This window comes from Streptomyces sp. CB03234, from assembly GCF_001905885.1.
In the GTDB taxonomy this organism is placed as follows: domain Bacteria; phylum Actinomycetota; class Actinomycetes; order Streptomycetales; family Streptomycetaceae; genus Streptomyces.
Genome location: NZ_LIYH01000011.1, coordinates 1 through 56,674, shown reverse-complemented (window position 1 = coordinate 56,674; position 56,674 = coordinate 1). Strand labels below are relative to the sequence as shown.

Genomic DNA, 56,674 nt, shown 5'->3' with positions numbered 1-56,674 from the left:
TGGTCACCCTCGCCTGCCTCCGACTCTGGCTCCAAGACTTTCCGGACACCCCCTAGGGCTGGCCCCTCGACCGGACCGCCCCGCCACCCCGGAGGAACCGACGAAATGCGGTTCGCGGGGTGACGGAATGCGCGGAGCTGGGTCACTGTGCCGGCGGCCCCTGCGGTTCGTCCGCGCTCGCGCTGCGGCCGGTTCCCAGTTTGGGAATGCGGGACCTGCTAGGGGGTCTCGGACCGTACTTGGTAACCGAACTCCGGGGGCGAACGGGAGGATCCGGCGGGGTTCTTCGGCGGCAGCTGCTGGCTGCGCTCCCGGGGCATGGGCATGGAAAGAAGGCAGGTGCCGCTCCTCCTGAGATCCCCCAAAGGCATCACGGCGCCGTGCCGAGGCCGCCATAGTGTCAGCGTGATCGGGATCATCATCTCCGCCTCCAGCTCGCTTGTCGCGCTGGGAGCATTGGTAGTGAGCTTTCTGGCTCACCGTCATCAAGTGGCACGCGGCGTGGCTCTGGACGCTCGGGAACGCGCCCTCGAAGCTCGGGAGAAGGAAGCTGACCGGCGTGAGCGCCGCATGCAGGCGTCGATGATCGAAATCCGGCACTCGTCGACTGGGTCACCACTTCACGACGGCTGGGTGACCCACCGCCTGGACATCCTCAACCCCAGCAATCAGCCGGTCACAGACCTCAGTGCAACGTGCTACGGCGAAACGGTGGCTGACGTGTCGGGGTCGCTCAACTCGGGGTCCACACGTTCGTTCCCGCTGCCTCCGCCGGAGAGCGATGTTCCGGCATACATGGTCCTGCAGTACGTCACCGTCTTCTTCACCGATGCTGCGGGAATGCGATGGCGCCGCGGGGGGCCGGAGGCCTTTGGCGTGGCGTCCTGATGCCGGACGGCGAGTGGAGGTGGACGGATCGTGAGGATCCAGTCATCACGCCATCGATGGCGAACGACTTGACCGGCCCTGGAGGCGGGATCCCCGATTGGGCGGTCGCCGCCGATGCCGACACTCCCCGCCAGCGGAGGGCTCTCCTCTTCTGGGGGGTGGTCGCAGCCCTCGTGGCGGTGCTCGCGTTGGTTGCGGTGTTGCTGCTCGGCTGAACTCGGCCCTCGCCATACGGATACGCATAGCGAACGGGCCGGGCGCCCCCTACGGGTTCGCCGGAGCTCGCGCCATGGCGAGTCCCCAGTTTGGGAACGCGGGACCTTCTTGGGGATCTTGGGACGCTCCTGGTAGGTGAACTCGATGGCGAGCACGAGGGCCCGACGCGCCTCCAGCGCGCACAGTTCCCCAACCCGTCCGGCCGGGTGTCGAGAGCGTCACCGAACTCGAACCGCACCCGGGCTGCCACCGCAGGGACGCGCAGGCTGTAGGCGTGCAGCAGGACCGCATCGAAGCGCGGCTGGCACCGAACGCCACCGCTCCCAGTCCATGACCGTGAGCGGACGGGCGGTCAGGTTCACCCAGTGCAGATCCCCATGACCGGCCGCCCGCTCCACCGCGTCCGGTGCTTCAATCACCAGATAGGTGAGGACGAGGCCATCGAGGGCCCCGGGGCGCGGTGTGTCGCGGCTACTGCGGCGCAGGGCCGGCCATGGTCCGCGTCGTGCGCGTTCGCCCGGGGAGCGCGGTGGAAGAGTTGTCCCCGACGACCGGCCGGCCGAGTCGCTGGCGGGACGGCCGATTCTGATCGACGCCCTGAACAGAACAGGAGCCCGCCGTTGTGTCTCTACGCCCAGACTCCCGCACGCCGGAACCGCCAGGTGCTCGTGGACCTGATCGCCGTGGCCCTGATCGTGCTCACGGTGTGGGCGGCATTCTTCGTCCGCGACATGATCATGCTGTTGGCTGAGCCGGGGCGGAAGGTCGAGAGCTCCGGAGACGGCCTCGCCGAGGAACTCGGCAACGCCGGGACGCGGCGTCGGACGTACCGCTCATCGGCGACGTCCTGAAGAAGCCGCTCCAGTCCGCAGCCGACGCCGGTACCGGCTTCGCCGACGCCGGCGCATCGCTCCAGGAGACCGTCACCCAGGTCGCCGACGTGACGACCACGGCTCTCATCGTCATCCTCGTGCTCCTCATCCTGGTTGTGTGGCTTCCCCCGCGCCTGCTCTGGATTCGCCGCCGCATGATCGTCCGTCGTCTCGCCGACGCGCCGGGCGGCGCCGACCTGCTCGCCCTGCGCGCCCTCACCGGCCCGCCGGCCGCCCTCGTCAAGCTGCCCACCCCGCCCGGCGGATTCGCCGGCGCCTGGCGCCGGGGCGACCAGGAGGTCATCGCCGCCCTCGGTGCGGCCGCCTCGCGCACACTGGCCTGCGCCCCTGACGCACGCCTCCCACGGCGAGGGACAGCCGACGGACGGATACACAGGCGGGGAGACCGGGGCGTACGGGCCGCTGGCTCCCTGGCGGTCAGGCCGTCACAAGTTCCTCGGCGACGAAGCTTTCCACGAACTCCCGTGCACGCCGGTCGAGATCGGCGTACTGCCTCTCTCGCTCAGCGCCCGTGACCACTTCGCCGACCAGGAGGTTGCCTCCGGCGTCGACGCGCTGCGGGCGCTCCTCCGCGTCGGTGAGCAGGCCGACGGTCGAATGGGAGAAGCCGCAGTAGTAGGCGATGCCTTCGCTCAGATTGGTCTCGAGGACGGTTTGCATCCCCTCCACGATGGGATCGTCGGCCGTGGCGCCGGCCAGGCCCAGCCACAGCATGCGCTTGCCGGCAAGGCGGGGCTTGCTGCGGCCGTAGGCGAACCCGTAGTTCCATACGCGGTCGATCCAGCCCTTGAGGATGGCGGGCACGCTCTGCCAGTACACCGGGAAGACGGCGACGACGACATCGGCGTCGAGGATACGCTGCATATGGGCCTGCACTTCGTCCGAATACGCCTTTTCCCTGTTGCTCCAGTCCGGCTGGTCCGACTTGTTCATCCGCGGGTCGAACCCCTCGGCGCGCAGGTCGAGCAGGTCGATGCGGTATCCGGCGGCTTCGAGCCGGGCGGCAGCACGGCGGGCCGTGTGCGCGGTGAGGGAATCGGCGCGGTGGTGTGCGACGACCACGAGGGCGGTCCTGGCATGGCTGTCGTGCTGCGTCACGGTGTCTCCCGGCTGGTCTGGGTCGATTCGATGAGTCCAGTACAGCGACGGTGACGTAGATGATCCATAGGAGAAGCGCTCCAGAACATAGGAGATCGTCTACGCTGCTTTCCGTGGATCCTTTGAGTTCCTTACTGAGTGGCATCCGGGCCGAGGGTTCGGTCGTCAGCCACGCCGTACTGACGGCGCCCTGGATCATCCGCTTCGCCGACGACGCACCGCTCATCATGATCAGCGTGCTGCGCGGCGGGGGCACCCTGCTGCTGCCCGACGGCATCGAGCGAGCGGTCGACCCGGGTGATACGGCCATCGTTCGCGGCCCCGCACCGTTTCTTCTCGCGGACCATCCCACCACGGTCCACAGCCCTCATGCCACGTACGAGATCGCCTGCTTTACCACGGACGCCGAGTGCACCGCCCAGGAACTCGGCGGGATCCACTGGGGCACCGACTCTGAGGAGGCGACCGCGCTGATCGTGGGCGCCTACCGCGCCTCGGGCCACCGCCACGAGCGGCTCCTGCGTGCACTGCCGCCCGTCCTGGTGATCAAGGAGGACGTCGAGGTCTGTGCCTGGCTGGAGACGGCCGCCGCCGACGCCGCCCAATTCTCGGCCGGTTCGCAGGCGCTGATGGACCGGCTGCTCGACTGGGCCCTGGTGTGCACGTTGCGCACCTGGTTCGACCAGGCCGGCGCCGACGCGCCCAGCTGGTACCGGGGCCTCGCCGACCCAGTCCTCGCCCCCGCCCTGCAGGCCTTCCACGACCGGCCCGCCGAGGCCTGGACGGTGGCATCGCTGGCCACTCGAGCCGGCGTCTCCCGGGCGCTGTTCGCCAAGCGCTTCACCAAGCTGATGGGCCGCCCGCCCCTCGCCTACCTCACGGAATGCCGCATGGACGAGGCCGAGGCACTTCTGACCGACACCGACCTCAGCATCGCCCGGATCGGAAGGTCCGTCGGCTATGCCGACGCTTTCGGCTTCAGTGCCGCGTTCAAACGACACAAGGGCCTGAGCCCCAGCACGTTCCGCGCCGCAGCAGCCTGAGCTCCGGTCCGGCGACCAGGGGGTGCTCTTCTCACGAGCGTCGCTCTACGTACGGCGTGCCAGGCCGCACACCGCCCGGCACGCTCTGTGCCCGAGGCCGTGGTACGCCCCGAGTACGCCGAAGTCCTCGCCGCCCGCCACGCCTGAGCCCGGGCCGGGGCGCCGCGGACAGCCGGCCCACGGCCGATGACTGCCGCGTACGAGGAACTGGACTCCACTGACCAGGGTCACTAGCGCCTCGTCGCCGAAGGGCTCATTCCCAATACGCCGCCCACCTACCGGCGCCTGTCCTCCCAGCTGGCTCAGGCCCGCCGCGACGGGCCGCTTCCCCGACCTGATCGACACCTTGCGAGAAGTCCACGTCCCTGCGGCCTGGGCCGACGTCACCGCGCTTCTCGCCGACGTCCCCGGATGGTTCGCCCTGGACCACACCGCCGGCCAGAGAGCCGCGCTGTACGTCGCAGCCGAGAAGGACACGCTGCGCCACATGTTCACCGAGTGGCTGAAGTGTTCGCTGCTCGATCCGCGCCGCCAGCGGACTGATGTCCTCCCGCGTCCGCTCATCGAGCTCGGCCCTGGCCTGCTCCCACGCCGTCTGCGCCTCACCCACTGCCTTGGCCCGCTCCACCGAGCGCTGCTCCGCAGCGGCGAGTGAGGCCTGCGCTGTCCCCAGCGCCTGCGCCAGAGCCTCGGGGTCCAGCTCGCTCAGACACAGGGGACAGTCCCCGTCAGGAACCGGCCGACCGCTCAGATCCGCGGTACACGCAGGGCAGGGGGAGACCGGCTGGGGACCGTGATGCCGCTGCTCGGTCAGGAGCTGGACCCGCCGGCGTTCCCGCACCAGGGCGTACTCGGCGTCCACGGCTGCCCGCCGGTACTGCTCCAGGACCTGCTCGAGCTCCTGCACACGGCGCCGGAAGGGATCCGCGTGTGCGGTGGCGGCCCGCATCCGGCCCTTGAACTCCTCAAGTGACCGCAGAGCGTCCCGCTCCTCGCCAAGGGAGCGGGCCAGCTCCGTTTCGAGATCGGCGGCGCTGCCGGTCAAGAACCCGCCGATCGTGCCCGCCCGCCTGCGCAGCTCACCGAGGGTACGGGTCAGCTCGTCCTTGCGGGCTGTCAGCACCCGCATCGGCCCATCGGTCAGCCCCAGCAACAGTTCGACGATGGTCCGGTAGGACTGGGCAGTATTCGCCTTGCCTCTCACCGACTCGCTGCCATCCACCAGGTCCTGGGTGAGGTAGCACATTGCATACAGCTGCTCGAACGTCAGCCGCACCCCGGCTCCCAGAAGTGCCACCGCCGACGGCGGCGCGAACATCTCGGCCAGCCCGAGCAGCTCCAGCAACACCTCGCCCACGATGCGCCGGTTGCTGCCCTCCCGCGCTTCCACGTCGAGGGTCTCCTCGACCTGACCACTGGCCCGTCCAGCAGCTCGATACTCTTCGTGTCTCCCACCAGGGAACGGCGCAGCCCGATCCGCATCCCCTCGATCCACACGAACAGCGTCACCGTCTGTAGACGCTTCTCCGGCACCTCCCGCCAGGCCACCGGCAGGCCGAGCGCGTACTGGATACAGTCGACCAACGTGGTCTTGCCTGTGTCGACCGGCCCGAAGACACACACCAGCTGGTAGGCGAGATCGACCTCGCGCACCCCGCCGACCGAGGTGAGCACGAGCCGCTCACAGAAGAAGTCCCTTGCCATCGCGGTTCCCTCGGATTCTCTGCCACACCGTCGAGATGTCCAACGGGTCACTCGCGCATCGGGAGCCGGGGCACCCCCTCACGCCACCGCATCGGGTGGGCAACACGAACGTTGCCCACCCAATCCAGCGCCCCCGCCCCCCGGTCCTGCGCTGCCGCGCAGACCACCACGCGAGACGAGGGTCCACCCCCTCCACCCGCTGCCGGTATTGGCATACGACCGACAGCATTCACAGCCATCCGGTACAGCAGCGGCCAAGTGGCGCCCTTCTCGGTGTCTGCAACCTTTCCGATTCGCGCGTGTCGGGCCCTCGGCATGGAGGGAGATTTCTTGGAGTACGAGACAAGGCACCGGTCCGGTGCACGACGATGGGGACAGAACGCCGTCCAGCGGGGCGGCGCCCAAAGTCGATTACTGGAGGCATGAGTGCGGTTAGAGGTGCACCTAAAGTCGGGCGCGGGGGAACTGCGCTCGTTGCAGAGCTGGCTTCGTTCGGACCCTGACGTGCGCAGGACGGCTGTGACCGACGTGCGGGGGAGTGCTCCTCGGCCGGGAGAAATGGGCTCCGCGCTGGACGTGCTGCAGTTGGTGACAGGGAACGGGTGGAGTGCGGCGTCGTTCGTGCTGGCTTTGGTGGCGTGGCGGCAGACCCGGCCGCAGCGACCGCGGGTAGAGATCCACCGTGGCGACACGGTCTTTGTCCTCACCGACTGCTCGCCCGATGAGATCGAGCGAGCAACCCGAGCACTGGACCTTGCCGGGGACGAGGAACGCGACACGTGAGCGTGCTGCCCGACCCGGGGGCGTCCCGCGCAGTACTCATCGGTACGAGCCGCTACGACCACCTCGAGCAGCTGCCGGCCGTCTCGAACAACCTGACCGCCCTTGCCGACCTCCTGATCGGCCCGCTGTCCCTGCGGATGTCCACCCCGCACGTGACCGTCGTCGAGAATCCGCCCGACCCGGCCACCGTGATGGATCCACTGCGCCAGGCAGCGGCAGAGGCCACCGACACGCTGATCGTCTACTACGCCGGCCACGGCCTGATCGACCTCCACGACGCCCTCACCCTGGCCCTGCCACACACACAGCCCGGCTGAGTCGAGACCAGCCTTACCTACGACTGGCTGCGCCAGGTCCTCCTGGAGTCCCCAGCTCAGCGGCACATCTCCTCCTCGACTGCTGCTATAGCGGCCTCGCTCTCGGCCGGATGAGCGCATGCCAGGGCCTCGCCGACCAGGCCTCAGTGGAAGGTACTTTCCCTCCTCGCCGCCTCCGCCGAAACGCGCGCTGCCCTGGCCCCGGTCGGCGCCCCTCACACAGCGTTCACAGGAGCCCTTCTGGAAACGCTGCGCCACGGCATCCCCGGCGGCCCGCCCCTGCTCGACCTGGAGACCATCTACCGGCACCTTCGCCTGACCCTGGAAGCCCGGGCGCATCCTGTTCCCCAGGCCAGGAATCGCAACACCGGAGCCCGAGTGGCGCTGGGACGCAACCACGCAGACCTTCCCCCCCCCACACCCGTCACCGCCGAAACCGCCGTAGAGCCGGAGCACCGACTGTGGCCCGACCCGACCTCGATCCGCACGATCACCGGCTTCCTCACGAACCTCGCGGCGGTCAGAGAAATCAGCGGACTGACCCAGCAGGAGGTTAGCCGTTGCTCCGCCGGACGTATCTCCACGGGCACCATCAGCCGACTGACCAACCGCGACACACTCCCCGCCACCTGGAACACCACAGCCGTCTACCTGGCCGCATGCAGTGTCCCCGACGACCAGATCCAGCAATGGCACGGAACCTGGCAGGAACTACGCAACAACGCCCCCGCGCCACACCCCACCCCTTTGGCCACGCCGCAGGGCGACACCGCCGAGCACGGGAATACACGGCGGCGTTTCTTCGCCTTATGGCGCAGCCGCGGTCACGACTGGGGACAGCCGGGCCAGAAGCCCCGGAGGGGCGAGGCTGAGGGCTCTGCCCCGTGTTGCCGGAGTCGCTCCCAAACAGCGTGTTCCACCCAGCGATCGCGAGAAGACCGACTACCACGATTGCGCCGGTGGACGGCTGCTTCCACTGGCTGGTTGACGCCGACGACGGCTGTACGTAGTGCCGTGCCCTCCAGTACCCCTTGCGCTGCTGTGCCACAGCTCCACATCCCCCATCGCGGCAGACGGACAGTCTCACCAGTCTTCTGATAGCGCTCCGTCTTTGTCGCTGAACGGCCAAGCATGTCCGAATCCCGGCGCTCGGTGGGCAGACCACCCGCCGTTCGTCCCGCCGCAGCGACGGGCCGCTCCAGGAGACCCTTGCCGTACTCGCATGAGGACCTGCTCGGGCCCCCTACCCCCATCGCATACCGAGTGCGGTCAGTTCTGCGACGCGCTCGGGTGCGAGCCGTGTCCGACGGGAGCGGCTGTTGGCGATGAACACCCCCAGGGCCTGCTCGTCCCCGCCGACCTTCTCGACATGCCGGTGGGGAACCTCCAGTTGCCCTTCCCGTTCTCGGTACTGGCGGGCAGCAGCCATATTCGCCGCCCACACCTGCGCCCGCGTACGCCGCGGCGCCATCACACCCTGCTCACCCTCACACAGAGGGCCGAGCCCGAGTGTTTCCTCCAGTAGCCATTGCTGCGCCACCTTGAGGCTGTCCCACTGGCGTCGCTGCCGGCTGGCCCACTGTCCCAGGTCCTCTCCCTGGACCACCAGCTGCCCCGAATTCTCGGGGAGCACCTGCCCGCTCTGGACGTGGAGGCGGGCGAGGTGGAAGCACCGCTGCCAGGCAACCGACCATGAGGGGCACCACGACGGGTCGATGTCCTCCAGAGCCCGCCGCCGCGCCGCGCTCAGCCCACCCGCCGCCTCCCCGTCCTCTCCCCACCCGCTCTTGTCCTGCCGGGCGGCCGCTCGCTGGTTCTTCAGCCATACCCCCACCGCGTACCCCTCCCACGTGCCATCGGCCGGCGCCAGCAGGTGCCCGTGCTCGGCAGCCCATCCGCGTGCCGCCGACAGCCCCTCGGCGAACGCGACCTCGGCATGCGACCAAATCATGCCGAGCTCTTCCATCTGTCCCACCCGCTCCCGGCTCAGCCCCCCACGCGCATGGGCACTACGCTGCCGGGCGATCCACACCCCCAGCGCGAACCCGTCCACCGTCCGGTACTCATACGGAACCGCCAGATCACCCCGGTCACTGCGAAACGCCAGCGCGGCCGCCAGACCCCGCCTCCAGAACTGCCTCTCCGGCTGCAACACCCGCAGACTGATGAACGCCGCCAACTGCGCCGGATCCCGCGGCCGGGAGAACGACAACAGCTCAGCAGCCACCGTGCCCACCTCGCCCGGGACCTCCTGTGAGGTTCGGCCGTGATGTCACTGGGGTGTTCGGCTTCGTGTGTCACTGACCTGTAGGCGTGTTGGCGCTGTTCAGGGGTGGTTGGATCGGTCGATCATGGTGACAGTTCCCCGAACATTGCAGTGACGTGGGGCCGTATCAGTCGGTGTCACGTTCCTCGTGTCTCCTTTGCGTTCCTGGTCTTCATGGGGCGTGGGGTCATGGGCCTGCTGCCCTTCAGGGGCACGCAACCGTGATCGACCGGGCTGGACTCTGCGGAAATTGTCGGAGTCGAAGGCCATTATGGGCGCCATGACCGATACAGAGCCCTCGGACCTCGAAGTGGTGGTGGCCTTCTCGCTGGAAGAGCATGCCCTGATCAGCGAACACGCGGCCGAGCTCAACGTTCCCATCGCGACCTACGTCCGGCAGGCCGCCACGCGACAGGCACGCGACGGACGGCTCAAGCGTCAGCTCCTTGGGGAAGCGGCGCGGAAGCAGGGCCCGGCCGCTGAGCCGCCTGTGATCAGTGGCCTGCTCATCGACGACATTCTCGGCAGGGGCGCCACCACGCTCACTCAGGCGGAGAAGGAGGCCCGGACCCGGGAAGCCGCCCGGGAATGCGGGATCGAATACACCCCTGAAGTCCGAGCCCTGGGCAACGCACTGTGGGCGAGGATCGAAGCATTCCAGAACGACACGTCGATGAGACCGACGGGCCGGGAGCGCGACTGAACGGAGCGTTTTTCGAGTTCAGCGAAGGGGCTGGGCGGAGCGTCGGAAGGAATCTGCCACTTCACTTTCTTGGGTAGTGTCCGGCGGTTCTTGGTAGGTGCTGCGGGGGAGCGCGACGCCGGTGGCGCGGAGCCTGGCTGGTGCGGGTTCCCGCGGCGACCCACGAGGCCATTAGCACACGCGTCCATCAAACTGGCGGGAAACGTTGGGCTGTCACCCGTCCGGGTGGGCAGCTGGGCAGGAACCCACACACAGCTCATAGCCTCGCGTCAGGCGCATCCGTCACATGTGCGTCAGGCTGAACTGATGTGTGTCCAGGCGTTGTTGGAGGGTTGTACGTGATCGCCGTGCCGTTATACGCCCGCCCGCTGGAGGGGCGCGGGCACCGGTGACGACGCTGGACGGCGCCTGGCAGGAGGGCTTGGGGCGGCATCGGGACGAACTGCGTCCCGCTGCCGTGGCCCAGCTGCTCCACTTGCGTGGTGCGGGGGAGTTGACGACAGCGCATGTGCGGCTGGTCGCCGAGTCGCTGGATGTGAGCGTGCGGCAGGTGTGGCGCTGGCTGGCCCGCGCCGAGGAGACCGGGAGCACGGAGAAGCCCGAACGCAGCCGGTTCCGGATCACCGAGGAGATCATCGATGTCCTCGCCGACTACCAGGGCAACGTCAAGCGCGCGCACGAGCACCTGGTGCGCGCCGCCCGGGCGGAGGGACGGAAGCCGATCGGTCTGACCACGCTGCACGACGCCATCGCCCGTGACCTCGATCCGGGTTTCATGGCGGGCCTGCGGGAGGGTATTCCGGCTGCACGCGGTTTCGACCCCGCGTTCCGGCGGCCTGCGGTGGCCCGGAACCAGGTGTGGGAGGGCGATCATAAGCAGGCCCCGCTGGTGGTGATGATGCCCGACAAGACCATGTCGAGGGTGTGGGTGACGTGGTTCGAGGACCGTGGCACCGGCTATGTGATGGGCTGGGCGGTCACCGCTGGCAGTGCGCATCGTGGCTCGGTTCTGGCGGCCGTGCGGGCGTCGGTGCTGCGGGAGGATCCTTACGGGCCGGCCGGTGGACTGCCGCACCTGGTACGGGTCGACGGCGGCGCCGATTTCCTGTCCAAGACCGTCCGGCGTGCCTTCGGCCTGCTCGGTGTCCCGGTGCACCGGGTGCGCAGCGCCCGTCACAAGGGCGGTATCGAGCGGCTGAACCGCACCAGCATGACCCGTTTCTTCGCCGACCTGCCCCGCTACACCAAGGCACCCCTGCTCGATCACCGCCGACGTGTCGGTGACACCGATCCGCCGTTGACGTTCGAGGCGTTCGTCAAGCGCCTGGGGGAGTGGGTCACCGAGCACAACACCGAGCACGTGATGAAGCGCACCGGGAAGACGCCGCTTGAGGCGTGGCTGGCCGACCCGACCGAGGTCCGGCCCGAGCCCACCCCGGCCGAGCTACGTGCGTTCATGCTGGAGAGCGACCACCGGCCGAGGAAGATCACCAGTCACGGGGTGGAGTTCGCGGGCCGCTGCTACATGCCGGAGAACGGTGCCGGATGGATCGGGGTCGAGGTGCGGGTGCGGTGGATGCCGCACCACGCCCATGAGATCGACCTGTACACCTTCCGCGGCGACCGTTACCTGGGCCGGGCGTTCCTCAGCGATGAGGCAGGCGAGGAACTGCGCGCCAAGGTCCTTGCCGGCCGCCGGGAGCACAGTGCTGAACTGCGCAGGGCCTTGCAGCGCTCCGGTGAGCGCAGGCGCGACCGTTATCTGCCGGCTACGGAACCCGAACTGCCCGCCTCGGCAACCCGGATGACCAAGGAAGAGGCGCTCGCTGAACTCGCGGGCGCCAGCCGGCGAGCCCCTGCCGCTCCCCGGCGGCGCGAAGAGCCGTACCAGCCCCTGACCCCCGTCCCGGCCGGCTGGGTACGCCCCGGCCAGGCCCCCGCCCCCGCCCATCCGTCTTCGGAGGACGCATGACCACAACCACCGCCACTACTGCCGCGCAGCAGCAGCCGCCTGAGTCGGCGGCGCCGCGCCGCCCGGATCTGCGCCCGCAGTTCTTCCTTGACATTCCGGACTCGGAGCTGGTCGCCACCGACACGCTGCTGCAGATCAAGGACACCGTCGTCGACACCGTCGAATCACGGGCGATGTCGGTGATCTACGGCGACGCGGGGCTGGGGAAGAGCTTTTCCACCCGTGCCACGATCCAGGAGATGAACCCGGATCTGATCCTGCCGCTGGACTTCGCCCGCTCCCGCCCGGGGCCGAAGGACCTGCGCGAGGAGCTGTTCCACCAGATGAACCTCGGCTGCAAGATGCCGGGGACGCCGACCGCGTTCGACAAGCTGCTGCGCGAGACGCTGCCGAGGCGCCCGTATGTGATCGTGTGCGACGAGGCGCAGCAGTACCGGCGGGAGAACTTCGAGTTCCTGCGCAAGCTGTGGGACACCTGCGACCCGAAGCCCGCCATCGTGTTCGTCGGCGGCCGGGAGGCGTACGAGACGCTGGAGAGCGATCCGGCGCTGGCCTCGCGGATCTACATCCGCCTGGAGATCCTGGCGATGACCGAGGAGGAGGTCCTCAAGGCCGTGCCCGACTCGCACCCGGTGTGGCGGGGCGTGGATGAGGCGCTGCTGAAGCGGGTCGACACCCAGTACGCGCTCGGCTCCTTCCGTAAGTGGGTGAGGGTGACCAAGCACGTGCTGAAGGGGATGGAGTTCTTCAAGGCCGACAAGGTCGACGACCGCATCGTGGACTGGTCCCTGAAGCGGTGCTGACCACCCCGCCCCCGTCGCCGGCCGGCTCGGATGCGCCCACCACCCGAGAGCTCTTCACCGCCGGGCAGGACGCTGCCCCACCGGGCCTGCACTTCCTCGCCGTCCCCGGCCTGCGCACCCTGCTCACCCCGGGCATGCTCGCCGTCGGCGATGCGCTGCCCAAGGCCTGCGCCCAGCGGCGATTCCTGTGCGTGCTGGGCGATGCTGGGGTCGGCAAGACCTTCGCAGTCCACGTCGTGGGACGTCGTCTCGGTGAACTGCTGCCGCTGGATTTCCGGGCTCAGCCGACGCCGGCAGATCTGCGCGCCGCCTTCCACCGTGCACTGAAGCTGCGCGGCGAGGCGCCTGCCGATCCCGGGGCCGCCGACACGCTGATCCGCCGTGCCCTCGCGCAGGGGCCGCGGATCGTCGTGGCCGATGACGCCGACCGGCTGTCGGCGTCGTGTTTCGAGTACCTGCGCTTCCTGCACGACGACCTGCCCCAGGGACTGTGCGTGGTGCTGGTCGCCGCACAGCGCGGTGAACGCCGACTGCGTGCCCAGCGGATGCTCGCCACCCGTAGTGCCGGCTGGCTTCACATCCCTGCGCTCACCCGGGACCAGGTCCCGACGGCGGTTCCCGCGTTGCACCCGCTGTGGCACAGCGTCGCGCCCGGCGACCTGCAGGCGCTGGACGCCCGCCTCGCAGGCGGCGCTCTACGCCGTTGGATCGTGCTGACCCATCACACCCAGCGGGCTCTGGCCGCCACCGGAGCGAGCAAGCCCGATGGGGGCCTGCTGCAGGCCGTGGCCGACCGTATCGATGGCGGACGCCGCCCATGACCGCACCCACACTTCCTCCCGCCCCTGTCCCTGCCCCACGGGCCGCTGCACCACCGTCGGCGGCGGCGTGGCCGGTGCGGCTGCTGCTGGACGGCGACGACGATCAGGCGGTGCACCGGGCGGCTTACCAGTGGGCCGATCCCGCCCGCGGGCGGATCACCGTCGATCCCACCCCGCACACCACCAGCCCGGCCTACCTCGCGCTGGACGTGCTGCGCGCCATGGGCCGCGATGGGTTCTCCCGGCCCCAGGCGGAGCGGATGTCCACCGACCCGGCCTGGCGTGCGGTGACCTGCTGGACCCTGGCCACCGACGTGTACGAGGTCATTGTGCTGCGCGCCCACCGCCTCACCACCGAGCGGCTGCGCCGCCTGGCCGCGTGGCGCGCGGACACCGGCATCCGCCTCACCCTCCTCGCCCACACCCCGGAGCATGCCGATGAGCAGCGCCTGCTCGAACACCTCACAGCCGCCCATCTGGTGGACGTGGTGACCGTACGCGGCACGGCCGCCATCCTCGGCGCGATCGGCCCGGCCGCCACCAGCCGCCGGTACGGCCCACCACCGCGTGATCACGCCCATCCGCTGCCCACGGTGCCCCGTAGCGGTGTGGCGGCGTTCCGCGCGGACTGCTGGCGCCGCCAGAACGCGACCGACTTCGCCCACACCGACGGTCAGTACCGCGCCGGCTACGCCGCCGCCCGCACCTGGCTGACCCGCACCCTGCCGCCCCAGCTGGTGGCCACCGAAGAAGCCGACCACCCGGCCGAGCCCACCCCCTTCAGCCTGCAGGAGACCGAGGACGTGCGGCTGTTCCTGGCCCGGCTTACCGTCTCAAGCCCCAGCCCGCAGCACACCGTGGCCCGCGTGCGCGGCGCCCAGGCCGGCTTCCTGTCCCGCTCGGTGCTGCTCAACGTGCCCGACGACCTCACCAGCCGCGCGGGCCCGGGCATCACCACCGTGCCCATCACCCCGCGCACCGTGCACACGATCACCGTGCGCCTGCCCAACCCGCTGCGCGCCGCCGCTATCGCGGCCCTGCTGTTCACCGGCACCGACACCTCGCTGCTGTCGATGACCCAGATCGGATCCGTCGACAGGGACGGCACCACCGTGGCCATCGACCGCGACTCGCGGATCAACATCGGCGAACCTCCCGGACCCCGGCACCTGTACGCCGTCCCGCCCCGCGCCCGCCCCCTCCTGCGCGCCGCGGTGGAATTCCGCCGGCGCACCCCGCGCACCGCTGATAACCACGGCCTGTTCGCGAACTGCTTCGGCACCACACCACGCTTCGAAGCCCTCATCGCCGACGCTGGCCTCCCGATCCCCGCCCTGGCCAACGGCCATTCCGGGGACGACTGGCACACCGCCGCCCGGTGCTGGCACCTGCACACCCCCACGCCACCCGCCCCCGACGTCCTGCCGCGCTTTGGGGAGCTACACCCGTGACCGATCAGACCCCGCCGCCCGGCGACACGTCCGCGGCCGCGTTCGACCTGACGTTCCTGCGCACACGCGCCATGGAGTGCAAGCTCACCGACGAGGACTTGGCCGCGCTGACCGGCATCCCCACCACCGACTTCGACACCCACCTCACCCCGCACACCCTCCCCGCCGGGGCCCTGTTCACCCTCGCCCGCGCGCTGAACACCTCCGCGGAATCCCTCCTGCGCCAGCCCGCACCGGCCCGCCGTCCCGCCCCGGGTGCGGCCACCCACGCCACCGTGCTGCACGCCGCCCTGCTCGAGGCCGACCGCATCCACCCCGACGACCTGGCCTCTGCCCTGGAATGGACCCCGCACCGCCTGAAGCGCGCCGCCACCACCCTGGCCGCACACCTCGAACAGTCCAGCAGTCCGCACCGGCTCATCCACACCGACACCGCCATCCACCTGACGTGCGTGCCCGACCTGCTTGACCCCAAGCAGCGGCAGAACCTGCACAACTCAGGCCACACCGCCGCCTCCCTCGCTCCCGGCGAGGCCGCAGCCCTCACCCGCCTGCTGCACCACACCGCCCGCGGCTTCACCCCCGACCTGCCGGCCGAGCAGATCCCGCGTCTGGCCAACCGGCGCCTGCTCGCCCCTGCTGGCAAACAGCCCACTCCCCACCCGGACGTGTTGTTCGCCCTTGGGCTTGCCGCCCACCCGCTCCTGGACGCCTCCGGCCCCGCCGGCCACCCAGCTTTGGACCACCGTCACGCCGCTGCTGTCGGCGCAGACTCCGCCAGCGGCTCCGCGTCGGCGCCCGCCGCTGCCACACCGGCTCGACCCGGAGCGCGATGATGTCGATGCCGCGCGCGGCCGCCGTGTCCGAGACCACCATCGGCGCGTGGAAGCCCACCTGGTCACCCGGCCACACCAGCCCCGGCCTGTCCCCGCTCACCGTGGTGCACGACCCTCACGACGACCACGCCTTCATGAGCGCCGCGCTGGCCGCCCACACCCCCCAGGCCGGCCGTATCACCGTCCACCCCACCCCGGTGGCGAGCGCTCCCGCCTCCCTGGCCCACGACCTGCTGCGCAGCATGGGCAAACACCTCCCGCTGGCCGGCAGCGAGGACGGCGCCTACTGGAGTGGCAACACCGAGACCGCCTGGCGCGCGGTCGCTGCCTGGCTCCTCGGCTTGCGCATCGGTCATGTCGTCGTCACCCGGGCCCATCGCATCAGCTCCCGCCACTTCGAGTACCTCTTCGCCCTGCGGGAGCTCACCAGTATCCGGCTGACCCTGCTGTGCCACGGCCCCCTCCCGGCCGCCCTGGCCACCGCGCTCGCAGCCCTCCCCCATGAAGCGGTTCACACCCTGGCCGCGGCCCGCCACGCCGTGGCCGCTCCCGCGCCAGCCCCACCACCGTCCGCCGGCCGGTTCGCGTGGTGGGAGACGGACGGGCACCTCCCGCCCGACGAGAGCGAGCCGTGCTTCCTGCTGCCCACCCGCCGTACGCCCGGCCGCGGCGTGATCGAGGCAGCGGCCCGCCGCCTGGGCCGTCCGCTGCTCCCGCTGCCCGCCGCCGGCCGCTTCCCGCCCGAGCCCGACGAGCACACCACCCTCCTCGCACGCCGGCTCCATGCGCGTATCGCCCATCCCGTCCACGCCGCGGCGCTGGCGGTGCGGGTTTTCGCCGCCCAGAGGGACCTCCCGGCCCGAACGGTCCGTGGCCGACAGATGCGGACACCGTCCTGGGCAGTGGACTTGATCGAGGCAGCCCGCCACTTCGGGCAGCTGGAGGGGCGTGCGGACAACACTTCCCTGCCCCTCAGGTCCTTCGACCACGCGGCTGTAACCGAAGCAGCCCACACCTGCGGCCTGCACGAGCACCAGGCACCGGGCGCGAAGCGGCGCTCCGCCGCCCCCACCTCGCGCTCCAAGCGGCCAGCCGTCGCGCGTCCTGACGCGGACGGCACACCAGCACCCGGACGGGCAGCATGAGGCGTGCAGGAACCCAACCAACCGCACAGACCAGGGGAGTAGACGATGACCGAGCCAGGGACGGAACTCTTCGAAGCGATCCGCCGCGACCACCGCGCCGGCGACAGGCTGCCCAGCTCCCTGGCCTCCCGGCACGGCGTGCCCCGCCAGGCGGTCATGGAGGCGATCTCGACCGTGCTGCCACTGCCGCATTCCCTCCCGGCCGACGAGGAGGAACTGGACGAGGCCCGCCAGCTTCTGGACACGCTGTTGGCCGAAGACCAGGCCAAGGAGCCCGCCGAACGCCGCTCGGCCTTCGAGCTGTTTGAGGAGCTGGACCGTCGCACCAGCAGGCTTCCGCTGTCCTACCGGTGGGTGTGGGAGTACATCACCGCTCGCCGCTCCCAGCACGCTTCCGACACCTCCCCGGAACCACACGAACGGGCCTGGGCCGGCAACGTTCCGTCCGACATGCCGAGCTTCGTGACGTACCTGATCACCAGTGCGGTGCGCGACCTGGCGGAGCTGAAGATCGAAGGGACGCTGCCGGCCGCCGATGGTGTCGAGCTCGGCATGGTCTCCCTCGCAGGCGCCAGGGCCCGGATCAACCAGGCCCTCTACGAGTTCGCACTGGTCGGACGCCGGGCCGGCCTGTCCTACGCCCGGATGAGCGCCTTCACCGGCATCCCCGAAGACGACCTGGCGAAGCAGGTCGAGGACTACCACCGCCTCATGACGACCTGAGCAGCGCGGCCGTGAGGGATACCCAGCTGGTGGCACAGGGATTCGGAGGATCCGCCGGCCATTGCTACTTGACCGGTCGGGGCAGGTCGGCGGCCAGCAGGCGCTCGTGAAGCTCCCTCACAGCGGTGCGGTTGCTATCGAACCGCAGCAGGTTGCCGGCCGCCTCGCAGTCCAGCCACTGGACGGCGCTGTGTTCGTCGGAGAGCTTGATCTCGATGTCGGTCAGGTCCGCGGCGAACGCGTACTCAGGCACCACGTAGGTTCCCGCCGGCCAGCTGTCGCGATCGGCGAAGAACCGGGCTGGGATGCTGGCGGTGGTCTGCAGCGGGTAGAGCGCGACTGCCTCATCAAGGCCGAGCTCTTCACGCGCCTCGCGGAGGGCGGCCTGCTGCGGGCTCTCGCCTGATTCACCGCCGCCAGCGACTGCCTGCCAGACGTCCATGTCCTGGCGGCGCAGAACGGCGAATTCGATTCGCTCGCCAGCCCGGCGGAACGGTACGACGAGGATCTGGAATGGCGCTCGGGGCATGCGTCCGCTCCTTCGGCCGGTATGTCTACCGGCCGTGCTCCAGCCGGTTCAGGATGGCGTAGGCGTGGCGTTCGAAGTCGTGGTCTTCGCGGGGCCGGGCGTAGGGGAAGATCCCGGCTGCGGCCCACAGTCGGACGGCGTCGATCTCCTCGTACCGGACGGGGCCGGCCTTGCTGTGGCGGTAGCCGGAGAGGAAGGCTTCGCGGTCGGCGGGGGCGTCGAGTTCGCGGTCCCACAGTTTCGCGAAGTCCAAAAGTGGGTGGCCGATGGCGGCGTGTTCGAAGTCGAGCAGCCACATCTGGTCGCGGGGGCCGGTGTGGAGGTTGCGCCAGCCCATGTCGCCGTGGAGGAGGCACACGCGGCCCTCAGGAATGGCCGTGTGACCACGGGCGAAGAGTCGGTCGCGGATCTGCCGGACCCGCTCGGACAGCGGCGGGTCGAACCGGGCGATGAGCGCGATCTTGTCCGTGATGAGCTCACGTACATCGGCGTACCGGCGCAACTGATCGTCCCGGATTCCGCTGGTTGCCGCGTGGAGGTCGCCCAGGAGGCGCCCGGCACGCTCGATACTGTCTGCGGATGGGGTGAACGGCTGCAACTCGTGCCATTCGTATGCCAGCCAGCGGTGCTTGTCGCCGAGATGGCCGTGGCCGACCAGATGGGGTGTGGGGATGCCGGTGCCTGTCAGGTGGTGCTGGGCGCGGATCTCGGCGGTGTAGTAGGAGGGGTGGTCGTCGATCACCTTGACGAAGAGGGCGGTGCCGTCGGCCGTGGCGGCCTTGTAGTGGGTGTTCTTGTGGGGCGCCTGGTCATGGGTGATCGGGGTGAGGCGGCAATTAAGGGCCGCTTCGATCCGCGCCCGGGTGTCACTGCGCATGGAGCTCGGGGCTGTCGTCGTATCCGTGGTGCTGGCTGACGAGCTTCCAGGTGTCGCGGTTGCTGTCCCAGAACAGGACCTCGGCGACGCGGGCGGGCGCAAGCCACTGGTGGGCCTGGTGCTCGTGCGGGTTGGTGGTCACCGTGGTGTCCGGTGTGCTGGCGGTGTAGAGGGTCTTGCTGATGGTCAGCTCGGGGGAGACGACGACGGTGAGGTCGGTGGCGATCTCGGTGAGCTGGGTGTCGGCGAGCTCCAGTCCGGTCTCTTCGCGGATCTCGCGGAGGGCGGCCTGGAGCGGGGTCTCGCCGCCCTCGATGCCGCCGGTGATCGGCTGCCAGAACGCTTCGTGCCTGCCTTCCCTGGCCGGTACCTGGAGAAGGAGGACGTCCTGGTCAGGACTGATGATCCAGCACTCGATGCTGTATTTGGTCGTCACGGTGTCCAACCCTATTCCTCGTGTGGGTGCAGTGGTCCGGAGCTGTCGGGGGTGTCGGCGCCGAGTGCCTGGACGATGTCCCCCAGCCAGGCGCGTGGAAACGGACGGCCTGGGCGGTAGTGCAGGGTCCATCCGGTTGTGGCACGGCTGGGCTTAAGGGGCGAGGGCGCCTCGTGGGTGCTCAGCCCGAGCCAGTCGGTCTGGTAGCCGGGGTCGGTGCCGGCGGTGTCGGCAGCGTCGAGGGCGCGGGCGAGGCCCGCTGGGTCGAGGCCGTGCCACCGGGGTGTGGCCGCCGCGGGCGCGAGCTGGACGAGTCCGTGGACGCGTGTGCGGGGAACGAGTCTGATCCGCAAGTGGCGGATGGCGTCGGCGGTGGGGAGGTAGTGCTTGCCGTTGACCGGCGGGTAGCGGCTCAAGAGGGCGTCGTTGCAGCCGAGATCACGGAGGGTGTCGCGGTGGATGTTCATCCCGAACGGCAGCGTCCCGGCAACCAGATGGTCTGCGGCGTGGCCGATGATGCAGCGGTCGATGGTGACGACGTGGGCGGGAAGCTGCCGGGCGAGTTTCAGGGCGAGGTCGGTCTTCCCGGCGCCGCTCGGCCCGGTGATCAGCAGACCGCGGCCTGCGATGTCGAGGATCGCGGCGTGGCACAGGCGGAATCCGTGGCGGCGGCCACCGTGGATGAAGACCTCGCGCAGAACCCGGTTGAGCCAGGCGGAGGGACTGCCGCCGGGGATCTCGCTGATCAGGATCCGGTTGCCGTCGCGCAGGACGAGCGGCCCGTCGTCGTACCGGGCGACCCAGGGCTGCCCGGGCAGCCAGCGCAGCGGGAAGGCCCCCCGGCCGTTCAAGCGGCTGCGCTGAGCGCGGGCGTCGGCCAACGACGCACTGATCTGGCCGGGCGCCGGCTCGTTCGTCACCGCCACCGTGACCGATACAGCAGCGGCGGGTTCGGGGCGGACGTGGTGAGGGGGCCAGCTGATCCCTTCCAGGCGGTCGGGATCCGCGGCGATCCCGACGGTGCCGATGACGGAGTCAAGGAACCGGCGTTGCCCGGTGGCGAGGGCGCGCTCATAGCAGGCAGCGAACCAGTCCGAGGCTGCTGTCATCGGGATGCCGCCCCCGTTCGCACCTGGTGGATGCCGTGTGCCATGCCGGTGAAGGAGATGCCGTTGTACTGCTCGATGACGGCGCCCCACGCCGCCGGGATGATTTCGGGGCGGAAGGCTCCGGCGAGCGCGCCGTAGACGGCGGCGACAGAGTCGAGGTCCCCCGGGCCCTGACGGCGGAAGAGACTGGGCAGCACGTCTTGGGGTGGAAGGCCCGACAGACCGAGGACGATCCCGGCGACCGCGGAGGAACGCGCCTTCACCCCCATTCCCACCGCCTGCTCGAGATGGTCGGCAAGGGCGCTTGCGCTGGTGGTCTCCTTTCCCCGTGTGCTGTGCTCCACGACGGCCTCGGCCACCGCCTGGCCGCCGCCCGCGAGCCGGACCAGGTGGGACAGGGCGGTACGGATCGTGTGCAGCGCGTCGCACGGGCTGTCGCCGGCGACGGCGTGGCTGACAGCGATGGCGAAGACGAGCGCCGCCATGACGGCGTCGGGATGGGCGTGGGTGAGCGTGACCGTCTTGAGGACGTCGTAGCCCAGGTCCCCGACCTCGCCCGGCCCGTACAGGTAGCCGAGCGTGGCGGAGCGCGGGACGCAGCCGTTGGTGTCGCCGTCCTCAGCGACGTGCAGCGGGCCGGCGGCGGCCTTGAGCTTGTAGATCTGCCGCCCGCCGTTGGGGTTGAGGGCCCGCAGCTCGTCTTCCAGCGCGGCACGCGAGACGGTGCCGGTGGCCGTGATCGTTCGGGCGAAGGCGAGGGTGAGCACGGTGTCGTCGGTGATCCGTCCGCGGAAGAGCTCGGGCGGGCGCCCGCCATCGGCGAACGCATCCACAAGAGAGTGGGTCTCCGGATCGAGCTGGGCAGCGGCGCGTTTGTCGATCACCTTTCCGACCGCGTCGCCCAGGGCGAGGCCGGTGAGCGAGGCGCGGATTCGGCGCAGCACATCCTCGCCGCCGCGCCGTGGGGCCCCGGGAGTGCGCTGGGGGCGGGCGAGGAGAGCGAGCGCGCGGTCCAGGCTCACGGCGCAGGGGTCGATGACGACGGTGCCGGGCCCGGGTTGAAGGAGATGGTTGGTGATCTTGTGGGGGGCTGCGAGACACCGCACGTCGGCGGCGCGGCTGGCGGCGATGCCGTGCGGGGAGTCCTCGACGGCCACGGCCCGCTCGGCCGGCACACCGAGGTGTGTCAGGGCCGCGCGGTAGGTGTCGGGGGCGGGCTTGCGCGCCCGGCTGCGGTCCCGGCCGATCACGGTTTCGACCAGGTGGGTCAACTGGAGGCGGTCGAGCACGGCGTGCACGTGGTCTGCGCGGCCGTCGGTGACCACCGCGCACCGCACCCGGTGGGCCGCGGCCTCGCGCAGCCACCCTTCGATGCCGCGCCGGGCCGGCAAGGACGCCACCAACGCACGGTAGTGCTGGCGGACCTCGCGGATCAGACCGACGGCATCCTCCAGCGGTGCGCCGAGGCGCTTTTCCAGCACCGCGGTGATGGGCGGCTTGCCGCTGTGGTCGCGGAGGGCCCAGTGGTCGGCCCAGGCGTCGGTGGACAGCCACAGACCGTGGGCACGGAAGGCGTCGCGCCACGCCTGGTAGTGCGCGTACTCCGAGTCGATGATCACACCGTCGAAGTCCACGAGCAGGGCCTCGATGCCCGCCCAGTGCCCGCCGGAGATGGGGCTCATATCCGCGTGCCCGGTGCTGCCTGGCCGAGACTGGTCAGGCAGCTTTCGATGGCCTCAAGACTCTGGGCGGCCTTGTCGAGCTCGCTTTCCGCCTCCTGGGAGTGCGGCTGGGCGATCTGGTCGGCGAAGGCGGCGAGTTCTTCGGCATACCCCTTGCGGCCCCATCCGCGGTAGAGCTGGCCGGCCTCCCAGCCCAGGGTGGCGCGGTCGCGCAGGGAGCCTTCGGTGCCGGACCAGGTCGGGGAGGTGGTCAGCCGCAGCCGGTCCTTGGTGTCGACCTCGATCAGGTCGCCTGTGCTGGTGTGGACCCAGGTGGCGACCTGGTAGGCGTGCGATCCGGTGGCGGCGTTGATCACGGCCATCGCGTCCCCGGCGGGGTTCATCAGCCTAAGGCTCATCATGATCTCGCCTTCGCGGGAGGAGGGCAGCTGGCGGGCGTCGACCTCGCCGATGCCGCCGAGCAGATGCCGGGCGAAGTCGATCGGGTGAATGAGCATGTCGTACAGGGCCAGATGCACGGGGGTGAGGTCCCAGCCGTCGCGGCTGAAGACCGCGGGGAAGGTCACGGCGATATCCACCATGCGGGCGCGGGCGTCGTGTTCGGCCAGCCAGCGGTCCAGGACCCGGTGGGCGGGGGCGTGCCGCCACATGGTGCCCACGCTCACCACGCGGCCCGTCTGGCGGGCGAGTTGGGCCAGCTCCCGTACGGCGGCCGGGTCGGTGCCCAGTGGCTTCTCGACGAAGACGTGCTTGCCGGCTTTCAGCGCGGCGCGGGTGAGGTCGACGTGTCCGGCCGGGTCGGTGCTGATGAGGACCGCGTCCACCGGGCTGTCAAAGATCTCCTTTGCGTCGGCGGCGACGGTCAGCCCCGGGAAACGTGCGGCGGCCTCGGCCCGCAGAGCCCGGTCGCGTTCGGCGACGGCGGCCAGTGCCAGGTTCTCGCAGCCGATGAGGTTGGGCAGGAGGCTGCGGCGGAAGTGCCGTCCGAATCCGATGGCGGCGATGGTGATGGGCACGTTGGTCTCCTTGCGCGGGTGTGGGGTCAGGGCCGGTTGGCTTCGATGCTCTGGCCGGTGACATGACGGGCCTGGTCGGACAGCAGCCAGCGCGCCAGCGGCAGACTCTCGGCCACATCGGGCAGCGGCGGGTGAGGGCTGGGCCGGCCGCGAAGGGCCGCTTTCGCCGTCCGGTGGGTGGCGGCCAGTTCGGTCTCGGCGGCGATGCCGATGGTATTGACCCGGATTCCGGTGCCGGACAGCTCCTCGGCAAGGCACCGGGAGTAGTGCTCGAGTGCGGCCTTGGCCGCCCCGTAGGCGGCGAGCAGGTCGACGGGGGTGCGGGCGGCCTGCGAGCCGACCGTGATGATGCTGCCGCCGCCGGCCTGCTGCATGTGCGGCACCAGGTGCCCGGCCAGGCGCACGAACCCGAGCAGCGAGACGTCCAGGACCCGGGCGAAGGCGTCCGCATCGAGCTGCCAGGCGCGTTGGACCGCGCCGGGGTCCGCCGCGCAGTAGACGAGCCCGTCCACCCGGCCCAGGTGCTCGATGGCGGCCTGGGCGAAGTGGTGGGTGGCTTCGCTGTCGGTGAGGTCGACGGGCACGTATCGCATCCGCGGGGCATCGGGGCGCGGTCGGCGGGCTCCGGCCACCACCTGGTGGCCGGCTGCGGCGAGGTCGTGCGCCAGGGCGGCGCCGAAGCCGCTGCTGGCCCCGGCGATCACCACCGTGTACACAGAGGTCACGCGCTTTCCCTTCGACGGACGTCCAATGGGCAGTCAACGCCGGTGTGCGTGGCCAGGAGCTGCCTCGCGGAGCGGGCGTGGCGCAGGTAGCCGGGCCGAGTGTGGTCGTGCCAGTAGGCCAGGGCGCCGATGCAGTGCACGATCAGGTAGAAGGTCACGGCCGCCTGTGTCTGCTCATCGGTTTCGCGCCCGTAGGCGTGAAGGAAGACCTGCCAGGGGCGGCTTTGGGCCGCGGTGAAGGTGCGCCACCACAGCTTGCCGAGGTCGCTGAGCGGGTCACCGCCGCGGGCCTGGTCGAAGTCGCACAGCACAAGGCCGCCCTCGGGCGTGCGCAGGATGTTCGCGGGTTTGAGATCGTGGTGCAGCACGTAGGCGGTGTCCAATTCGCCCAGGACGGTGAGGTGTTCGTCCAACAGGGCCCAGAGCCGGTCGGCCGGGCGGGGGGTGAGGGGCAGTGAGCCCAGGCGCGTGGCGAGGTGCCGGCGCAGGAAGCGCGGCCACTTTTCGGCAGTGGGTGCGTTCAGCGGCCCCGTTCCGTCAGCCGGGGTGCTGTGAAGCTGTCGCAGCAGTGCGCCGAGGCGCGCGGCGGTCTCCTCGTCGTCCCTTCCACCGCGCAGCGGGCCGGCCAGGGGCTGCGCGTCGATGCGCTCGGTGAGCAGTGCGCGGTGCGGTTCGCAGGCTCCCAGGCAGTGGGGGCTGAGCCCCAGTGGTCCCAGCAGATCCAGGGCGCGGGCCTCGCTGTGGAAGCGGGCCGCACGCTGGTACTGCTTGACCAGAGCGTCCCGCCCGGCTGCGAGGAGGCGGTTCTCGTATCCGCCGTCCTCCACCGGCCCGGGCCATGCGTGCGGCCGGGCCGGGCCGGGGCACCAGTCGGGGTGACCGGTCATCGCGGTGCCCCGGTCGTCGCGGTGGTGCGCGTGGACTTGGCGAAGGTCACCGTCTGCCCCCGTAGTCGTGACCGGAGCGTATCGCCGGCCAGCCGCCAGGCTCCCGCGGTCCGCCAGAAGCGGCGGCCGACACTGGCCGCAGCCACGGCACCGGCCGGTACCGACCAGCCGCGCTCATCGAGTTCGCCGGCAAGGACACGGCGCATCACCGCCGTCTGCGCGAGCGGGAACCCCCACCACGCCATGGCCAGGAGCCGTCCGGGCCACGGTCCGCGCAGTAGCGACGGTGTGAGCCCAGCTGCCAGCCACGGATAGATGGTGATCTCGGCGGTGTCGGCCACTCCGAGGGCCACCAGCCGCAGCCGGTCCCGCTGGCGCACGCCGGGCGTTGCACGGGTGGCGGCCAGTGCCGAGGGCCAGCTGGTGATGCCGCGGGCGATGAACTTCAGCGATCCCAGGTGCGCGGTGACGTTGTCGGGCAGGTCGACGCGGTTGAGGACCGGGACGGTCGCGAACCGCGCGCCTTGAAGGAAGAGCCGGTATCCGAGCGGGACATCGTCGACGAACGGGAAGCCGCCGACCGACCGCAGGGCGTCGCGGCGTACGAACATCCCGGCGCCCACCAGGTACTGCGGCATCCGCCGCCCACCTGCCGCCTGGTCCAGCTTCCACCGCTCCACTCCGAGACTGCGGACCGCCTGGTGCAGGGCCTCGGCGTAGACGACCGCCCGGGAGGCGGCGGTCTTCGGCGGCCCGGCCAGAGTCGTGATGCCGATCGGCACCACCTGGATCGCCTCGGCCCCCGAGGCGCGCGCAGTGGCGGCGACCCAGGCGGCCGTGTCCGCCGGCGGCTGGGAATCGAAGTCGAACACCCCGATCCAGGACTGCTCTTCGCCGCCGAACTTCTGGTCGATGTACTCCACGGCCCAGTTCAGCTGGGACGCCTTGTTCCCCTCCGGCCTAGGGTCCTCCACCACCGCCATCCGCCGGGCGTCCATCCCCAGCAGCTGCCGCTCGAGCGCGGCGCGGGTGGTCTCCCCTCCCGCGGAGGGGGCCTGTTCGCGGGCGGTGGTGACGAACCAGATGTGCGCGTGCGGGTAGGCGTCCCGTACGGCGGCGAACGCGGCTACGGTGCGGGCGACGTACGGCTGCTCGCCGAGCCCCGGCACCAGCACATGCAGCACCGGCGGCGTGCCCGTGCCGCCGTCAGCGGGCACCGGAGGCGGTACGGCCAAGGCGGTGCGGGCGGTCTGCCGCGCACGCCGCAGCGTCGCGGCCTCCCACAGCAGGTGGGCGCTGATCGCCCCCATGGCCAGCTGGCGTACGCGGTTACGCACGGGGAAGCGCATGCGGATCTCCTTCGAGCACGGCGGTCAGCAGCTGCAGCCCGCGCAGGTACAAGGCAAGCTGACGGTCGGGGTTCTCGTGGTGCAGGGGCACCATGGACACGAACTGCACGGCCTCCAGCAGCCGTACCGCCGTCAGGTCGTAGCCCGCCGCGGCGATGACCTCGTCCGCGGTGACGGTGATTGGGCTGGGGCGGGGGAAGACCCGTAGCTCCCACCGGCCTGCTCCGGTGCGGTCGAGCTGGAAGAGGTTCTCCCGCAGGGCGTCGTAGCCGCCGGCATAGCTCTGGCGCAGTTTGGCCAAGTCGTAGCGGATGTCTCCGCCGGGCCGGTTGCTGAAGGCCGAGCCGGGATCCAGCAGTTTGAACATGCCGAAGCCGCGCGCGAGGAGGATGTTGGAGAAGGTCATATCCGCGTGGATCACGCTGCTGTACGTCGCGCTGGCGGCCACCGCCTGTAGCTGGGCGACGGCGTGGGGCCACAGCTCGTCGAAGCTGGGCACGGTGGCGCCGTTGACGACGAAAGCGCGGGAACGTATCTGCTCCCACAGGGCCCAGGCGGCGAGCCGGTCCTCGGTCTTGGCGATGTAGACCCGCTCGCACCACACCGCAAGCTCCGGGGACTTCCTCCGGGTCGGCCCCCACAGACACTCCTCCATAACCCCCAGTAGCCGGGTCAGCAGCAGGCTCCAAGTGGCGGGCGGCAACGGCTCGTACAGCAGCAGCTGGGCCAGGCTCGGATAGTCCAGGAGCTCCGTGCGGTGCCAGCCCTCGCCCGCCTCCAGTAACCGCGGCGCCAGGCCGGCCGCAGTCTGCGGAAGAGCCCGGAACCAGCGCACCTGCGCGGCGATGAGCGCGGGATTGCCGCTCTTGATCACCGACCCGTCGTCCACCACGGTGAACCGGTGGCCCGCGCGCCCGAGCAGTGAGGCACGGTTCGCGGCCAGATACCGGTCGTAGGAGCCCAGGTCCTGCCACCCCCGCACCCGCACGGCGCTCAGCGGACGGCGTCTGCCGTACCGGGCGAGGAGATCGCTGAGTTCTCCACCCCCGTGGGTACTGGCCTCGTCGAGGAGCTGCCGCATCAGCGCCCCGTCGGCGAACCGGTACACGCCGACCACGGCGTCATCCGAGGCACCCTCCCGGTCCGGCTTGTCCTCGTACCCCACGATGTGGCCGGACGGATCGGCTTCCACCAGGCAGAACTCCCGGGCCGTCTCCACCCGCCCGATGCCGACGGCGTCCGGTGGCAGCTCCGCGAAGTCACTGACCAGCGTGTCTCCCAGCACCAGCGTGAGGTCACCGTCCGACAGATGCTCACTCGCACAGGCCAGCGCGTCCAGCGGCCCTGCCGGGCGGGGCTGAACGGCGAGAAGGAACTCCACTTCGGCGCCGCCGAAGGCACGAGCGAGGAGGGGAAGGATGTGCCGGTCATCCCCCGGGGCGTGGACGACCACGACCCTGCGGACGCCGGCGCGGTGCAATTGCTGGATCTGGGAGATCAGCGCGGGCCTCGTGCCCGTGGTCACCGTTGCCTTGGGATAACCGCGGGCCACGATCGCGATGCGGGTTCCCAGGCCGGCCGAGAGGATCACCGCCTGGCGCACGGGAGGCGCAGACCGGGCGTGCACGTCGTGGCGCGTAGCCATCGATGATCCCTTCCTCTCGTCCCGTCACCCAGGCCGTTCCCGACCGGCTCCGGCGAGAACAGGAGACAGCGGCAGAAGACCTGGCCCACGTCGTCGTGCGGCAACGAACCGGCATGGGCAGCTGATCACCGCGGGCAGAGCACAGGCAGGCGGTTCCCCTGACCGATGCACCGCCGTCGGCCCCCGGCAAGGCTGGAGAGCTCGCGGACGAGCGCCGGTGCGTGGATGTCGGGCAGGACTCCGTCATCATCGGCACGCGCCACACCGGCGGCAACGCAAATACACGCCGCTCGCATCGGCGTCCGCTCCGCCCCTGACGGGGAGGGAGGACCGCCTTCTCCCAGCTCTGAGGCATGTCCGGATCCTCTGCCCGCCAGGGGTGACGGGGACGCCCAAGAGATCACCTTGGCGGAATCCGATCCCATATCTGGCGTGATCGGCCAGCGTCCGCGTGCCACTGTCCGGCGTGTGGATACGGGGAGCGTCCGTCACCCACCCGCACCCGCCCCTCCGTCCCATCACCTCTGGGCCTCGGTGAACCTTGGTGTCACTGGGCTCCCGTAGCCTTACGCGGATGGTGCTGAGCAGCGATGAACGCGACCTGCTGAAGCTGGTTGCGCAGGCCGGCAGGCCGGTGTGGATGTCCGAGTACTTCCCGGTGCTGAACCCGGCCGAGCCGGGCATGGACGAGAACCATCCCGGTCACGAGGCGTGGACCGAGCGGCAGATGGCGTGGTACGGGGTCTCGATCAGCCTGTGGAAGCGGGGCCTGGTCCGTGTCGTGGTGCCGGCCGACGGCAGCCGCGGCGACCTGGTCGAGCCCACCGGCGAAGGACGTGCCGCTCTGGCCGCGGCGGACGCGTGAGCTGCACGGCGGCGTGCTGCCGCCCGGGAAGCGGCCGGGAGGCGCCGGCCGGATCGTGCTGACGACGACGTTACGGTCCCTGGCTTCGTCCGTCAGCACGGAGCGTTGGGCAGCGCCCGGTTACTGCGGCAGCGTGTGGCCGATGCGGTCCTTCCATAGGGTGCGAGCGTGGCCGAGGTGGAGCAGGGCGATGTACCACCACAGGTCTGCCTGGGCGCCGTCGCTGCTGGCGAGGGTGGTGCGGTGCGCGGCGGCCTGGGCTTCCTGCAGCGCGCAGTTCACGCGCCACCATTCGGCTGCGGTGCCGTCTGTGGAGCGGATGCTGCCGCGGGTGGCCTCACCGGCGGCTTCCCACAGGGCCTGCAGGGTGTAGCGCAGGGACCGTTCCTCCAGCGCGGTGATGTCGGCGTGCGGGAGGGTGGGGTCGATGACGACGCGGCCCCAGGCGTTGATGTGCTCGGCGATCAGCGCGAGCGTGACGGGACGCGGCGGGACGGGGGGAGCGTCCACCGTCGTTGCGCCGGCGGCGGGCGCGTGGGGTGAGGGGTCGAGCAGGCCGGCTTGGACCAGCAGCCGGGCGAGGGGCACGCAGGTGTCCTCGCGGCGGTGGAAGGGGCAGTGTTCGGGCTGCATCGGCTCCTTCTTCTCGTGGGGGAGCGCGCCATGCTAGCCCCCTCCGGGGCGCGGCCGGGCCGGCTATCGGTCGAGGGCGGTGATCCCGGCCTCGAGAGCTTCCTGGACGCCTTGGGCGATGCTGCCCGGTGCGCCGATGCGGGCCAGGGCATCCCATTGCGCGGGGGTGACCATCGCCTGGACCTGGGTCTTCTCCAGCGGGCCGACGGAGCCGTCGGGACGCGCGCCGAACTCGGTGGTGCGGCCGGTCCACATCTCGGTGAGCTGTTCGAGCATGCGCCGGTGCCACTCCTCGGGCAGGGGCCCGTGCTGTTCGGCGGCTGCCTGGGCGATCACGTGTGCGGCGGGGCCGGAGGGCAGCGCGCCCAGTTCGCGGACGAGGAGTGCGAGGCGCTGGGCGAGACCGTCGAGGGTGGCCGCGTACGCGTCGCTGCCGCTGTACAGCGCCTCGTGCACGTCCCGGCGCATCTCGTCGCTGATGCACTCGGCCGCGACCTCCTCGACGGGCCGCTGCTGGATGTCGGCCGCGCGACGCAGGCGCCTGGCGCTCTGGCCGGTCAGGCGCACGGTCACGGTCAGCTCGGCGTGCTCGCCCACGGCGTCGTCGGCGGGGTGTGGTGCTGGGGTGTCCATGGGCGCCGACCGTAGTACCCGGCCGCCCGCGAGCGCAGCGCCTTCGCCCCGTGCAGCGTGCTCCGCGGGCTCCGCGGGCTCCGCGGCCACTGTCCTTCCGCCGGCCTCGGGCATGTCGGGTGGGGCGGTGGTGTCCGTCTGAGGGCTCTGGAGGAGTTGGCCGAGCCAGTCGCGGGCGGCCCGTGCGGCGCGGCGGATCACCTGCTCGTCGGCTCCGACGCGGGTGTGTACCCCGATGGTCCGGTTGATGCGGGCGTTGACGTCGCGGTGAGTGGTGCCGGTGGCCGCGACGATCTGGTGCACCATCGCGGTCAGCCGCATGCGCGGGTCGGACCCGGTGTCGATCTCATCGTCCCAGACCGTGTCCGGCTCCTGGTCGATCTCCGATTCGAACGCCGCGCACCGGCCGCAGAGGTCGAAGATGCCGTCGACTTCGGCCTTGCCACAGGCTACGCACACGTAGCCGTCGCAGGTCGCGCACAGGCTGGAGGCGCTGTCGGCGTCGCGGCCCCAGGCACGTTCCTGGGAGACGCACTGGCCGGTGCACGGCCGTGGGACATAGCGTGCCACGGCCGGTGCCGGCTGCGCCTGTTCGCCCTGTTCTTCGCGTGCGGCCATCTCCGCTGCCCGGCGGGCGGACCACTCGGCGTTCGCCCGGGCGCGGGCTTCCTGGCAGGCGGCCCATTCCGCCGGCGTGAGGTGGCTGGCACACGCCACCACGGGGGCGGGAAGATCGTCGTAGCGGGGCCACTCGGCGGCCTCGCGTCGGCATAAGCGCCGGGTCGACTTGGCTCGGCGGGTACACGTCGGCATCCCGCACCTCCCGTGTGATCGCATGGCCGGGCATCAGCGCGGTGCCCAGCGGTTCCCTTGCCTGCGGCAGCATAGAAACCGGGACTGACAGCTCCTTCCGGAATCAGGAAACTTCGCTGGCCTGATTGCAGCGGCCGGGTGCACGGCCCAAGGGACGGGGAGGGAAGAACCGGCAGCGCACAGGTCCGCGGCGCTTCCTTGTGCGGCCCGTCCTGAATTCGGCCGGAACTGGCTACCGAACGTATGACTGTATTGACGGTTGGTCACCATCTGGTCCAGCCTCTGGGGCTGCGGTACATGAAGCCGCGCTTCCCAGAGAGGAATCCATGGCCATGGAGCCGACGAAGGAGCAGCAGGCTGCCCGTGAGGTGTTCGCCTCAGGCCGGGACCTGGCCCTGGTCGCCGGAGCGGGGACGGGCAAGACGTCCACGCTGATCCTGATGGGCGCCGCGACCCGCAAGCGCGGGCTGTACGTGGCGTTCAACCGGGCGATCGCCGATGACGCCCGCGGGCGGTTCGGGCCGAATGTGGAGTGCCGTACCGCGCACTCCCTGGCCTTCAGGGCTGTCGGCCATCACTACCGGGAGCGGCTGGACGCCTCGGCGAGGATCCCCGCCAAGCACACCGCCCGCCTGCTCGGCATCACACGCGACCTTGACGTGGGCTCCCGCCAGATCAAGGTCACTCACGCCGCGCGCCTGGTGATGGGCATGGTCCGCAAGTTCTGCTACACCACCGACCGGCAGGTCATGGCCCGCCACATGGAGCCGGTCAACGGCCTCGACGGCCCCGGCCAGGACTATCTCGCCCGCACCCTGCTGCCCTACGCGCACCGTGCGTGGCAGGACATCTGCTCGCCCGCGGGCCGGCTGCGGTTCGAGCACGACCACTACATGAAGCTGTGGGCGATGACCTCCCCGCAGCTCGGGGCGGACTTCGTCCTGCTGGACGAGGCCCAGGACACCAACCCGGTGCTGGAGGAGGTCTTCCTCGCCCAGGACGCGCAGCGGGTGTGCGTCGGGGACCCTGCCCAGCAGATCTACGGCTGGCGCAACGCGCGCGATGTGATGACCGGCTTCCCCGCCGAGCAGCTGCGCCTGACCCAGTCCTTCCGCTTCGGCCCGGCCATCGCCGAGGTGGCCAACCGGTGGCTGGGACACGCCGAGTCGGAGATGCAGCTGACCGGCCACGGCCCCGGCTCCCGCGTGGGTGAGGTGGCGCAGCCCGAGGCGGTGCTGTGCCGGGGCAACGTGGACGCGATGAGCGAGGTCCTGTCCTACCTGGAGCTCGGCATCCCGGTGGCGCTGACCGGCGGGGGCAGCGCGCTGCAGCGCATCGCCAAGGCCGCACTCGAGCTCAAAGCCGGGCAGCGCACCAGCCACCCGGAGCTGTTCTTGTTCTCCTCCTGGGGCGAGGTGCAGGAGTACGCCGAGCAGGACAAGGCCGGCCAGGACCTCAAAGCGATCGTGCAGCTGGTCGACACCTACGGCCCCGACCAGATCATCGCCGCGGTGGACCGCCTGTCCCCGGAGGAGAAGGCGCAGGTCACCGTCTCCACCGCGCACAAGGCCAAGGGACGCGAGTGGCCGTCGGTACGCATCGGCAAGGGCTACATGGCCCCGTCGGTGGACGACCTGGGTCTGCAGCGCGCGCTGAACGCGAGCGAGGCCCGCCTGATCTACGTCGCGGTCACCCGCGCCCGCCATCTGCTGGACACCGAGGGCATCGCCTGGATCGACGCGTACGAAAAGACCATGGCCGACGCCGGCCGGGACGGCACGGTGGCCGGCCGGCCGATGATCGAGCTCAGTCTGACCGGGCAGCTGAAGTACGACTCCTCACCGATCTCGCAGTTCATGGCCGCCAACCTCCCGTACAGCCAGAACCTGGTGGGCGACTATCAGGCGCGCATCGCTGGCCTCCCTCACCCGGTGCAGCCGATCGACGTGCAGTACCCGAACTGGTCGGCCCTCGGGCACGCCGTCGACTACCGCCTCCGCCTCAGTCTCGGCGGGCGGCTCGGACTGGCCGTTGTCGCCGGTGTCATGCTCCTTGACGAGACCGGACCGCTGCGCGGAGCACCGGCGCGTGGGGCCCGCAAGGCCCTGCACACGGCGGGCCGGGAGCTGCTGGCCAGCGTCGACACCTACCTCGCCGATCCCGGCAGCCTGGACGAGAACGCGCTCATCCGGCTGTGCTTCGTTGCCGGCTTCTTCGAGGACATCGCCCGCACCGGTGAGATCCGCCGCTTCAGCATGCTCAGCTCCGCCACCCCCGCCACGACCCTGGACGACCTCACCGCTGCGGTCCCCGAGTACGTCGTGTGCGACATCGACCAGCAGATGCGGCTCGCCGAGGGTCCGTTCGCCGCCTTCCGCGCCCTGCCAGCCGCCTCCCGTGTGTGCGGTCCGGTCTTCGCCGGCAGCGGCGACATCGGCGGCGCCGACGCCGACTACATCCTCGGCGGCCTGCTGCTGGACTGCAAAGCCACCAAGGACCCCCGCCGCCTGGGCCGCGAGGAGATCTATCAGCTCGCCGGATACCTCCTGCTGGACTACGACGACCAGTTCGGCATCGACCAGGTCGGCCTGTACCTCTCCCGCCAGGGCGGCCTGATCACCTGGGACGCCGCCGGCTTCCTGCGCCGGCTCGGCGCGGGTGCTCCTCTGCCGCAACTGCGCGCACAGCTGCGCCGGCACCTGCACGAGGCAGCCCGCCGCTGAAAGCCACGGCGGGCTGCTCCGGCACCCCGGTCACGTGGGCGACAGCCTGGTGCCGGTTGAAATGCCGCCGGAGGCCACTGCGGGTGTCGGCCATCCGGGCGTGGCGACGGGTACTGGCCGCCCTGGGCTCTTCTACGAAAGTGCAGGGCACAGACGGTCAGTTGTCGCGGAGCGGGGCGTGGTCGAAGAACCGGTTGTCGGTGTCGATGCGGATTTCCCGCACGCCGGGATAGGGGCGGGGGAGGGGGTCGTTGGTGGCGGCGATGACCTGGCAGGCGTAGCCGTCGGGGGAGGGGTCGTCGGCGATGTCGATGAGCGTGTCGATCAGGCGCAGGCCGGTGTCGTGGTCCAGGCCCTTGGCTCCGAGGCCGGCCAGCGGCGAGTCGATGACCATCAGCGGCGGCACCCTGACGCCGCGGTCGACGCGGCCGAGATCACGCAGGGCCAGCAGCAGCGCGACGTTGGTTGCCACCTTGGGGCTTCCGGCGACCGAGCTCTCGGCGAAGGTCTTGTCGGCCGTGTGCCGTTCCTTGACGCGGGTGGTGAAGTCGACGGGGTCGATGTGGGCGGTCTCGACGTCGGGGTTGATCTGCTTCAGCCGGGCAAGGAAGAACTCCGACCAGCACCCGGTGACTTCCTTGCGGCGCACTTCGTTGGCGGTGACCGCGGCGTCCCGGGCGGCCTGCGCCGCGTCCATCTGTTCCTTGGCCGTCTTGATGACCTGCTCCTGGGCGCTGATGTAGTCGGCCGACTCCAGACGCTCCTTGAGCTGGGCGACGTCGCGGCTCAGGCCGTGGGCCTCCTTCTCGGCCTGCTGCGCGGCCTTGCGGGCGGGCTGGAGATGGCCCTCGTCATAGGCGTCGCGGGCGGCGAGCGCGGCCGCGGCCGCCGTATCCGCCTCGGCAGCCTGGTCGGCGGCGGCAGCCGCCGCCTCCTGAAGGCCCCGCAGCCTGAACAGGAGCCGGTCCACCTTCGCACGGGCCGCGGCCATCTGCCGCTCGCGCCGGTCTTCGACGCCGTCGTGGCTCTGACCGCATTGGCGGCACAGACCCGGCTCCCGGTCGGGGAGGAGCTGTCCGCAGCAGGTGCAGGCCTGCGGCGCGGGCCCCAGCAGGCTGGCGAGTTCGCCCTCGGCGCGCGCGTGCTCGGCGGTGGCGCCGTTCACCTTGGCCTGGGCGGCGACAGCCTGCTTCGCACTCTTCCTGCGCTGGGCTTCGGCCGCCTGGTGCAGGGCGACGAGCCGCCCGCGCTCCCCGACGGCGACCTTCAGCGCCGCATCGGCCTCCTGCCACCGCTGCGCCGCCGCGCGGTGCTCGCGCTGCTTCTGCTCGTACGCGGCGCGGACGCTGGCCGGATCGGCCAGAGCACCGCTGTCCCGCAGCTTCTTGAACGCCGCCAGAGCAGACCTCGCCGCCCGGTACCGGGATGCGGCTTCCGAAGCGTTCTTCTCCAGCCCGGCAAGATCCTCGTTCCACAGGCCCAGGAGCACCTCCAGGGCGAGGACCCTCGCCTCGTCCTTCCCTCCGCCAAGAAACTCGGAGGCGATCGTGTTCTGCCGCAGCGCCATGACGGTGCCGTAGAAGTCGTCCAGAGCGACACGCGTGGCTCCCCGGGCCGCTTGGGGCAGGCCGAGCAGGTCCTGGACGAAGGCGCCGGCGGTCATCTCCCCGGCCTTCGCGCTCGTGACCGGCAGCAGGTGCTCGATCTCGTCGGTGTCGTCGAGGTTCTTCAAGGACACCCGTGCCCGCGGGTTCGATCCGCTGCGGGTGGCCTGCCAGCGGGTTCCGGCAACCCGGAAGACCAGCCGGACTTGCCGGCAGCCGCGGACCTCCGGCATGACGGTTGCCGTGAGAAGGCCCAGCGGGTAGAGCAGCGCTTCCAGCGCGGTGGACTTTCCGGCCTTGGAGTGGCCCACGAGGAAGGTCACCAGGCCCCTGAAGTAGCGGGCGTACCAGACGTCGCCCTGCTGGAATTCGAGCCGCTCGATCACAAACGACGGGCCCACTGGGCCTCCTTGGCATCCGATGTGTTGGTCCACACCGGAAACGACCCTCAGCCGTATGGGTGACGGCCCCGGAGCGCACCTGGCCGGTTGTCTGCCACGGTGCGATCGGCCACCGGGACGACGGGGCGATTCAGCAGTGGTGCGGATCGCCCAGGAGCGGGGCGGGCCGGCCGGGACCGGCTGGATGGATCTCCAGGCCGCCGTCGGCGTTGATGACGGGGCGGCGGCCTGGATAGGTGCGCCGGGCCGTATCGAGGTCCCGTTCGTCGAAATGGCCGGCGAAGACCATCACTCCGTGGATGAGTTCCACCTTCTCGGCCCCTGTCGGCCACCGCCCTATCAGCGCCTCCACGGTCATCGGCGCGGTCGCCGGCGGTAGATCCGGTCCTGACATAGGTCGTACCTCCGATGCGGGGCGTTTGGTGGTCACCGGCCTGAGCAGATCTCATGTGTGCCGGACGGTCCCGATGCCGCTGCTCCGTGCGCGCACCCGGGGTGGCGGTACGCGAGGCCGCCGGCACGGTGGGCGGGGCGTGTCACAGCAGCCCTGACAGCGGCAGGATGCGCTCGGTGAGCTGGCCGCGCAGCCGTCCTTGGGTGGTGTCTGCTTGGGTGAGCCAGTCGGCGGCGATGAGTAGTTCGGCGTGCTCGGAGACTTGTTCGGGGGGCAGGGTGCAGAACGCGGCGACCTGGTCCAGGTGCAGCCCGTCGTCCTCGGGGTGTCCGAGGCGTCCGTCGGGGCGGGTGTGGGCGGCGGTGTACAGGGCCAGGAGCCGGGCGGTAGCGCCCAGTTTCTTTTTGCGGATCTTCCGGTCGCCCACGACTTTCTGGGCCCAGCCGGAGATCCTCGCGCGGGTGGTCTTGCCGAAGCCGAACGGCCGGGGCTGTTCCGGCAGCAGCGTGGGAACGGTGATGGCGGTGGGGTCCTCGGACCGGGAGGCCATCACCTCGTCAACGGTGCCGGGCAGGCGCAGCCAGCCGGTCGAGACCAGTTGCTGCAGCACCCGTTCGGCATCGTCTTGGAGCCAGCCGGTGAGGTCCTGGCCCGTGATGTTCCCGGTGCCGGCGCGCGCGGCCCGCAGGGTGAGCATGAGTACCGCCAGGCGCACCTCGGCTTCCGGGTACGGGGCGTGGGCGGCGACGTAGTCCAGCACGGTGCGGGCGTGCACGGCCTGTTGCCGGGTCAGCAGCCGCTCCACCACCGGCTCGTTCCCGCTCGCCGTGTCGCCGGCCACCTGGCCGCCGCGGTTGGCCTGCATCTCGCGGGTGGTCTGCGCCGCCTTGTCGGCGCGCTTGGCTTCGTGGCGCAGGGAGCCGTCGCCGCTCACGTCGGCCCACAGGGCGAACGCGCGGGCCTTGCGCTCGTGGAGATGGGCCAGCAGGGCGAGGTCGGGTTCGGGGCGCTGCTGGTAGGCGCGGAACGCGTCCCCGAGTTCGATGAGTTCCAGGCGCAGGACGTCAGGCTCGAGGTCGTGCGGCACGGTCCGCTGCGCGATCTTCCCCCACTGCTTCGCCCGCCGGGGCGCTGGGGCCGGTGAGCCGGTGCGGGCGCGGGGGAGCACAGCCGGCCCGGCAGCCGAAGTCGCGTCAGCGGCGAGGGAGGGGGCGTGGTCGGAGAACACCGCCGCCGCGCCCTCGCCCACCGTGCCGACTGCGGGCCCCGGCTTCCTGTCCGGCTTGCCCAATGCCTGACCTGCCCCGGTCGGGGCGGTGCGGGACAGGGGCGGGGCGGTGTCCAGGACACGGCAGTCGGAGATGGCGGCCGCGCATCGCGCGCACATCTCCGTGATCCGCCACAGCCTTCCGGCACGGTCCGCGTACACCGTCAGGACCACCGGGCCGCCGCACCGCACCGCACCCGCCGACGGGTTCGCCCCGCCCCGCCGTACGGCAGTGGGATCGGGGGTGTGCCACGCGCAGTCGGCGGCGCGGCAGGCGCACCATGCCGCGCCGCGCGGCCCGCCGCCCGCGCGGATGCGGGCCAGGTGTGTGTTGACGTGGCCGATCGCGGCCTTGCGCCCCGCAGTGGCGCCGCCGTGGACGCGCTGCTCGGCGCAGGCCGGGCGGGAGCAGGAGAGTTTCACCGCGCCGGCGGACGGGCGGCCGTGAGGGTCCAGGCGCACTGTCCATACCCGTCCCGCGACGCGCTCCTCCTGCCGTGTGCCGGCCTCCACCGCCATGCGTACTCCCTTGATCCGTTGTCCCGGGGCGGTCTCCATCATCGGGGACGCGGGCCGATCAGCCCGAGAGGAACGGGCATTTCACCTGGCCCCAGTCGGCCTCGCGCCGCTCGCCGACAGTCCCAGCGGCTGGTGTGAGCCTTTGCCGCATGAGGCCTTCGCCCTGTTCCGGGCGCACGGCCTGGCCGCCCGCGAGTGAGCGCGCGCGAATGACGTCCGTGCGGAGAAGAGACCCGGACCCCTGATCACTTCGTACCCCGCGTCCTGCTCTCGCCGAACACGCGGCGGTACGCCTCGTCGTGCGGGACGCCGGCCTCCTCGCCGCGGGCCTGGCGGGTGCGGTAGGCGGCCAGGGCTCGCAGTTCCTGCAGTTCCAGGGCGTCGGTCTCCAGCATGGGCGCCACCTTACGGAACCGGCTCGGTCGGAGTGGCGCTCATGTCGCCGCATCGCCCTGCGCTTGGGTGCGCTGTACGGGTACGCTGACCGGGAAGACCTTGGACTCGTCCCTGGTGGCCCCGGCAGGGGGCAGGCCACACGCCCAGGGTTCAGACTTCGTGAAGGCCGTCCGGCATCTGTCGGGCGGCCTTCACGCATTTCAACCCCCCGCGATATTCGATCGAGGTTAAATAAATGGGTTAAATAATTGGGTAAGTTCTGCTAGTGTTCAGGCATGGCAACTACCGAGGAAGAGCTGTTCGCGTCGGTCGACGCCTTGCTGGAGGAGGAGCCGCAGCTCCCGCCCCCGGCGGAGCGTGCCCGGCTGCGGGAGGCCGCCGGCATTACCCAGGCCCGCCTCGCGACCGCACTGAAGACCACGACGCAGACGGTGAAGAACTACGAGAACGGCCGCTCCGAGCCGAAGTCGCCGCGCCTGGAGGCCTACCAGCGGCTGCTGCAGGGTTGGGCGGCGAAGTACCCTGCCCACGGCGCCACCGCCCCGCTCGCCGCGCCGCAGCCGGAGGCGTCGGAAACGTTCACCGGCTCTGCCGCCCCGGAGGTGGCCACCGAGCCGGAGGCCGCCGCACCGGTTCAGGCCCCGGCTGTCCAGGCCGCTCCTGGGCGTCCTGCCCGTCCGGGCGCCGCGACGTCGCGCCGCCCGGCGGCGAAGAAGGCGGCGAGGCCCGCGACCGACCCCCGCTTTCCGCATGGCCCGCTCGCCGTGCTGGACGGCGACGGCTCCGCGTACGGCACGGGCGGCATCGTGCTCGACTGCCCGGCGACCACCATCCCGGAGCTGGTGGAATGGACGCTGCACGAGTCCGGCCTCGGTGCACCGAAGCTCAACCGCCACGGCAAGGACTCCGACCCGCTGATCGTGCTCACCGCCGCGGCCGCCGTGAAACTGGGGCTGCCAGAGCGCCTGGAGGGCCACGAGCAGCGCCGCTCCCTACGACTTCCGGAGGACCACCCGGTCGTCAAGCAGGTCGGACGCGCGAAGTGGCAGCTCACGCAGCGCGGGTTCGGCCCGTGGGCGCGGATCTACCGCAAGGCGCAAGGCCGCGAACGGCAGTGCGTACAGCTCGCGATCCTGTCCTGGGACGCCCTCGATGAGCGGTCCTGGCCCGGCGTCGCCGAGATGGAACCAGCCGACATCGCCCGCGTCCTCGGCGTCTACGCCCAGCGCGTCATCACCCCCCGCGGCTCCACGGCCGTCTCCGGGCTGGAGTTGATGACGGCGCTGCGCCCGCCGACGAAACCGGAGCGCGACGCGGAGACAGGCAACTGGGTGTCCGCCTACAACCCGGGCTCGCTGGGGACGGAGCCGATGGACCCGGCGCCGCCGGAGGCCACCCCGGAACACCCCGTGGTCGTGAACAGTGGCTGGACGGGCGGGTTCCTGAATGAGGAGGCGTACCAGTGGGTGCGGTCGGTGGACTCGCTCAGCGATGAGGAGTGCACGCTGCCGTACGCGGTCGGCCTGGACCTGAACACGGCGTTCCTCGCGGCCGCGGCCCGCTTGGTCGTCGGCCTGTCGGCGCCCGACCACTTCCATGCCCCGAAGTTCAACCCGAAGATCCCCGGCTCCTGGCTGGTCGACCTCTCCCACGTAGAGCTGGACCCGCGCCTGCCGTCGCCGTTCACGCCGGACGGCAGCCGTCCGACGGGCCCGGCCTGGTACCAGACGCACACTGTCGCCTACGCCCAGGAGCTCGGCTACGACGTCCACCCGATCGAGGCGTACCTGCGCCGCGAGACCGGGGCGTACTTGGACCCGTGGCATGACCGGCTTAAGAACGCGTACGTCGACACCCTCGCCGACCTCGGCGTCACCAAGGACCTGGACGACCGGCAGTCCCTCGCGGCGATGGAGCGGCACAAGCAGACCGACCCCGCCCTGACCGCCGTCCTGTCCGCAATCAAGGCCACGGTCAAGGGCGGCGTCGGCAAGCTCCGCGAGCGCCCGCAGGGCAAGAACTACAAGGACGGGGAACGGTGGCCGGCCCTGGAACGCCCGACCTGGCGCCCCGACATCCGCGCCGCCGTCATCTCCAAGGCCCGGGTCAACATGCACCGCAAGCTCACCAATATGGCGAAGATGACGGGCCTGTACCCACTCGCTGTACTGTCCGACTGCGTCGTCTACCCGAGCCCCGGCGACAGCCCGCTCGCCTTCCTCCCGTACGCGGCCTCCGGCAAGCCGCAGCCCGGCGGCTTCCGGCTCGGTCCCACCCCGGGCCTGGCGAAGCTGGAGGGAGTCCAGTCGATGCTGTGGGCGGTCGATCTGATGGAGCAGGGCCTCAACCCGGCCCGGCACATCAAGGGCGGCGACGCTGTCTTCGACGAAGGCGAGTAAGGCCGCGACCACCGACACCGGCATGACGCCGTCCCAGCTTGAGGCAGGCGCGGACACCGAACCGCGCCGAAGGAGTGAGTCGTACCTGATGAACACCCCCGAGGCCCTGTCCCCGCAGTGGCCAGTTCCCACCGCCCTGCCCACCCATAACCCGGTGCTCTTCGCGCGGGCGATGCGGGACATGCGCCTGACCTGGCGCGCCCGCGGCGTCCTGGCCGAACTCGCCACCGGCTACACCCCCGGCCAGGAGCCCACGGTCAGTGAACTGGTCTCCCTCACCCGCGACGAACGCCTGGCCGCCGAGGGCCGCGACGCCTTCCGCAAGGCGGTCGGCGAGCTGCGCAGCCTCGGCTACCTCTCACCCGACGCCACCACGACCTCCGGTGTGGGCGAGCGCCTGGTCGTGGACCTCGCCCCGGCTGCAGACGCCCGCCTGATCCCCCAGCGTTACGGCCCCAGCCCCCTCGCGGACGGGAGCTGACCAGTGGCGGAGATCGAGGACGCAATCGAGCGGGCCGACCAGGAGGCATTCACCCGCCAGCCGCCCAAGAGCCTCAAAGCCCGTATCAACTTCCTGGTGGGGCAGATGAAGACCACCAAGGCCGTCGCCACCGAACTCGGCGTGACCCAGCGCTCGGTGGAGCGCTACCGCACCGGCGAGCGCAAACACCCGCCCAAGGACATCGCCGACCGGATCGAGACGGCCGTCCGCGCCCGCTGGCAGCCGAAAGTCCGAGGGCGCCACCGCAAACAGGCCGCCACCACGACCGGCATCACCATCGAGACCCGGGCCCGCTTCGGCTACACCGCCCCAGTCGGCACCACTGACGACGGCCGGATGCGCCGCCTGACCGTCCACCTTCCGCCGGCCTACGCCCGCCGCCTGTTCGACGCCCAGCAACAAGGCGCCACCGACCAGCAGATGCGCGACATCATCGCCCAAGGACTGCAGGAGGTTTACTTCAAGGACGGCGGACGCCGCGCCACGGGCCTCGAAGTCGCCCTCACCGACATCGACTATTTCGACCTCTCCTACTAACCAAACCCGGGCTCAAGCAGCCGTCAGCCGCTGCTTGAGCCGACGTACGGTAGCTGGCAGGCGGTCTGCCCGTTATCGCCGGGCGACGGGGCGACGGGGCGGTGACCGTGGCGGTAATCTCCGCAGGGTGAATCGCCCGGCCGACTTCATCAAACCGATGATTCTCCTCGAAGACCTACCGCACGGACGGCAGCGTGGAGACCTCCAGGGATCCGGCGGTGTGGACTCTCGTTTGATGCCGAAGCCCGGTTAGCGGGGTCAGGGCCTCTCGTAGTGGGCCGAGTCGGGGCGGCACCCCCGTACCCAGCGTTTCAGAATCGGCATCTCATCGTCGTGGTCGCGGAGGTCGGAGTCCTGCTTGAGGTGGAGAGTGACCACGTCGCGGTGGAGGCGCTCGGTCCAGCGGGTCTCGCGGGCGGCTTCGGTGACGCCATAGTGGTTGACGTCGAAGACTGACATCCGGGCGGCGCGGCCGAAGACGACGGCCGGTTCCAAGTCCGCGTAGAAGATCCATGTCTGCGGGAGCCCCCTGTTGCCGGCGAAGCCGACGGCGTAGCCGTGCTTCACGATGTGCGCGTCGGTGCAGCGAGCGCGGGGCAGTTTCTCAGCGGTGTGGACGTGGTCGTAGTGTGGCTGCGGCATGCCGTTGAACAGCCCGCGGCAGTCAGCGCAGTCGATGGCGAAGTCGGTACGGGGCACGTCGGTAAGGTCCTTTGCTCGGTAGGTGTGAAGCCGGACCATTCCTTCTTCGGCGCCCTGTCCACGGAAGGTGAGGGTGAGCACGCCCCTCTACTCGGCTGCGGCCGCGGTGCCCGGGGCGATCCCGTTCACCCACCGCTGGGCCTCCGCGAGGTTCGGGGCGGTGCCCGCGGGCTCGTACGAAAACCCGTTCCACTCTTCCAGGGCCCGCGGCTCGTCCGGGCGAAGGTGCCCACCACCACCATGAAGGGGGCGGTGCCGGCGGTGGACGTCCAGCGGCGGGCGGCGCCGCTTCTCGTACGCGGCCAGCGGGTCGCCCGCGTCGACGCGCGGCACGGCGCGGGACGGCTGGTTCGGCGGTCCGGGTCGGGAGTGCTTGCCCATGGGGCCGATGGTCTCAGGCGGCGACGGTGGTCGGACGGGAGGCGGCGAGATCCTTCGCGCGGGTGCGGACCTCGTCCACGGCGGCGGTCCGGTATGGCCGGGCGGCGTCCAGCAGCGTGTTCAGCCGGGAGGCGACCAGCGTGGAGTCGACGCGGGCGGCGTTGTCCAGCGCCTGGTGGGCCGCCGCCGCTGCCTGCTCGGCGCCCCCCTCGGTGAACAGCGCGGCGGCCAGCCCGACCTGGTCCATGACGCGTACCCGCTCGAAGCCGGGCTTCCTGAGCGCGAGGGCGTCGGTGAAGTGGACGCTCGCGGCGCGGGGGCGGCCGATGCCGGTCAGGTCGCGGGCGGAGACCGCGCGGGCGCCGGCGTGCTCGGCGGCGTCGAAGTACGCCACCCACTCCGGAACGTCGTCGCCCAGGCCGTCGGCCACCAGCTCGTCGGCGGCGCCGAGGTGTCGCTCGGCATCACGCTCGTTGCCGAGGGCGGAGTGCACCCGCCCGGTCTGGGAGGCGACCAGGGCCCTGGTAGCGGGCAGGTTCGCCTTCGCCGCGGCGACCTCCAGCAGCCCGAGGGCGTCGCCGGGGTGGCCGAGGTAGATCATCTGGTGGGACATGCGGGTGACGATCTCCACCCCGCGATCTGGCTGCCCGGCCTCGGCGGCCGCGTAGATGCCGTACGACCAGTACCGCTGGGCGGTGGCGTACCGGCCGCAGTCGTGGCTGACCCACCCAGCCAAAGCGGCCAGGTCGGCGGTCGCCGCGAACACCCTCGCCTTCAGGGAGGCGGGGACGCCGTCCTGGACGCGGCGGGCGACTTCGGCGAGCTGGGCGACGATCGCCGAGCGGTACAGGCCGCCGCCCTTGGCGGCGTCGGCCTTCGAGAAGAACGCGGTGACCTCTTCCAGGGCGGTGCTGGTGTCGGTGTCGAAGCCCTTGGTGTCGCGGTTCAGACGGCGGGCGGTGCCGCCCAGCATCCGCTCGGCGGCGAGGATGAGCGGGGCGCCGAGGGCGAGCTTGAGGGTGTCGCGGCGGTCGAGGAAGAGGTCCATCTGGGTCCATCCGGCCAGGGTCTGGGCGGCTGCCTCGGTCAGTAGCGGGAGCTGGATGCTATCCAGCGTGGGTCCGGCGGCCGTCAGGCCGAGATCACCCGGGGTGAGCGGCTGGCCGACCGCTTCGGAGATGACGGCCGCCAGCAGCGTGGGTACGGGCGGGCGGGGGCGCTCGCCGTCGATCCAGCGCCGTACGCGGGTGGCGTCCGGTGTGATCTGCCGATGACCTTGGCGAATCGCCTCGGCGGCGATCCGGCGGGCGATCTCGCCATGGGACAGGCCGGTGGCCGCGATCCACAGAGCGAGGTGCGTGTTGGTCGATCTGCCGGTCATCGCCGTCTTGCCCTCCCCGACTCGACGTCACGGAGCGTGGCGGTTTCGCCACGGTTCGCGGCACCTACGGTACTGGTCAGGCCCGGTGCGGGAGGCGGATTCTGCATCTGCGGTGGCCGCCCGGCTATCCGCGTGAGGCAAGGGGAAGGACGAACGCATGGCGACGCTTGCACCCCCAGCTCAGGTTCCGTGGGCGATGCGGCTGGTCACCGACCGGCTTCCGGTCGGCCCGCCCGCGTACGCCGCGGTGATGCTCGACGCGGCCACGCAGACCGCTTGCTACACCGACGCCGCCGGCCAGGTGGTGGAGATGGGCAAGCACGGAACGTCCCGTACGACGGGCACGGCGTCGATGTCCGGCGGCGGCGACGGGCAGAACCCGCAGCCGCAGACGCAGGACGACCACACCACCGACTACGAGTCGGACTGACGCGATGACGGCTCCCCTCGTCCTGGTCATCACGTCCCTGGAGGACGTCACCGCGGACCGCGTGATCGCCGCGCTGAACGAGCGCGAGGTGCCCCTCGTCCGCGTTGACCCGGCCGACATCGGCGCCGGCCTGACCTTCGGCGCCCGCATCGGCACCGGGGCGCCGGCCTGGGGCGGGCGGCTGCGGACGGCCAGCCGCGAGGTGGAGCTGGGGGAGGTGGCGGCGGTGTACTACCGCCGCCCCACCCCGTACTCCGCACGGTACGGCCACCTGACAGCCCAGCAGCGCGACTTCGCCGCCGCCGAAGCGAGGCACGGGCTCGGCGGGGTGCTCAACCACCTGCACGGCGCCCTCTACGTCAACCACCCCTTCGCGGTCACGGCCGCCGACTTCAAGCCCGCCCAGCTCCAGCTCGCTACCCAACTCGGCCTCACCGTCCCGCCCACGCTGGTCACCAACGACATCGAGCACGCGCGGAAGTTCGCCGCCGAGCACGGGCGGATCATTTACAAGACGTTCCGCGGCCTGCCCCGGGACGAGGACGGGCACACCGGCGCCATCTGGGCCCAGCGCGTCGCCCCCGACACCTTCGACGACTCCCTCGCGGTGACCGCCCACCTGTTCCAGGCGGAGATCCCCAAGACCGGCGACGTACGCGTCACCGTGGTCGGCGAGAAGGTGTTCGCCCAGCAGATCGCCGCCCCGGACGGCGCCCTGGACTGGCGCCGCGGCAACTGGAACGCCCTGCTCCACGCACCCATCCGCGTTCCGGCACCCGTCGAGGCGGCCCTGCACAGCTACCTGACCGGGTTCGGCCTGGTCTTCGGCTGCTTCGACTTCGCACTCACCGGCGACGGCGACGCACCGGAGGACTGGGTGTTCATCGAGTTTACCGACCTGCTTTCTGACTGTTCGTGATGTTCGTGGTGCCCGTGTCCTGAATCGTGGCGTACTCGTTGACCGGCCATGTACGTGATGTTCGGTATGTGGTCCAGGGGGCGTGCGTGAGCGGGCGATTGGTGATCGGGGACCTGCGGGTGCAGGTGATGGAGCGGGGTGACGGTACGCGGGCGTACACGATCGTGTGGCCCGAGGGGGCGGTGTATGAGGAGGCGGACCGGTTTCTGCGGATGCGGGAGCCGGGGACGGACCGGACGTACGCCTACCTGCTGGTGGATCATCTGCGGTGGCTGGAGCGGGAGTGCCTGCCGCTGGGGTCGGTGACGCTGGCGGATCTACAGCGGTACATGGGGGCGGTCGGGGCGAAGGTGGCCGGGCCGTTCGGGCAGCCGTGGCGGGAGGGCAAGAAGCCGTACGGGCAGGCGACGCTGTCGCTGGCGGCCGCGTGTCTGAAGGGGTTCTACCTGCACCAGGCCGCGCTCGGGGTGAACGAGGAGCTCGGCAGGCAGCTGGACCGGACCCGGCTGCCGAGCCGCGCGGACCGCAACCGGGCACTTCTCGGGCACGTAAAGACGGCGATGCCAGCCAATCCGCTGGCACCGAAACAGGTCCGGCGACGGCACCCGAAGATGGCCCCGGAGGGGGCGAAGGAGACGCTCCTGGCGACGGTGAACTCGGCTCGGGACCGGTTGGTAGTGACCTGGCTGGCCGACGGCGGTTTCCGGATCGGCGAGTTGTGCGGGTTGCACCTGGTGGACCTGCATCTGCGGGAGAACGCCGGGTGCGGGCAATGCCGCACGCCGCACGTGCACGTCTGTCACCGGCCGGCGAACCCGAACCGGGCGGCGGCAAAGACCAAGCCGGAGTGGGACGTCGAGGACGGCACGGTGGTGGGCGGGCTGATCAAGCGGGCCAGCCCGGCGATGATCCACACCTACTTCGAGTACATGACGACCGAGTACCCGCGGCAGGTCGGGCACGGCATGCTGCTGGTCCAGCTGCACGGCGAACGCGCCGGGCAGCCGTGGACGACGGACGCGGCCCGGCGGATGCTGCGGCGGGCCGGGGACCGGGCCGAGCTGGGCAGGGTCAGGCCCCACGGATTCCGGCACTCCTTCGCCACCGCTGTCCTGGACGCCTCCGGCGGTGACCTGGTAGTCACCCGCGAGGCGGGCGGTTGGGCATCGGCGAGCACGGTCGACGAGATCTACGCACACGCCGACGTCCACGACCCCGACTTCGCCCGGGCCCTGCGCAAGGCATGGGGGGAGAGCGAATGAGCGTGATCTCGCTGGCAGCCCGCACTCCCGATCCGGACCGGCGCGAGGCCCGGGACCGGCTGGAGGTGCTGACTGCCCTGATCGACGGTCCCGGCTTCGATGCGGTCTTCCGCGACGACGTGATCCGTATCCCGGCCCGGCATCCGGTCTATCCCTGGTGCTGCGTCGTGCCCGACTGCGAACGGCCACGGTGGGAGAAGAACGACCTGTGCGCCGTCCACGCTCAGCATTGGCGGGACGCGCGGTCCGCCGGAGTACGCAAGAGCGACTTCGTGCACACCGCCGAGCCGCTGAAGGCGACCCGGATGGCGGAGGAGCGACGCTGCCACATCTGCCCTGAACGACCTGCCTTCAACAACGAGTTGAAGCTGTGTTTCCGGCACCGCAACCGCTGGAAGAAGTACCGGCAGTCTCACGGTCGGGCTGCCGACTTCGAGCAGTGGGCGGTGGACCAGGAGATCTACCCGGGCTACGGCTCCTGCCAGCTGCGGGCCTGCCGTGATCTGGCCGCCTCTCCGCTGGGGCTGTGCACGGTCCACCTCGGCCGCTACCAGGCGGCCGGCCAGCCGGGTGGCGCGACGCTGCCGAAGAGCTACCACCGCTGGGAGCGGGAAGGAAGCCCGGTACCGGTCCGCTACGTCGACGAGGCGGCCTTCCGGCAGTGGTGTCGGGACGAGCCGCCGGTGATGCGCGTCGGCGAGCTCAACCTGAGTGGCCTGCGACCGCTGGTGAGAGCCGAGATCAAGTGGGGTTTGCACGCGCACGGGCAAGGGGACGACCAGAGTCCGTGGGAGCTACCGTGGATCCAGAACCTGGTGGACCTGTGCCACCGTCAACACTGCGACTCTCTGCTGGACGCGGACCTGGACCAGTGCACCAACAGCCACGATCGGATGATCGCGACGAAAATCCTGGCCGAACTGGAACTGGTCTACCTCACTCCGGCAGACACCCGCGAGGCCGGATACGTCCAGACCCAGCACTTCGGCGTCCGCTTCCCCAAGCGGTCCGGCCGCTACCCGCTGACCGCCGTGCCCCAGCGGTGGCTGCGTGACCTGCTGTGGGACTACCTCACCGGAGTGCTCCGCTCTCCACAGTGCCCCCGCACCTCAAGCTTCATGGACCGTGCCCGCAAGGGATGCGTGGAACTCGGCTCCTTCCTCCAGGCCCACGCCCCCGGCGGCGGACACGATCCCACCCTGCTACGGGCCGAGCACATCGAGCGGTACGTCGCCGAGGCCCGCCGCCGGGAGCGGCTGAAACTGCCGGCTCTGACACTGCCCTCCCGAGGTGACGTCGCGAAGGCGACCATCACCCCGGCCTTGCGGCAGACCCTGTTCAACGGCGCCCGTGTGGTCTTGCGCGCTGCTCTGGAGAGTGGGTCCAGCGACCGGATCGGCTTGGCACGCGAGTGCATCGTGGCGATGCCGCCGGGCGGGCGGACCGTCACCCGCGCCCGCAGCCCCTTCTCCGACGACGTCGCCCGGGCCCTGGCCGACGAGGCGAATCTGCGCCGGCTCGCCGAGCGTCACGACCCCGAGGACCAGGGGATGCGCGACATTTGGGAAGCAATCGTCTACACCGGCCGCCGGGCCGGGGAGATCTTGAACCTCAGGCTCGAATGCCTGGGCCTCTACAACGGCCTGCCCATGCTCTGGCACGACCAGACCAAGGTCGGCAACTATGACCAGGCCATCCGCATCCCCGAACCCCTTTATGGCCGTCTCGCCGAACGCCAGCGCAAGACCCTCGCCCACTTCGCCGACCGCCACGGCGGCCGACAGGCCACCGCCCTCGAACGGGCCGAACTGGTCCTGTTCCCCTCCATCCACCGCAGCCGCGATGGCCGCCGGGCCCTGTCCTACAACTGGTTCCAGGGACACTTCCGGCCCTGGGTCGACGAGTTGGACCTGGGCAGGGTCGTCCCCCATCAGGCGCGGCACACCCTCGCCACCCGATTGCTGCGGCACGGCGCCTCCCTGACCCACATCCGCCGCTACCTCGGCCATGTTTCCGACCGCATGGCCGAGCACTACGCACAGGTCGCCGTCTCCGAGATCGAGGATGTCCTCCAGCACGTCTGGGTCGCCGGCCCCGGCGCCACCAACCCCGGCGAAATCCTCTCCAGCCCGCTCAACCCCCTCGACCGCCGCCAGGCCGAGGCCCTGGCGATCGACCTGTCCCGCCGCAGCACCCCGACCGAAGGCGGCTTCTGCACCTTCCAGCCCGTCGTCGACGGCGGCGCCTGCCCCTTCAACCTCGACTGCGAGAACTGCGACAAGTTCGTCCTGTCCGGCGCCGACCTGCTCTACTGGCGCCGCAAACGCGAGCAGTGGCACTCCATCGCCGAACGCGCCCCCGACGACGCCACCGCCGACTACCTCCACGAGGTCTTCGCCCCCACCGCCCGCGCCATCGACGGCCTGGAGAAGGCCCTGGCCGGACTCAACCTGCTCGACGACGCTCTCGCGCTGGACCTACGACGCCCCCAGGACTACTTCCACCGCCTCTGGAGCATCGGCTTCCGCGCAGGCGACCTCGCCCGCGCCGCCGACAACGACGACTTCAACGAGGACGAGGAGATCCCGGCATGAGCGAGCAGATCCCACCACCCCGCACGGCCGCCGCACTCGAAGCCCGGCGCCAGCGCACCCAGTCCAAAGTAGGCCAAGTCCGCGACAGCATCACCGAGTTGAAGCGGCAGAAGAAGCCCATCACCGTCGCCGCCGTAGTCCGACAGGCGGGCGTCTCCCGCACCTTCCTCTACGAGAACCCCGACGCCCGAGCCCTCGTCGCCGACGCCGTCGACCGAGGCTCCACCGCTCTGGAACCGGCCAATCCGCGGCTCGACGCTGAGAGTGAAACCCAGTGGCGGGAAAGAGCCCTGAACGCCGAGGACGCCCTCAAGGCCGCCCATGGCGAGATCCGCACCCAGCGAAGCCGAATCGCCCAGCTCATGGGCCAGATCCGCGACCTGGAAACCCAGTGGACCGACGAGTCCATCGAGCGCATCACCACCGAGAACGCCAACCTCAAGCAGCGGGTCCGCCAACTCACCCAGGACAAACGCACCCTCGAAGAACGCCTCCAGGCCGCCCGATCCAACGGCCGCTTCCAGGACCGGCGGATCGCCGATCTGGAGTCGAAACTGCTCGACGCCGGAGAGCATCCGTCATGAGCATAGTTACGCGGCAGGAGCAGCGTGGAGCTCGAACTCAGGGACAGCCGACCAGTTCAGCTTCTCGCCGATGTGGCCGGCGACGACTCCCGCAAGATGCTCGGCTGCCGCTCGATAGATCCGAGCGCACGTAATGGCACCGTGCAGCGCGAGTGAGTGCTTGCCGCCCTTCATCGGACGCAGCACGGAGGAGGCAGGCGGCACATCCTTCCTGACCGGACCAGGCCAGACTTCACTGCTCCAACCGCTGGCCAGTCCATGCGCAAGGCAATGACGAACCTGCATCCACCCCTGCGCGTCCCGTTTCACGTCGGCCCAAGTGAGTTCCTGCTTCTGCCAGAAGGTCTTTCCGATCACGGGAGGCGCCCAGGCGGTCAGAGCGAAACCAGTACCGATCTGCGGCTTCAGCGTCGGGAACTCCCGGCCGACAAGCGCCTCGATGTCGGTAACATCCGGGTTCGTGAGGTTCATCTTTTTCACGATCTGAGCGAAGCTCTGGCCCTGCAGATACAGCACCGTGGCGAAATAGTCCTCGGCGAAGCCCTCGAAGGCGGAGAGGACCCCCAGGGTGATCGCCGGCGCCAGAGCTGCCGCGTTTCCCGCGTGACCTCGTTTCCGGGGGTGAAGGGCCAAGAGCCTGGACGGCACGATCAACGAACGCGCGAACCGATCAACGCTCAACTGAATGCTCGGCGCGAGTACAGCCATTGCCATGACGACTCCTGTGACCTTCCGCTCCAACCGCTGCGGGATCTCATTCGGCGATCTCCGCTGTGAGCATTGTCCAACAAGGAGCCACGTCACGCACATGTTCGCGATGTATTGCACCAGGTCAGAGCCTTGTTGCTGACGAATGCGGTCGGAAAAATCGAGTGCAACCCCAATGGCCAGTGGGGCTGGCTGCCCGACGCCGATCAGATCACCGAGGCGTTCTCCGACATCCTGAGTACGAGCACGGAAGGAGGCGGAGCCCGATGACGATGCCCGCCGACCTAGAGACCGACGCCGCCCGGCTGCGCGAGGCGATGGCGAAGGCCCTCGCCGAGGACGGGGTCCTTGCCGATCCCGGCTGGCGGGAGGCGGTCGAGCGGGTGCCGAGGCACCAGTTCGTGCCCGGGTTCTACCTGCCCGCCGACGAGCGCGACGGGCAGGGGCTGACGGTGTGGGAGCCGGTCACCGCCGAGTTGGACTATGGCCGGTGGCTGGCCGCCGCGTACTCCGACACGACGCTGATCACGCAGTTCAACGGCGACGAACCGGACTGGAAGCAGCCCGCGGTACGGCACGGCGGGGCGCCGACCTCATCGTCCACGCTGCCGTCGCTGGTGGTACGGATGTGGGCCGACGCCGACGTGCAGGAAGGCCACACGGTGCTGGAGATCGGCACCGGCACCGGCTACTCCACCGCGCTCGCCTGCGAGCGCCTCGGCTCCACCGACGTCACCAGCATCGAGGTCGACCCCCACCGCCTGGAGCAGGCGGCGAGCGCGCTGTACGGCTGCGGCTACACACCGACGCTGGCGGTGGCCGACGGGCTGTACGGCTACTGGCCGGAAGCGTCCTTCGAACGGATCGTGGCCGCGTGCTCCTTCCGCGCCGTGCCGCCCGCGCTGCTGGCGCAGGCCCGGCCGGGCGGGAAGATCCTGCTCACCCTCTCCGGCTGGCTCTACGGCTACGCCCGCGTCCTGCTGACCGTGAACGGCGACGGCACCGCCGAGGGCCATCTGCTGGACGGCACCGTCTCCTTCATGTCCGCCCGCACCCACGCGGCGCCGGCGTTCGGCAACCCCGCCCACTGGGCCGCCGGCCCCCCCGATACCGGCCGGGCTGCCCGCCACTCCCCGGAGCGGATCACGGCCGCAACCGAGGAAGCGTTCCACCTGCGGTTCCTCGCCCAGTGCGCCGCACCTGACGCGCAGATGACGACCGTCGGCGAGGTCGTGCACCTAGTCGACGTGGTCACCGGCTCCGCCGCCACCCTCACCCCGCGAGAGGGCCGGTGGGAGGTCTGCGAGGGCGGCCCGGTGCGGCTGTGGGAGCGGATCGAGACGGTGCTGTCCGCGTACGACGAGGCGGGCCAACCAGGGCTGGAGACGTTCACCCTGCACGTCTACGACGGCGGGCAGCACCTACGACACCCGCAGATGCCCGGCCTGCCGCTCCCCAGGCCCTGACGGCCCGTAGGACTCCAGGCGCCCGGGCGGGAAGCGTGACGGCTCTCGCCCGGGCGCCTGGCCGTGTTCACCGCACCCACTCGTACTCGTCGTCCGCGTCCCATCCGGCGTCGCGGTCACCGTCGAGCAGATCGTTGATCTCGTCCTCGGTGAGGACGTCGCGCACATCGTCCATGGCGATCAGGATGCCCCGGTGACAGGCTGGTCGTCACACACTCCCCGCACGGTCTCGCGCAGGTCGAGGACTATCACGCCGTCGATCTTGTCGATGCCTCCTTCTCCGAAGCGGACCCACAGCGGGAACGCGCCGGCGTCGCGGGCGAAGGCGAGTTTCTGCGCGGACGCCGGGTTGGGGCGGGAGTCGAGCTCGATGACGAGGTCCGGCAGCAACGGCAGGCAGATCACCACGTCCGCGCGCCCGTACCGGCCCTTGCCGTCGGGGACCACCGGCAGCCGTAGTTCCCGGTAGACACGGCAGTTCGGCCCCAGAACGGTCCGGGCGAAGTCCTGGACCGCTGCCGTCAGCGCCTTGGTGATCTGCGGAGTGCTCGGTGGGCCGTAGCCGTTGGCCCGGTTCTGTGCGACCTGCGCGGCGGCGTCGTCGGCCCACCTCTGGAGGTAGTCGGCCACGATCAGGGCGATGTCCTGAAGGTCTTGTTCGGCCACGGGCCGCGGCCCGCGCCCGGTGAGCTGGTGGAGCCAGCCCTCGGCCCAGTGGGCCTGGTTGAGGAGCCGCAGCACCCCATCGGTGGCCGCGGCGCGGCCGGCCTTCTCCTTGGTCGGCGTCAGCCGGGCGGCCATCTCGGTGACCGAGGCCCGGACCTCGTCCGTGCGGCCTTCCTTGCCCATCTTCTCCTCGGCGGCGATAGCGCCCTGGAGGTGCTTGGCCGCCCACCACCGCCACTCAGCAGCCAGTGGCGCGGGCATGTCCGCGGGCAGCACAACGGCGTCCAGCATCTTCCCCGCCCGGCCGGCCGCCGCCTTCGCGGCGGCCGACAGCTCCGCCTTCAGGCGTGGCTCGTTCTCCTGCCACCAGCGGTTCTGGCAATCCCAGCACCGCCCCCCCCTTCTTGGCCGCCGACTCCGGGGTGACCTTCACGGTGTGCCCGCAGTCGGGGTAGGTGTAGGAGACCCGGTAGCCGACGCACTCGCGACAAGCAGCGACGTCGCCGTTCTTCCACTTCGGCAGGGAGGTGCGGTTGGCGATGCGCTCCTCCCACTCGTGTCCGGCGGGGCACCGCCACCACACGTCGACCTGCATCTTCGGCGTCGCCTTCTGCGGCGTCAGCCCGCCGTTGCGCTCCTGCAACCACGTCGCCGCGACCTGCGGATACGCCTCGGCCAGCGACACACCTAACGAACGCGCCATGCAGTCCCCTCCTCAACCCCTGGCCAGGCCCTCCCCGGCCCGGTGCCTCACCCCGGTCAACGATCCAGCCGACCGGGAGCGACGCCGGGGATACGGGTCTTCAGGATGCCGACCCGCCCGCACCCTCCGCCGCCGATCGGGCAGTCCTCAGCCGCGGGCGCGGTGCGGGGCCCGGACACCGTGGCCGCCGCGGGGCGAGGTCGAGGTGGGAGTTCACGTCCAGCTCGAACCGGCCGTAGATAAGGGCTCACGTAGGTCCACAAGAGCGGAGACAGAGCCTGCGGCCCTGCAGACCACCAGCGTCCGCCGTTCAGGCGATACCGAGTTCGGCCAGGGCCTGCACGTGATCAGGGCCGAGCTTGGCCCGGCGGGCGGGGCTTTTGATGTTGGAGAGCCAGATGCCGAGCTTGACCTCCTCACCATCGTCGAAGCGTTCGACGTGCTGGCGCGGGACCCATACATGCCCTTCACGTTCCCGGAACTGCCTCAGCGCCGCCAGCCCCCGCGCGAAGGCGTCCCCCCGTGGCCGCACCACGGTGCGAGCAGACTGCTCGCTCTGCTCAGTGGGCTGGATACCCAGGGCCTCCAGAAGCTGACGCTGCCCGTCCAGCAGCCCAGTCCACACCTCGTGCCGACGTTGCCGGGCCAGCCACTTGCCGACGTCCATGCCGTGCACGGTGACGCCGGGCAGCAGCTCGGTGAGCGCAGTGTCCTCCTCGGCGAGGAGTTCGCGTACGGCGACGTAGTGCCGCTGCCACGCAACAGGCCAGGCCGGGTTCCAGTCCGGGTCGATCGCCGCCAGCGCGGCCTCGCGCTCGGGGCGGCCGGCCAGCGCACCCGGGCGGCGGAGGTTGGACAGCCACTGACCGATCGGCCGGTCCAAAGCAGTCGCCGTCCGCGGTGCGCACAGCGTCCAGTGCCGCTCGTAGTACACCCGCGCCGCTGCCAGGTTCTCCTCAAAGGCCGCGTCGGCGGCGTCCCACACCATCCCGAGCTGCTCGAGCCGCTCGGCCCGCTTGCCGGACAGCTGCCCGGCCCCGTACGCCCGTCGCTGCTCGGCGATCCACTGCCCGAGCGGGTACGCGCCTTCCTTGTGGCCGTACGGCACCCTCAAGTGCGCCTGGCGCTCCCGGTACAGGCGCGCGGCGGCGTACCCGCGCACCCAGTCCTGCCGCTCGGTGTCGATCACATTGAAACTGACCCACTCAGCGACCATCACCGGGTCACGCGGCGCGGCAAAACGCAGCAGCAGACGGTTTTCCTCTTCACCTTCCTCCGGCGCCTCACCGATATCCCAAGACGGGTCCACGACCCTCTTCCGCGGCTCCTGCGGAATGGCAAGCAATTCAACGGCCTCTTCATCATGAGCCCTAAGCCCCTGCAAAACCCTCACCAAAGGACGGTACGAACCGGAGGTGAACATGTCCTCCGGCTGCTCCCCAGGCTGGAGGAAAACGGGCACGATCAAAGAGGCCAGTTTGCCCTCACCGGGCTTCTGCCGAAGCGCCCGCCCGATCGCCTGCACGATGTCGTGCGGCGCGCCCTTAGGGTCCAGCAGCGCCACAGAGTCCACCGCCCGGATATCGACGCCCTCGCCCAGGACACGGCAGTTGGAGAGCACCGCCCGCCGCGCCGTGGTGCCGAAGCCCGCCAAGACCTCCCGCCGGCGCTCGGGGACGTGCTCCCCGCACAGCCAGTCGGCCCAGATCCGCCCCGGGTACTTCTCCGGATCGTCGGCGTGCAGCTTCGCCGCCACCGCCGCCAGGCCCTCCGCGTAAGCCTGCGCCTCTATCGTCCGGTGATGGAAGGTGATGGTCGTCTGCAGCCGGTGGTCAGCCATGGTGCGCAGCAGCGCCGCCTGCAGAGCACCAAGCCGCTGCCCGCGCACCTCCTCGCCGCGCCGCTCCTCACCCATCAGCCGCTCCGGGGTGACGACCGGGTCCTGGAGCTCGACCACGATGATCTGATACCGCGCCAGCAGGCCGCGCGCCACCGCCGATGCCAAGGTCAGCTTGTACAGCACCGGACCGAAAACGGACTCATCGTCCATGGAGACCGCCAACTCCTCCGGCAACGCCTCCCGAACCCCCTCGGTCACCTCCCAGTTGGGCCGCTCCTGCCAGATCCGCGGCGTCGCCGTCAGGTACAACCTGCGCGCCGCCGGGATGATCCCCTGGTCGTGGATGTCCGCCCACGCCTTCCCCAGCGACCCCGACGTACGGTGCGCCTCGTCCACCACCGCCAGGTCCACCGGCGCCAACCGCTGCCCGTAGACGCCCTCGAACGCCTTGGCCAGCACCGGCAGCGACGCGTATGTGGCGTAGATGGTCACCGGCCCCGTCCCGTGCCACATCGCCAGCCGCACCGGGTTCGTGGTGCACCGGACCTTCAGGCTCCACAGCTCCGGATCCTCCTGCAGCGAGCAGACCGCAACCGCCGGCCCCCTATGCCCGACCCGGTACCACTCCTTCACTGTCTGCGTCAGCAACTCCAGCGTCGGCACCAGCACCAGAACCCGCCCCCGCGGCAGCATCTCCCGGGCAGCAAAAGCAGCGATGACCGTCTTGCCCGTCCCACAAGCGGCAACAACCTGCCCCCGCAGACCGTTTACAGGAAGACCACCAAGCGGAACATCAAGACCGCGCACAACGGCGTCAACCGCCTCAATCTGATGGGAGCGCAAGTCACGCCTCGTCATAACCATCCGATACTCTCCTCTACGCGAAATGTGGCGCGCCTCAGACAGGGAATCCCGGAGACCTTGATGCTCCAGGAGGTGGTGCGGCGTAGTTCCCAGACACTACACAGAGCATCACTGTGATGCATCCGGCTTGCACCAGGTTCGCTCATGAGGGTTACACGTCGACAGTTCGAGCCTCGCAGCGGGCGGTTGGAGTGTACGATGGTGGAGTATTGCCGGCCCGATTGAAGAACCATGTCCTGTTGGGGGAGAGATTCGGCGGAGTGCAGCGGAGCCCGTCTCTACCGTTGAGGCCGGCACCCATTCGGCCCCAACGAACCGTCAGATCCGTTTCCAGAGGCTAGCTGGGGTTCCCAGGATTTACACGGCGCCTCGAGCGATGCACGGGCCTTGCTGCCAGCCTAGGAGGCCCCGCTTGCGGGGCCTCCCGTAATTCGCGCTTGCGCGAATTACACCTACGGTCCTGAATTCCGCTTGCGGAATTCAATTCCCCCGCTTGCGGGGGAATCTGGCGGAGCGTCAGCGGAGCCGTTCCCTATGCAGCGGCTTGCCGCTGCATTTCCCGCTCCGCGGG

Annotated in this window: 51 protein-coding genes; 24 read left to right on the top strand and 27 right to left on the bottom strand. The window is 70.5% G+C overall.

Annotation, left to right across the window (positions count from 1 at the left end; translation table 11 throughout):
- Positions 1–405 precede the first annotated feature (405 nt).
- Together AMK26_RS35295 and AMK26_RS38280 are read left to right on the top strand one after the other, a co-directional pair.
- Positions 406–888, top strand: coding sequence for a hypothetical protein (locus AMK26_RS35295; protein WP_143608717.1), 483 nt, complete (start codon positions 406–408; stop codon positions 886–888).
- 884 nt (positions 889–1,772) lie between these two features.
- Positions 1,773–1,955, top strand: a complete 183-nt coding sequence (locus AMK26_RS38280) for a hypothetical protein (protein WP_241838238.1) — start codon at positions 1,773–1,775, stop codon at positions 1,953–1,955.
- Between the two features lie 459 nt (positions 1,956–2,414).
- On the opposite strand, the gene AMK26_RS35280 is transcribed toward AMK26_RS38280, so the two are convergent.
- Positions 2,415–3,095: an NAD(P)H oxidoreductase gene (locus AMK26_RS35280; protein WP_073760387.1), complete on the bottom strand. Its 681-nt coding sequence runs from the start codon at positions 3,093–3,095 to the stop codon at positions 2,415–2,417.
- Between the two features lie 113 nt (positions 3,096–3,208).
- Between AMK26_RS35280 and AMK26_RS35275 the strand changes: the two genes are divergently transcribed.
- Entirely contained in the window at positions 3,209–4,138 is a 930-nt protein-coding gene (locus AMK26_RS35275; protein WP_241838237.1) for an AraC family transcriptional regulator, read from the top strand.
- Positions 4,139–4,391: 253 nt separating this feature from the next.
- On the opposite strand, the gene AMK26_RS37175 is transcribed toward AMK26_RS35275, so the two are convergent.
- Positions 4,392–5,486, bottom strand: coding sequence for a hypothetical protein (locus tag AMK26_RS37175; RefSeq protein ID WP_198944253.1), 1,095 nt, complete (start codon positions 5,484–5,486; stop codon positions 4,392–4,394).
- Entirely contained in the window at positions 5,405–5,842 is a 438-nt protein-coding gene (locus AMK26_RS37505) for an ATP-binding protein (RefSeq protein ID WP_073760383.1), read from the bottom strand. The genes AMK26_RS37175 and AMK26_RS37505 overlap by 82 nt, the downstream gene beginning before the upstream one ends.
- Positions 5,843–6,268: 426 nt before the next feature.
- On the opposite strand from AMK26_RS37505, the gene AMK26_RS35260 reads away from it, so the two are divergent.
- On the top strand, positions 6,269–6,625 hold the full coding sequence (locus AMK26_RS35260) for an effector-associated constant component EACC1 (RefSeq protein WP_073760381.1): 357 nt from the start codon (positions 6,269–6,271) through the stop codon (positions 6,623–6,625).
- The gene (locus AMK26_RS38275) at positions 6,622–6,942 is read left to right on the top strand and encodes a caspase family protein (protein ID WP_073760379.1); all 321 of its coding nucleotides are present in this window, start codon (positions 6,622–6,624) and stop codon (positions 6,940–6,942) included. The genes AMK26_RS35260 and AMK26_RS38275 overlap by 4 nt, the downstream gene beginning before the upstream one ends.
- Before the next feature lie 1,243 nt (positions 6,943–8,185).
- On the opposite strand, the gene AMK26_RS35250 is transcribed toward AMK26_RS38275, so the two are convergent.
- Positions 8,186–9,169 carry a helicase associated domain-containing protein gene (locus AMK26_RS35250; protein ID WP_241838235.1) on the bottom strand — a complete coding sequence of 328 codons (984 nt, stop codon included), beginning with the start codon at positions 9,167–9,169 and terminating at the stop codon, positions 8,186–8,188.
- Between the two features lie 319 nt (positions 9,170–9,488).
- Here AMK26_RS35250 and AMK26_RS35245 point away from each other — a divergent pair, with 319 nt between their 5' ends.
- From AMK26_RS35245 to AMK26_RS35210, 8 genes are all read left to right on the top strand, one after another.
- Positions 9,489–9,911: a hypothetical protein gene (locus AMK26_RS35245; protein WP_143608715.1), complete on the top strand. Its 423-nt coding sequence runs from the start codon at positions 9,489–9,491 to the stop codon at positions 9,909–9,911.
- 388 nt (positions 9,912–10,299) lie between these two features.
- Positions 10,300–11,883, top strand: coding sequence for a Mu transposase C-terminal domain-containing protein (locus AMK26_RS35240; RefSeq protein ID WP_241838234.1), 1,584 nt, complete (start codon positions 10,300–10,302; stop codon positions 11,881–11,883).
- The gene (locus AMK26_RS35235; RefSeq protein WP_073760370.1) at positions 11,880–12,686 is read left to right on the top strand and encodes an ATP-binding protein; all 807 of its coding nucleotides are present in this window, start codon (positions 11,880–11,882) and stop codon (positions 12,684–12,686) included. Before AMK26_RS35240 ends, AMK26_RS35235 begins: the two co-directional genes overlap by 4 nt.
- The gene (locus tag AMK26_RS35230; protein WP_079278007.1) at positions 12,680–13,507 is read left to right on the top strand and encodes an AAA family ATPase; all 828 of its coding nucleotides are present in this window, start codon (positions 12,680–12,682) and stop codon (positions 13,505–13,507) included. The genes AMK26_RS35235 and AMK26_RS35230 overlap by 7 nt, the downstream gene beginning before the upstream one ends.
- Positions 13,504–14,958: a hypothetical protein gene (locus AMK26_RS35225; RefSeq protein WP_073760368.1), complete on the top strand. Its 1,455-nt coding sequence runs from the start codon at positions 13,504–13,506 to the stop codon at positions 14,956–14,958. Before AMK26_RS35230 ends, AMK26_RS35225 begins: the two co-directional genes overlap by 4 nt.
- Complete coding sequence (locus AMK26_RS35220) at positions 14,955–15,794, top strand: hypothetical protein (RefSeq protein WP_241838233.1); 840 nt, start codon at positions 14,955–14,957, stop codon at positions 15,792–15,794. Before AMK26_RS35225 ends, AMK26_RS35220 begins: the two co-directional genes overlap by 4 nt.
- Positions 15,791–16,939, top strand: a complete 1,149-nt coding sequence (locus AMK26_RS35215; RefSeq protein WP_073760366.1) for a hypothetical protein — start codon at positions 15,791–15,793, stop codon at positions 16,937–16,939. Before AMK26_RS35220 ends, AMK26_RS35215 begins: the two co-directional genes overlap by 4 nt.
- A 45-nt stretch (positions 16,940–16,984) precedes the next feature.
- The gene (locus tag AMK26_RS35210) at positions 16,985–17,662 is read left to right on the top strand and encodes a hypothetical protein (RefSeq protein WP_073760364.1); all 678 of its coding nucleotides are present in this window, start codon (positions 16,985–16,987) and stop codon (positions 17,660–17,662) included.
- A 64-nt stretch (positions 17,663–17,726) separates the two neighbouring features.
- On the opposite strand, the gene AMK26_RS35205 is transcribed toward AMK26_RS35210, so the two are convergent.
- The 10 genes from AMK26_RS35205 to AMK26_RS35160 are packed head-to-tail and all read right to left on the bottom strand — an operon-like array spanning position 17,727 to position 27,917.
- Positions 17,727–18,191, bottom strand: a complete 465-nt coding sequence (locus tag AMK26_RS35205) for an NUDIX hydrolase (RefSeq protein ID WP_073760362.1) — start codon at positions 18,189–18,191, stop codon at positions 17,727–17,729.
- A gap of 25 nt (positions 18,192–18,216) precedes the next feature.
- Positions 18,217–19,068, bottom strand: coding sequence for a phosphotransferase enzyme family protein (locus AMK26_RS35200; RefSeq protein WP_073760360.1), 852 nt, complete (start codon positions 19,066–19,068; stop codon positions 18,217–18,219).
- Positions 19,058–19,504, bottom strand: a complete 447-nt coding sequence (locus tag AMK26_RS35195) for an NUDIX hydrolase (protein ID WP_073760399.1) — start codon at positions 19,502–19,504, stop codon at positions 19,058–19,060. Before AMK26_RS35195 ends, AMK26_RS35200 begins: the two co-directional genes overlap by 11 nt.
- An 11-nt stretch (positions 19,505–19,515) precedes the next feature.
- Positions 19,516–20,613 carry a hypothetical protein gene (locus AMK26_RS38270; protein ID WP_073760358.1) on the bottom strand — a complete coding sequence of 366 codons (1,098 nt, stop codon included), beginning with the start codon at positions 20,611–20,613 and terminating at the stop codon, positions 19,516–19,518.
- The gene (locus AMK26_RS35185; protein WP_073760356.1) at positions 20,610–22,295 is read right to left on the bottom strand and encodes an HAD-IA family hydrolase; all 1,686 of its coding nucleotides are present in this window, start codon (positions 22,293–22,295) and stop codon (positions 20,610–20,612) included. Before AMK26_RS35185 ends, AMK26_RS38270 begins: the two co-directional genes overlap by 4 nt.
- Entirely contained in the window at positions 22,292–23,311 is a 1,020-nt protein-coding gene (locus AMK26_RS35180; protein WP_073760354.1) for a Gfo/Idh/MocA family protein, read from the bottom strand. Before AMK26_RS35180 ends, AMK26_RS35185 begins: the two co-directional genes overlap by 4 nt.
- A gap of 26 nt (positions 23,312–23,337) precedes the next feature.
- Positions 23,338–24,036, bottom strand: a complete 699-nt coding sequence (locus AMK26_RS35175; RefSeq protein WP_073760352.1) for an SDR family NAD(P)-dependent oxidoreductase — start codon at positions 24,034–24,036, stop codon at positions 23,338–23,340.
- Positions 24,033–24,923 carry an aminoglycoside phosphotransferase family protein gene (locus tag AMK26_RS35170; protein ID WP_073760350.1) on the bottom strand — a complete coding sequence of 297 codons (891 nt, stop codon included), beginning with the start codon at positions 24,921–24,923 and terminating at the stop codon, positions 24,033–24,035. Before AMK26_RS35170 ends, AMK26_RS35175 begins: the two co-directional genes overlap by 4 nt.
- Positions 24,920–26,272: a glycosyltransferase gene (locus tag AMK26_RS35165; protein ID WP_073760348.1), complete on the bottom strand. Its 1,353-nt coding sequence runs from the start codon at positions 26,270–26,272 to the stop codon at positions 24,920–24,922. The genes AMK26_RS35170 and AMK26_RS35165 overlap by 4 nt, the downstream gene beginning before the upstream one ends.
- Positions 26,253–27,917: a sugar phosphate nucleotidyltransferase gene (locus tag AMK26_RS35160; protein ID WP_079278003.1), complete on the bottom strand. Its 1,665-nt coding sequence runs from the start codon at positions 27,915–27,917 to the stop codon at positions 26,253–26,255. Before AMK26_RS35160 ends, AMK26_RS35165 begins: the two co-directional genes overlap by 20 nt.
- Before the next feature lie 574 nt (positions 27,918–28,491).
- Between AMK26_RS35160 and AMK26_RS35155 the strand changes: the two genes are divergently transcribed.
- Complete coding sequence (locus AMK26_RS35155) at positions 28,492–28,782, top strand: hypothetical protein (protein WP_073760344.1); 291 nt, start codon at positions 28,492–28,494, stop codon at positions 28,780–28,782.
- 120 nt (positions 28,783–28,902) lie between these two features.
- On the opposite strand, the gene AMK26_RS35150 is transcribed toward AMK26_RS35155, so the two are convergent.
- Both AMK26_RS35150 and AMK26_RS35145 read right to left on the bottom strand, forming a co-directional pair.
- A complete protein-coding gene (locus tag AMK26_RS35150; RefSeq protein ID WP_073760342.1) occupies positions 28,903–29,415 on the bottom strand; it encodes a hypothetical protein in 513 nt (170 codons plus the stop codon).
- 63 nt (positions 29,416–29,478) lie between these two features.
- Positions 29,479–30,666 carry a hypothetical protein gene (locus AMK26_RS35145; protein WP_143608713.1) on the bottom strand — a complete coding sequence of 396 codons (1,188 nt, stop codon included), beginning with the start codon at positions 30,664–30,666 and terminating at the stop codon, positions 29,479–29,481.
- A gap of 527 nt (positions 30,667–31,193) precedes the next feature.
- On the opposite strand from AMK26_RS35145, the gene AMK26_RS35140 reads away from it, so the two are divergent.
- Positions 31,194–33,584, top strand: coding sequence for a UvrD-helicase domain-containing protein (locus AMK26_RS35140; RefSeq protein ID WP_241838232.1), 2,391 nt, complete (start codon positions 31,194–31,196; stop codon positions 33,582–33,584).
- A 157-nt stretch (positions 33,585–33,741) separates the two neighbouring features.
- Here AMK26_RS35140 and AMK26_RS35135 read toward each other — a convergent pair whose 3' ends face one another.
- The 4 genes from AMK26_RS35135 to AMK26_RS37165 form a co-directional block, all read right to left on the bottom strand.
- On the bottom strand, positions 33,742–35,589 hold the full coding sequence (locus AMK26_RS35135) for a hypothetical protein (RefSeq protein WP_143608711.1): 1,848 nt from the start codon (positions 35,587–35,589) through the stop codon (positions 33,742–33,744).
- Positions 35,590–35,719: 130 nt separating this feature from the next.
- Positions 35,720–35,983, bottom strand: coding sequence for a hypothetical protein (locus AMK26_RS35130; RefSeq protein WP_073760334.1), 264 nt, complete (start codon positions 35,981–35,983; stop codon positions 35,720–35,722).
- A 142-nt stretch (positions 35,984–36,125) separates the two neighbouring features.
- Complete coding sequence (locus tag AMK26_RS35125) at positions 36,126–37,769, bottom strand: hypothetical protein (RefSeq protein WP_073760332.1); 1,644 nt, start codon at positions 37,767–37,769, stop codon at positions 36,126–36,128.
- Between the two features lie 245 nt (positions 37,770–38,014).
- The gene (locus AMK26_RS37165; RefSeq protein WP_158071175.1) at positions 38,015–38,164 is read right to left on the bottom strand and encodes a hypothetical protein; all 150 of its coding nucleotides are present in this window, start codon (positions 38,162–38,164) and stop codon (positions 38,015–38,017) included.
- 276 nt (positions 38,165–38,440) lie between these two features.
- On the opposite strand from AMK26_RS37165, the gene tap reads away from it, so the two are divergent.
- From tap to tpg, 3 genes are all read left to right on the top strand, one after another.
- Entirely contained in the window at positions 38,441–40,564 is a 2,124-nt protein-coding gene (tap, locus tag AMK26_RS35115; RefSeq protein WP_073760330.1) for a telomere-associated protein Tap, read from the top strand.
- 88 nt (positions 40,565–40,652) lie between these two features.
- Positions 40,653–41,045 carry a hypothetical protein gene (locus AMK26_RS35110; RefSeq protein WP_073760328.1) on the top strand — a complete coding sequence of 131 codons (393 nt, stop codon included), beginning with the start codon at positions 40,653–40,655 and terminating at the stop codon, positions 41,043–41,045.
- A 3-nt stretch (positions 41,046–41,048) separates the two neighbouring features.
- Positions 41,049–41,603 (top strand): telomere-protecting terminal protein Tpg, encoded by a 555-nt coding sequence (tpg, locus tag AMK26_RS35105; RefSeq protein ID WP_073760326.1) that lies wholly within the window; start codon positions 41,049–41,051, stop codon positions 41,601–41,603.
- 258 nt (positions 41,604–41,861) lie between these two features.
- Here the strand turns inward: tpg and AMK26_RS35100 are convergent, their stop codons facing one another.
- From AMK26_RS35100 to AMK26_RS35090, 3 genes are all read right to left on the bottom strand, one after another.
- Entirely contained in the window at positions 41,862–42,302 is a 441-nt protein-coding gene (locus AMK26_RS35100; protein ID WP_073760324.1) for a hypothetical protein, read from the bottom strand.
- A gap of 90 nt (positions 42,303–42,392) precedes the next feature.
- Complete coding sequence (locus AMK26_RS35095) at positions 42,393–42,686, bottom strand: DUF6087 family protein (protein ID WP_073760323.1); 294 nt, start codon at positions 42,684–42,686, stop codon at positions 42,393–42,395.
- A gap of 13 nt (positions 42,687–42,699) precedes the next feature.
- Positions 42,700–44,067 (bottom strand): Tat pathway signal protein, encoded by a 1,368-nt coding sequence (locus tag AMK26_RS35090; protein WP_073760321.1) that lies wholly within the window; start codon positions 44,065–44,067, stop codon positions 42,700–42,702.
- Between the two features lie 157 nt (positions 44,068–44,224).
- Here AMK26_RS35090 and AMK26_RS35085 point away from each other — a divergent pair, with 157 nt between their 5' ends.
- From AMK26_RS35085 to AMK26_RS35065, 5 genes are all read left to right on the top strand, one after another.
- Positions 44,225–44,497, top strand: a complete 273-nt coding sequence (locus tag AMK26_RS35085; RefSeq protein WP_198944252.1) for a putative ATP-grasp-modified RiPP — start codon at positions 44,225–44,227, stop codon at positions 44,495–44,497.
- A gap of 4 nt (positions 44,498–44,501) precedes the next feature.
- A complete protein-coding gene (gene tgmB / locus AMK26_RS35080) occupies positions 44,502–45,416 on the top strand; it encodes an ATP-grasp ribosomal peptide maturase (RefSeq protein WP_107421125.1) in 915 nt (304 codons plus the stop codon).
- A gap of 86 nt (positions 45,417–45,502) precedes the next feature.
- Entirely contained in the window at positions 45,503–46,678 is a 1,176-nt protein-coding gene (locus tag AMK26_RS35075) for a tyrosine-type recombinase/integrase (RefSeq protein WP_107421124.1), read from the top strand.
- Positions 46,675–49,272, top strand: a complete 2,598-nt coding sequence (locus AMK26_RS36550) for a tyrosine-type recombinase/integrase (RefSeq protein ID WP_107421123.1) — start codon at positions 46,675–46,677, stop codon at positions 49,270–49,272. The genes AMK26_RS35075 and AMK26_RS36550 overlap by 4 nt, the downstream gene beginning before the upstream one ends.
- Positions 49,269–49,856 carry a DUF6262 family protein gene (locus AMK26_RS35065; protein WP_073760315.1) on the top strand — a complete coding sequence of 196 codons (588 nt, stop codon included), beginning with the start codon at positions 49,269–49,271 and terminating at the stop codon, positions 49,854–49,856. Before AMK26_RS36550 ends, AMK26_RS35065 begins: the two co-directional genes overlap by 4 nt.
- 6 nt (positions 49,857–49,862) lie before the next feature.
- Here the strand turns inward: AMK26_RS35065 and AMK26_RS35060 are convergent, their stop codons facing one another.
- The gene (locus tag AMK26_RS35060) at positions 49,863–50,570 is read right to left on the bottom strand and encodes a hypothetical protein (RefSeq protein ID WP_198944251.1); all 708 of its coding nucleotides are present in this window, start codon (positions 50,568–50,570) and stop codon (positions 49,863–49,865) included.
- Positions 50,571–50,830: 260 nt separating this feature from the next.
- On the opposite strand from AMK26_RS35060, the gene tgmC reads away from it, so the two are divergent.
- Entirely contained in the window at positions 50,831–52,030 is a 1,200-nt protein-coding gene (gene tgmC / locus AMK26_RS35055; RefSeq protein ID WP_073760313.1) for an ATP-grasp peptide maturase system methyltransferase, read from the top strand.
- A gap of 180 nt (positions 52,031–52,210) precedes the next feature.
- On the opposite strand, the gene AMK26_RS35050 is transcribed toward tgmC, so the two are convergent.
- The 3 genes from AMK26_RS35050 to AMK26_RS35040 form a co-directional block, all read right to left on the bottom strand.
- Positions 52,211–52,957: a hypothetical protein gene (locus tag AMK26_RS35050; RefSeq protein WP_198944250.1), complete on the bottom strand. Its 747-nt coding sequence runs from the start codon at positions 52,955–52,957 to the stop codon at positions 52,211–52,213.
- Positions 52,935–53,399, bottom strand: coding sequence for a zinc-ribbon domain-containing protein (locus AMK26_RS35045; RefSeq protein WP_079278002.1), 465 nt, complete (start codon positions 53,397–53,399; stop codon positions 52,935–52,937). The genes AMK26_RS35050 and AMK26_RS35045 overlap by 23 nt, the downstream gene beginning before the upstream one ends.
- Positions 53,400–53,709: 310 nt before the next feature.
- Positions 53,710–56,097, bottom strand: a complete 2,388-nt coding sequence (locus tag AMK26_RS35040; RefSeq protein WP_073760393.1) for a DEAD/DEAH box helicase — start codon at positions 56,095–56,097, stop codon at positions 53,710–53,712.
- Positions 56,098–56,674: the final 577 nt, after the last annotated feature.

Bases quoted from the DNA above. Each gene is read 5' to 3' on its own strand.
- AMK26_RS37505 (WP_073760383.1), bottom strand. From the start codon at position 5,842: ATGGCAAGGGACTTCTTCTGTGAGCGGCTCGTGCTCACCTCGGTCGGC.
- AMK26_RS35245 (WP_143608715.1), top strand. From the start codon at position 9,489: ATGACCGATACAGAGCCCTCGGACCTCGAAGTGGTGGTGGCCTTCTCG.
- AMK26_RS35235 (WP_073760370.1), top strand. From the start codon at position 11,880: ATGACCACAACCACCGCCACTACTGCCGCGCAGCAGCAGCCGCCTGAG.
- AMK26_RS35225 (WP_073760368.1), top strand. From the start codon at position 13,504: ATGACCGCACCCACACTTCCTCCCGCCCCTGTCCCTGCCCCACGGGCC.
- AMK26_RS35215 (WP_073760366.1), top strand. From the start codon at position 15,791: ATGATGTCGATGCCGCGCGCGGCCGCCGTGTCCGAGACCACCATCGGC.
- AMK26_RS35210 (WP_073760364.1), top strand. From the start codon at position 16,985: ATGACCGAGCCAGGGACGGAACTCTTCGAAGCGATCCGCCGCGACCAC.
- AMK26_RS35205 (WP_073760362.1), bottom strand. From the start codon at position 18,191: ATGCCCCGAGCGCCATTCCAGATCCTCGTCGTACCGTTCCGCCGGGCT.
- AMK26_RS35200 (WP_073760360.1), bottom strand. From the start codon at position 19,068: ATGCGCAGTGACACCCGGGCGCGGATCGAAGCGGCCCTTAATTGCCGC.
- AMK26_RS38270 (WP_073760358.1), bottom strand. From the start codon at position 20,613: ATGACAGCAGCCTCGGACTGGTTCGCTGCCTGCTATGAGCGCGCCCTC.
- AMK26_RS35185 (WP_073760356.1), bottom strand. From the start codon at position 22,295: ATGAGCCCCATCTCCGGCGGGCACTGGGCGGGCATCGAGGCCCTGCTC.
- AMK26_RS35170 (WP_073760350.1), bottom strand. From the start codon at position 24,923: ATGACCGGTCACCCCGACTGGTGCCCCGGCCCGGCCCGGCCGCACGCA.
- AMK26_RS35165 (WP_073760348.1), bottom strand. From the start codon at position 26,272: ATGCGCTTCCCCGTGCGTAACCGCGTACGCCAGCTGGCCATGGGGGCG.
- AMK26_RS35160 (WP_079278003.1), bottom strand. From the start codon at position 27,917: ATGGCTACGCGCCACGACGTGCACGCCCGGTCTGCGCCTCCCGTGCGC.
- AMK26_RS35155 (WP_073760344.1), top strand. From the start codon at position 28,492: ATGGTGCTGAGCAGCGATGAACGCGACCTGCTGAAGCTGGTTGCGCAG.
- AMK26_RS35150 (WP_073760342.1), bottom strand. From the start codon at position 29,415: ATGCAGCCCGAACACTGCCCCTTCCACCGCCGCGAGGACACCTGCGTG.
- AMK26_RS35145 (WP_143608713.1), bottom strand. From the start codon at position 30,666: ATGGCCGCACGCGAAGAACAGGGCGAACAGGCGCAGCCGGCACCGGCC.
- AMK26_RS35140 (WP_241838232.1), top strand. From the start codon at position 31,194: ATGGAGCCGACGAAGGAGCAGCAGGCTGCCCGTGAGGTGTTCGCCTCA.
- AMK26_RS35130 (WP_073760334.1), bottom strand. From the start codon at position 35,983: ATGTCAGGACCGGATCTACCGCCGGCGACCGCGCCGATGACCGTGGAG.
- AMK26_RS35125 (WP_073760332.1), bottom strand. From the start codon at position 37,769: ATGGCGGTGGAGGCCGGCACACGGCAGGAGGAGCGCGTCGCGGGACGG.
- AMK26_RS37165 (WP_158071175.1), bottom strand. From the start codon at position 38,164: ATGCTGGAGACCGACGCCCTGGAACTGCAGGAACTGCGAGCCCTGGCC.
- tap (WP_073760330.1), top strand. From the start codon at position 38,441: ATGGCAACTACCGAGGAAGAGCTGTTCGCGTCGGTCGACGCCTTGCTG.
- AMK26_RS35110 (WP_073760328.1), top strand. From the start codon at position 40,653: ATGAACACCCCCGAGGCCCTGTCCCCGCAGTGGCCAGTTCCCACCGCC.
- AMK26_RS35095 (WP_073760323.1), bottom strand. From the start codon at position 42,686: ATGGGCAAGCACTCCCGACCCGGACCGCCGAACCAGCCGTCCCGCGCC.
- AMK26_RS35090 (WP_073760321.1), bottom strand. From the start codon at position 44,067: ATGACCGGCAGATCGACCAACACGCACCTCGCTCTGTGGATCGCGGCC.
- AMK26_RS35085 (WP_198944252.1), top strand. From the start codon at position 44,225: ATGGCGACGCTTGCACCCCCAGCTCAGGTTCCGTGGGCGATGCGGCTG.
- tgmB (WP_107421125.1), top strand. From the start codon at position 44,502: ATGACGGCTCCCCTCGTCCTGGTCATCACGTCCCTGGAGGACGTCACC.
- AMK26_RS36550 (WP_107421123.1), top strand. From the start codon at position 46,675: ATGAGCGTGATCTCGCTGGCAGCCCGCACTCCCGATCCGGACCGGCGC.
- AMK26_RS35065 (WP_073760315.1), top strand. From the start codon at position 49,269: ATGAGCGAGCAGATCCCACCACCCCGCACGGCCGCCGCACTCGAAGCC.
- AMK26_RS35060 (WP_198944251.1), bottom strand. From the start codon at position 50,570: ATGGCAATGGCTGTACTCGCGCCGAGCATTCAGTTGAGCGTTGATCGG.
- tgmC (WP_073760313.1), top strand. From the start codon at position 50,831: ATGACGATGCCCGCCGACCTAGAGACCGACGCCGCCCGGCTGCGCGAG.
- AMK26_RS35050 (WP_198944250.1), bottom strand. From the start codon at position 52,957: ATGCCCGCGCCACTGGCTGCTGAGTGGCGGTGGTGGGCGGCCAAGCAC.
- AMK26_RS35045 (WP_079278002.1), bottom strand. From the start codon at position 53,399: ATGGCGCGTTCGTTAGGTGTGTCGCTGGCCGAGGCGTATCCGCAGGTC.
- AMK26_RS35040 (WP_073760393.1), bottom strand. From the start codon at position 56,097: ATGACGAGGCGTGACTTGCGCTCCCATCAGATTGAGGCGGTTGACGCC.